Source organism: Rhodospirillaceae bacterium, from assembly GCA_018660465.1.
In the GTDB taxonomy this organism is placed as follows: Bacteria; Pseudomonadota; Alphaproteobacteria; order Rhodospirillales; family JABJKH01; genus JABJKH01.
On record JABJKH010000072.1, the window covers coordinates 1 to 57,671 of the forward strand.

The 57,671-nt window shown below is 52.6% G+C and carries 55 protein-coding genes and 2 tRNA genes (1 of these 57 running past the window's edge); 52 read left to right on the forward strand and 5 right to left on the reverse strand.

From position 1 onward, the window contains the following. The 22 genes from HOM51_10585 to HOM51_10690 form a co-directional block, all read left to right on the forward strand. Positions 1 to 549 (forward strand): endopeptidase La (locus tag HOM51_10585; GenBank protein ID MBT5034950.1); only part of this gene is annotated, 549 nt, incomplete at its 5' end. A gap of 298 nt (positions 550 to 847) precedes the next feature. Further along, positions 848 to 1,120: an HU family DNA-binding protein gene (locus HOM51_10590; GenBank protein ID MBT5034951.1), complete on the forward strand. Its 273-nt coding sequence runs from the start codon at positions 848 to 850 to the stop codon at positions 1,118 to 1,120. 171 nt (positions 1,121 to 1,291) lie between these two features. Next, a tRNA-Val gene (locus tag HOM51_10595) sits at positions 1,292 to 1,367 on the forward strand. Between the two features lie 85 nt (positions 1,368 to 1,452). Further along, positions 1,453 to 1,529 (forward strand) — tRNA-Asp (locus HOM51_10600). 93 nt (positions 1,530 to 1,622) lie between these two features. Beyond that, positions 1,623 to 1,988 (forward strand): NADH-quinone oxidoreductase subunit A, encoded by a 366-nt coding sequence (locus HOM51_10605; protein ID MBT5034952.1) that lies wholly within the window; start codon positions 1,623 to 1,625, stop codon positions 1,986 to 1,988. After that, the gene (locus HOM51_10610) at positions 1,979 to 2,527 is read left to right on the forward strand and encodes an NADH-quinone oxidoreductase subunit B (GenBank protein ID MBT5034953.1); all 549 of its coding nucleotides are present in this window, start codon (positions 1,979 to 1,981) and stop codon (positions 2,525 to 2,527) included. The genes HOM51_10605 and HOM51_10610 overlap by 10 nt, the downstream gene beginning before the upstream one ends. Before the next feature lie 52 nt (positions 2,528 to 2,579). After that, positions 2,580 to 3,203 (forward strand): NADH-quinone oxidoreductase subunit C, encoded by a 624-nt coding sequence (locus HOM51_10615; protein MBT5034954.1) that lies wholly within the window; start codon positions 2,580 to 2,582, stop codon positions 3,201 to 3,203. Beyond that, positions 3,196 to 4,374, forward strand: a complete 1,179-nt coding sequence (locus tag HOM51_10620; GenBank protein ID MBT5034955.1) for an NADH-quinone oxidoreductase subunit D — start codon at positions 3,196 to 3,198, stop codon at positions 4,372 to 4,374. The genes HOM51_10615 and HOM51_10620 overlap by 8 nt, the downstream gene beginning before the upstream one ends. Continuing rightward, the gene (gene nuoE, locus HOM51_10625) at positions 4,371 to 4,979 is read left to right on the forward strand and encodes an NADH-quinone oxidoreductase subunit NuoE (GenBank protein ID MBT5034956.1); all 609 of its coding nucleotides are present in this window, start codon (positions 4,371 to 4,373) and stop codon (positions 4,977 to 4,979) included. The genes HOM51_10620 and nuoE overlap by 4 nt, the downstream gene beginning before the upstream one ends. After that, on the forward strand, positions 4,979 to 6,268 hold the full coding sequence (gene nuoF, locus HOM51_10630) for an NADH-quinone oxidoreductase subunit NuoF (GenBank protein ID MBT5034957.1): 1,290 nt from the start codon (positions 4,979 to 4,981) through the stop codon (positions 6,266 to 6,268). The genes nuoE and nuoF overlap by 1 nt, the downstream gene beginning before the upstream one ends. 14 nt (positions 6,269 to 6,282) lie before the next feature. After that, the gene (locus tag HOM51_10635; GenBank protein ID MBT5034958.1) at positions 6,283 to 8,346 is read left to right on the forward strand and encodes an NADH-quinone oxidoreductase subunit G; all 2,064 of its coding nucleotides are present in this window, start codon (positions 6,283 to 6,285) and stop codon (positions 8,344 to 8,346) included. 7 nt (positions 8,347 to 8,353) lie between these two features. Then, entirely contained in the window at positions 8,354 to 9,367 is a 1,014-nt protein-coding gene (nuoH, locus tag HOM51_10640) for an NADH-quinone oxidoreductase subunit NuoH (protein ID MBT5034959.1), read from the forward strand. Positions 9,368 to 9,382: 15 nt separating this feature from the next. Beyond that, on the forward strand, positions 9,383 to 9,871 hold the full coding sequence (nuoI, locus tag HOM51_10645; protein ID MBT5034960.1) for an NADH-quinone oxidoreductase subunit NuoI: 489 nt from the start codon (positions 9,383 to 9,385) through the stop codon (positions 9,869 to 9,871). A 14-nt stretch (positions 9,872 to 9,885) separates the two neighbouring features. Then, positions 9,886 to 10,500 (forward strand): NADH-quinone oxidoreductase subunit J, encoded by a 615-nt coding sequence (locus HOM51_10650; GenBank protein MBT5034961.1) that lies wholly within the window; start codon positions 9,886 to 9,888, stop codon positions 10,498 to 10,500. Then, positions 10,500 to 10,811 carry an NADH-quinone oxidoreductase subunit NuoK gene (nuoK, locus tag HOM51_10655; protein MBT5034962.1) on the forward strand — a complete coding sequence of 104 codons (312 nt, stop codon included), beginning with the start codon at positions 10,500 to 10,502 and terminating at the stop codon, positions 10,809 to 10,811. The genes HOM51_10650 and nuoK overlap by 1 nt, the downstream gene beginning before the upstream one ends. A 9-nt stretch (positions 10,812 to 10,820) precedes the next feature. Beyond that, positions 10,821 to 12,785: an NADH-quinone oxidoreductase subunit L gene (nuoL, locus tag HOM51_10660; GenBank protein MBT5034963.1), complete on the forward strand. Its 1,965-nt coding sequence runs from the start codon at positions 10,821 to 10,823 to the stop codon at positions 12,783 to 12,785. A gap of 6 nt (positions 12,786 to 12,791) precedes the next feature. After that, positions 12,792 to 14,309: an NADH-quinone oxidoreductase subunit M gene (locus HOM51_10665; GenBank protein ID MBT5034964.1), complete on the forward strand. Its 1,518-nt coding sequence runs from the start codon at positions 12,792 to 12,794 to the stop codon at positions 14,307 to 14,309. A gap of 28 nt (positions 14,310 to 14,337) precedes the next feature. Continuing rightward, on the forward strand, positions 14,338 to 15,780 hold the full coding sequence (gene nuoN / locus HOM51_10670; GenBank protein MBT5034965.1) for an NADH-quinone oxidoreductase subunit NuoN: 1,443 nt from the start codon (positions 14,338 to 14,340) through the stop codon (positions 15,778 to 15,780). After that, on the forward strand, positions 15,777 to 16,538 hold the full coding sequence (locus HOM51_10675; GenBank protein MBT5034966.1) for a biotin--[acetyl-CoA-carboxylase] ligase: 762 nt from the start codon (positions 15,777 to 15,779) through the stop codon (positions 16,536 to 16,538). Before nuoN ends, HOM51_10675 begins: the two co-directional genes overlap by 4 nt. Before the next feature lie 9 nt (positions 16,539 to 16,547). Further along, on the forward strand, positions 16,548 to 17,324 hold the full coding sequence (locus HOM51_10680) for a type III pantothenate kinase (protein ID MBT5034967.1): 777 nt from the start codon (positions 16,548 to 16,550) through the stop codon (positions 17,322 to 17,324). Further along, positions 17,321 to 18,985 carry a ribonuclease J gene (locus HOM51_10685; protein MBT5034968.1) on the forward strand — a complete coding sequence of 555 codons (1,665 nt, stop codon included), beginning with the start codon at positions 17,321 to 17,323 and terminating at the stop codon, positions 18,983 to 18,985. Before HOM51_10680 ends, HOM51_10685 begins: the two co-directional genes overlap by 4 nt. Before the next feature lie 19 nt (positions 18,986 to 19,004). Continuing rightward, complete coding sequence (locus tag HOM51_10690) at positions 19,005 to 19,256, forward strand: DUF1467 family protein (GenBank protein MBT5034969.1); 252 nt, start codon at positions 19,005 to 19,007, stop codon at positions 19,254 to 19,256. Here HOM51_10690 and HOM51_10695 read toward each other — a convergent pair. After that, positions 19,237 to 20,340 carry an NnrS family protein gene (locus HOM51_10695; protein MBT5034970.1) on the reverse strand — a complete coding sequence of 368 codons (1,104 nt, stop codon included), beginning with the start codon at positions 20,338 to 20,340 and terminating at the stop codon, positions 19,237 to 19,239. The two genes, HOM51_10690 and HOM51_10695, sit on opposite strands and share 20 nt — an antisense overlap. Positions 20,341 to 20,445: 105 nt before the next feature. On the opposite strand from HOM51_10695, the gene HOM51_10700 reads away from it, so the two are divergent. Continuing rightward, the gene (locus tag HOM51_10700; protein MBT5034971.1) at positions 20,446 to 21,015 is read left to right on the forward strand and encodes a DNA-3-methyladenine glycosylase I; all 570 of its coding nucleotides are present in this window, start codon (positions 20,446 to 20,448) and stop codon (positions 21,013 to 21,015) included. Here the strand turns inward: HOM51_10700 and HOM51_10705 are convergent. Genes HOM51_10705 through HOM51_10715 form a run of 3 tightly spaced genes read right to left on the reverse strand, consistent with a single transcriptional unit; the run spans position 20,994 to position 23,206 of the window. Next, positions 20,994 to 21,677 carry a class I SAM-dependent methyltransferase gene (locus HOM51_10705; protein ID MBT5034972.1) on the reverse strand — a complete coding sequence of 228 codons (684 nt, stop codon included), beginning with the start codon at positions 21,675 to 21,677 and terminating at the stop codon, positions 20,994 to 20,996. The two genes, HOM51_10700 and HOM51_10705, sit on opposite strands and share 22 nt — an antisense overlap. Continuing rightward, positions 21,674 to 22,783 (reverse strand): lipopolysaccharide heptosyltransferase family protein, encoded by a 1,110-nt coding sequence (locus HOM51_10710; protein ID MBT5034973.1) that lies wholly within the window; start codon positions 22,781 to 22,783, stop codon positions 21,674 to 21,676. The genes HOM51_10705 and HOM51_10710 overlap by 4 nt, the downstream gene beginning before the upstream one ends. A gap of 27 nt (positions 22,784 to 22,810) precedes the next feature. Next, on the reverse strand, positions 22,811 to 23,206 hold the full coding sequence (locus HOM51_10715; protein ID MBT5034974.1) for a hypothetical protein: 396 nt from the start codon (positions 23,204 to 23,206) through the stop codon (positions 22,811 to 22,813). Positions 23,207 to 23,291: 85 nt separating this feature from the next. Between HOM51_10715 and HOM51_10720 the strand changes: the two genes are divergently transcribed. From HOM51_10720 to gloA, 29 genes are all read left to right on the forward strand, one after another. Next, complete coding sequence (locus HOM51_10720; GenBank protein ID MBT5034975.1) at positions 23,292 to 24,503, forward strand: glycosyltransferase family 9 protein; 1,212 nt, start codon at positions 23,292 to 23,294, stop codon at positions 24,501 to 24,503. A 56-nt stretch (positions 24,504 to 24,559) separates the two neighbouring features. Then, the gene (locus HOM51_10725; GenBank protein MBT5034976.1) at positions 24,560 to 25,966 is read left to right on the forward strand and encodes a hypothetical protein; all 1,407 of its coding nucleotides are present in this window, start codon (positions 24,560 to 24,562) and stop codon (positions 25,964 to 25,966) included. A 242-nt stretch (positions 25,967 to 26,208) separates the two neighbouring features. After that, entirely contained in the window at positions 26,209 to 27,531 is a 1,323-nt protein-coding gene (locus HOM51_10730) for a proline--tRNA ligase (GenBank protein ID MBT5034977.1), read from the forward strand. A gap of 17 nt (positions 27,532 to 27,548) precedes the next feature. Continuing rightward, positions 27,549 to 28,790 carry a lipoprotein-releasing ABC transporter permease subunit gene (locus HOM51_10735; GenBank protein MBT5034978.1) on the forward strand — a complete coding sequence of 414 codons (1,242 nt, stop codon included), beginning with the start codon at positions 27,549 to 27,551 and terminating at the stop codon, positions 28,788 to 28,790. Then, the gene (locus tag HOM51_10740) at positions 28,783 to 29,463 is read left to right on the forward strand and encodes an ABC transporter ATP-binding protein (GenBank protein MBT5034979.1); all 681 of its coding nucleotides are present in this window, start codon (positions 28,783 to 28,785) and stop codon (positions 29,461 to 29,463) included. The genes HOM51_10735 and HOM51_10740 overlap by 8 nt, the downstream gene beginning before the upstream one ends. Before the next feature lie 3 nt (positions 29,464 to 29,466). Next, the gene (locus HOM51_10745; protein ID MBT5034980.1) at positions 29,467 to 29,895 is read left to right on the forward strand and encodes a hypothetical protein; all 429 of its coding nucleotides are present in this window, start codon (positions 29,467 to 29,469) and stop codon (positions 29,893 to 29,895) included. A 96-nt stretch (positions 29,896 to 29,991) separates the two neighbouring features. After that, the gene (gene dnaE / locus HOM51_10750) at positions 29,992 to 33,438 is read left to right on the forward strand and encodes a DNA polymerase III subunit alpha (protein MBT5034981.1); all 3,447 of its coding nucleotides are present in this window, start codon (positions 29,992 to 29,994) and stop codon (positions 33,436 to 33,438) included. Between the two features lie 221 nt (positions 33,439 to 33,659). Next, complete coding sequence (locus HOM51_10755) at positions 33,660 to 35,387, forward strand: HAMP domain-containing protein (GenBank protein ID MBT5034982.1); 1,728 nt, start codon at positions 33,660 to 33,662, stop codon at positions 35,385 to 35,387. A 269-nt stretch (positions 35,388 to 35,656) separates the two neighbouring features. Further along, positions 35,657 to 36,556 (forward strand): polysaccharide deacetylase family protein, encoded by a 900-nt coding sequence (locus tag HOM51_10760; GenBank protein MBT5034983.1) that lies wholly within the window; start codon positions 35,657 to 35,659, stop codon positions 36,554 to 36,556. A 7-nt stretch (positions 36,557 to 36,563) separates the two neighbouring features. Further along, positions 36,564 to 37,631, forward strand: a complete 1,068-nt coding sequence (locus HOM51_10765) for an isocitrate/isopropylmalate dehydrogenase family protein (GenBank protein MBT5034984.1) — start codon at positions 36,564 to 36,566, stop codon at positions 37,629 to 37,631. A 192-nt stretch (positions 37,632 to 37,823) separates the two neighbouring features. Next, on the forward strand, positions 37,824 to 39,170 hold the full coding sequence (locus HOM51_10770; GenBank protein ID MBT5034985.1) for an extracellular solute-binding protein: 1,347 nt from the start codon (positions 37,824 to 37,826) through the stop codon (positions 39,168 to 39,170). Positions 39,171 to 39,287: 117 nt separating this feature from the next. Then, positions 39,288 to 40,970, forward strand: a complete 1,683-nt coding sequence (locus tag HOM51_10775) for an iron ABC transporter permease (GenBank protein MBT5034986.1) — start codon at positions 39,288 to 39,290, stop codon at positions 40,968 to 40,970. 20 nt (positions 40,971 to 40,990) lie between these two features. Further along, entirely contained in the window at positions 40,991 to 42,076 is a 1,086-nt protein-coding gene (locus HOM51_10780) for an ABC transporter ATP-binding protein (GenBank protein ID MBT5034987.1), read from the forward strand. 211 nt (positions 42,077 to 42,287) lie between these two features. Next, entirely contained in the window at positions 42,288 to 43,184 is an 897-nt protein-coding gene (gene rpsB, locus HOM51_10785) for a 30S ribosomal protein S2 (GenBank protein ID MBT5034988.1), read from the forward strand. A 61-nt stretch (positions 43,185 to 43,245) separates the two neighbouring features. Further along, positions 43,246 to 44,172, forward strand: a complete 927-nt coding sequence (locus HOM51_10790; protein MBT5034989.1) for an elongation factor Ts — start codon at positions 43,246 to 43,248, stop codon at positions 44,170 to 44,172. A gap of 195 nt (positions 44,173 to 44,367) precedes the next feature. Beyond that, a complete protein-coding gene (locus HOM51_10795; protein MBT5034990.1) occupies positions 44,368 to 45,084 on the forward strand; it encodes a UMP kinase in 717 nt (238 codons plus the stop codon). Positions 45,085 to 45,096: 12 nt separating this feature from the next. Continuing rightward, a complete protein-coding gene (gene frr / locus HOM51_10800; protein ID MBT5034991.1) occupies positions 45,097 to 45,666 on the forward strand; it encodes a ribosome recycling factor in 570 nt (189 codons plus the stop codon). Then, positions 45,663 to 46,409 carry an isoprenyl transferase gene (locus HOM51_10805; GenBank protein MBT5034992.1) on the forward strand — a complete coding sequence of 249 codons (747 nt, stop codon included), beginning with the start codon at positions 45,663 to 45,665 and terminating at the stop codon, positions 46,407 to 46,409. Before frr ends, HOM51_10805 begins: the two co-directional genes overlap by 4 nt. Then, the gene (locus tag HOM51_10810; GenBank protein ID MBT5034993.1) at positions 46,390 to 47,223 is read left to right on the forward strand and encodes a phosphatidate cytidylyltransferase; all 834 of its coding nucleotides are present in this window, start codon (positions 46,390 to 46,392) and stop codon (positions 47,221 to 47,223) included. The genes HOM51_10805 and HOM51_10810 overlap by 20 nt, the downstream gene beginning before the upstream one ends. Next, entirely contained in the window at positions 47,214 to 48,419 is a 1,206-nt protein-coding gene (locus tag HOM51_10815; protein MBT5034994.1) for a 1-deoxy-D-xylulose-5-phosphate reductoisomerase, read from the forward strand. The genes HOM51_10810 and HOM51_10815 overlap by 10 nt, the downstream gene beginning before the upstream one ends. Before the next feature lie 119 nt (positions 48,420 to 48,538). Further along, positions 48,539 to 49,675: an RIP metalloprotease RseP gene (rseP, locus tag HOM51_10820; protein ID MBT5034995.1), complete on the forward strand. Its 1,137-nt coding sequence runs from the start codon at positions 48,539 to 48,541 to the stop codon at positions 49,673 to 49,675. Positions 49,676 to 49,791: 116 nt separating this feature from the next. Next, entirely contained in the window at positions 49,792 to 52,026 is a 2,235-nt protein-coding gene (gene bamA, locus HOM51_10825) for an outer membrane protein assembly factor BamA (protein ID MBT5034996.1), read from the forward strand. Between the two features lie 21 nt (positions 52,027 to 52,047). Continuing rightward, the gene (locus tag HOM51_10830; protein MBT5034997.1) at positions 52,048 to 52,647 is read left to right on the forward strand and encodes an OmpH family outer membrane protein; all 600 of its coding nucleotides are present in this window, start codon (positions 52,048 to 52,050) and stop codon (positions 52,645 to 52,647) included. A gap of 15 nt (positions 52,648 to 52,662) precedes the next feature. Next, the gene (lpxD, locus tag HOM51_10835) at positions 52,663 to 53,685 is read left to right on the forward strand and encodes a UDP-3-O-(3-hydroxymyristoyl)glucosamine N-acyltransferase (protein ID MBT5034998.1); all 1,023 of its coding nucleotides are present in this window, start codon (positions 52,663 to 52,665) and stop codon (positions 53,683 to 53,685) included. A gap of 3 nt (positions 53,686 to 53,688) precedes the next feature. After that, complete coding sequence (gene fabZ, locus HOM51_10840; GenBank protein ID MBT5034999.1) at positions 53,689 to 54,156, forward strand: 3-hydroxyacyl-ACP dehydratase FabZ; 468 nt, start codon at positions 53,689 to 53,691, stop codon at positions 54,154 to 54,156. Between the two features lies 1 nt (position 54,157). Beyond that, positions 54,158 to 54,955: an acyl-ACP--UDP-N-acetylglucosamine O-acyltransferase gene (lpxA, locus tag HOM51_10845; protein ID MBT5035000.1), complete on the forward strand. Its 798-nt coding sequence runs from the start codon at positions 54,158 to 54,160 to the stop codon at positions 54,953 to 54,955. Next, positions 54,945 to 55,787, forward strand: a complete 843-nt coding sequence (gene lpxI, locus HOM51_10850) for a UDP-2,3-diacylglucosamine diphosphatase LpxI (GenBank protein MBT5035001.1) — start codon at positions 54,945 to 54,947, stop codon at positions 55,785 to 55,787. Before lpxA ends, lpxI begins: the two co-directional genes overlap by 11 nt. An 11-nt stretch (positions 55,788 to 55,798) precedes the next feature. Next, positions 55,799 to 56,983: a lipid-A-disaccharide synthase gene (lpxB, locus tag HOM51_10855; GenBank protein MBT5035002.1), complete on the forward strand. Its 1,185-nt coding sequence runs from the start codon at positions 55,799 to 55,801 to the stop codon at positions 56,981 to 56,983. Further along, a complete protein-coding gene (gene gloA, locus HOM51_10860) occupies positions 56,980 to 57,387 on the forward strand; it encodes a lactoylglutathione lyase (GenBank protein MBT5035003.1) in 408 nt (135 codons plus the stop codon). The genes lpxB and gloA overlap by 4 nt, the downstream gene beginning before the upstream one ends. Positions 57,388 to 57,470: 83 nt before the next feature. Here gloA and gltA read toward each other — a convergent pair whose 3' ends face one another. Further along, positions 57,471 to 57,671, reverse strand: the end of a protein-coding gene (gene gltA / locus HOM51_10865; GenBank protein ID MBT5035004.1) for a citrate (Si)-synthase. The gene runs 1,107 nt beyond the window's last position; only the last 201 of its 1,308 coding nucleotides appear in the window; its start codon lies off the right edge, out of view; the stop codon is at positions 57,471 to 57,473.

Sequence of the window (57,671 nt, forward strand, 5' to 3'; positions counted from 1 at the left end):
ACGATAACCGGTAAACTGGGCGATGTGATGCAAGAATCTATTCAGGCAGCGCGGTCTTATGTGCAGTCCAATTGCCTGCGTTTGGGGATCAGGCCCCCGTCATTCCATAAGCGCGATATTCACGTTCACGTACCGGAAGGTGCGACGCCTAAAGACGGCCCGTCCGCCGGTGTTGGTATGGTGACGTCCATTGTTTCTGTTTTGACTGGAATCGAAGTTCGCAAAGACGTCGCCATGACCGGCGAAGTCACGTTGCGGGGTCGGGTGCTTCCCATTGGCGGCTTGAAGGAAAAACTTTTGGCGGCGCACAGAGGTGGCATCAAAACAGTGATGATTCCCATCGAGAACGAGAAAGACTTGGCCGAAATTCCTGATAACGTGAAGCGCGGTCTTGAAATCGTGCCGGTTAAATCCGTTGATGAAGTGTTGGAGCGGGCTTTGGTTTCGCCGTTAATACCGATCGAGTGGGATGAAGCGGATGATCTTAATCATTCATCCATATCGGGGAAAACCGAAGATGATGATCCTGACGGCGTTGTCACCCATTAAGGGACACTGCTAATCCGAGATATTTGCGGTACTTTATTGATAGAATCGGCCCCCACAGTGGGGCCGATTTTTGATTCTTGAGGGTATTGAAGGGGGGGTGATAGGGGGAATTGTTCGCCATATGCCCATAAAAACGGAAAACTATCCCCAAAACCGCAAATTTCTGGGGAAAACTATCGATCTTCAATTGACGAAATAGAAGAATGAGACGTACATTACCAGCCATCGGAACATGTGTTTCGTCTCTTTTTTCCGCCATTATGCGCCTGACCGGCGCTTGTAGAAGGGGGGTCTTACGTTGAATAAAAATGATCTTATAGCGAATGTAGCGAGTGGTTCCGGGCTGTCGAAGGCCGATGCCGCAAAAGCAGTTGATGGTGTTATTGATGCCATCACCGATGCTTTGGCTAAACAAGAAGAAATCCGCTTGGTCGGTTTCGGAACGTTTAGTGTTGCAAAACGGAAGGCCACAACTGGTCGTAACCCACGTACCGGTGAAGCAATTCAAATTAAAGCTTCTAACCAGCCTAAGTTTAAGGCCGGTAAAGCATTGAAGGACGCCGTTAACTAAACGGTCGTTTTTCTTTCGAGTCTTTAAAGTATGCCGACTGTGCCTCAGGAATTATTCCGGGGGTGCGGTCGGCGTATTTTTTGTATAGCTCTATTTATTTTATAGTCTTGAAATTATCGCTTCGGTCCTTTTTCTGTCGGTAAAATTTGCTATACTTTGAGTTCAAATAATGGGCGGTTAGCTCAGTTGGGAGAGCGCCACGTTTACACCGTGGATGTCGGGGGTTCGAGCCCCTCACCGCCCACCATTATTTCCTAAAGAATTACCCTCAGCTTGCCCCAACCATTGCTTGACACCCCAGGGGGCGGGGGGTAAATCAAGCCCTCCCATATGGGGGTGTAGCTCAGTTGGTTAGAGCGCCGGCCTGTCACGCCGGAGGCCGCGGGTTCGAGTCCCGTCACTCCCGCCATTTCCCTCATCGTATTTTCCGTTATTTGTTTTCTCTTTTCGTCAACCTAACTGTTGGCGTTCCGAATGAATCTCGTATATAGATGAAAGCGTTATGGATTCATTACTGAACGAATACCTGCCGATTCTAATTTTTCTTGGGATCGCAGTTGCTCTCTCCGGCGTCATCGTTTTGGCGTCCCTTATCGTTGCTCGTCAGCACCCGGATTCAGAAAAGAACTCAGCCTACGAATGCGGATTTGAACCGTTCGAGGACTCGCGCCATAAATTCGACGTCCGGTTTTATTTGGTCGCCATCCTGTTCATCATTTTTGATCTGGAAGTTGCGTTCCTATTCCCGTGGGCGGTGAGCCTCAGTACGATCGGTGTATTCGGGTTCTGGTCGATGATGGTGTTTCTCGGAATTCTAACCATCGGCTTTATATATGAGTGGAAAAAGGGAGCCTTGGAATGGGAGTAGAAACCAAGCCTGTGGAGGGACTTCCATTGCCCCCTGGCGCACAACAGGATGCCGTCTTGCAGGCGGTGAGCGGTGAGCTAGTCGAAAATGGTTTCGTTGTTGCCTCACTTGATAAGGTCGTGAACTGGGCTCGGACAGGATCACTTTGGCCGATGACCTTTGGGCTGGCGTGCTGTGCGGTGGAAATGATCCACGCGGGCTGTTCGCGCTACGATTTGGACCGCTTCGGTGTTGTCTTTCGGGGTTCCCCGCGTCAGTCGGACGTGATCATCGTGGCGGGTACGCTTACGAATAAGATGGCCCCAGCATTTCGCAAGGTCTACGACCAGATGGCGGAGCCACGGTATGTGATTTCCATGGGGTCGTGCGCGAACGGCGGTGGTTACTACCATTATTCTTATTCAGTGGTGCGGGGATGTGATCGGGTTGTGCCGGTTGATATCTACGTTCCAGGTTGCCCGCCGACCGCAGAAGCGTTGATCTATGGGGTGATGCAGTTACAAAAGAAAATCAAAAGAACGGGGACACTCTGGCGTTAATTTTGAGGCGTTAATTGGACGCGTAATCAGAGAGAAGGTTATTTGAGGGACTATGGATCTCGCACTTAAGGATCTTGGCGAATATATCGCCGGTGCATTGCCGCAGGACATCACATCAACTGAATTGGTGTTAGATGAACTGGTCCTGCATGCGCGTGCACCTAGCTTGGTCAAGATCATGACGTTTCTCAGGGACGACGTGAACTGTCAGTTCAAGCAACTGATGGACGTTTGCGGTGTTGATTATCCCGAAGACGAGCAGCGGCTGGAAGTGGTCTACAACCTACTGAGTCTGACTCATAATAATAGAATTAGAGTTAAAGTCCGCACCGACGAAGACACGCCGGTCCCGTCTGTAACCGGGGTTTATTCTTCTGCCGCTTGGTTTGAGCGCGAAGCGTGGGATTTGCTGGGTGTTTTATTCTCTGATCATCCAGACTTGCGACGCATCATGACGGATTACGGTTTTGAGGGACATCCTTTGCGTAAGGACTTCCCGCTGACTGGCCATGTTGAGTTGCGATATGACGATGAGAAGAAGCGCGTGGTTTACGAGCCTGTAAAGCTAACCCAAGATTTCCGCAGCTTTGACTTCCTCAGTCCCTGGGAAGGGATGGACCGGGTCTTGCCCGGTGATGAGAAAGCGGAAGAAAATGGGGACGAAGCTGATGGCTGAGAACCAGATCAAAAACTATACTCTTAACTTTGGCCCTCAGCATCCAGCAGCCCACGGCGTGTTGCGCATGATCCTGGAAATGGATGGTGAGGTCGTGGATCGCGCTGATCCGCATGTTGGTCTGCTGCATCGGGGAACCGAAAAGCTCATTGAATACAAGAGCTATCTGCAGGCAGTGCCGTACTTTGATCGCTTGGATTATGTCTCGCCGCAGAACCAAGAACATGCGTTCGCGCTGGCGACGGAGACTCTATTGGGGATTGAGGTGCCGGAGCGCGGGCAATATGTCCGCGTCCTATTTGCTGAAATCGGGCGGTGCTTGAACCATATCTTTAATATTTCCGCGTTCGCCATGGATATTGGTGCGATGACGCCGATGCTTTATGGCGTGGAGCAACGCGAACTGCTGATGGAATTCTGCGAGCGGGTCTGTGGTGCGCGTTTGCACATGGCGTATTTCCGCCCAGGTGGTGTCAGCCAAGACATGCCGACGGGATTGGCTGAAGATATTTATGCGTGGTGCGATCAGGCAGTGCCGTTCGTTGATGACATCGAAACTCTGCTCACCGATAACCGTATTTTCAAGCAACGCGCCGTCGATATTGGTCGCGTGAGCGCGGAGCAAGCCTTTGATTGGGGCTTCAGTGGCCCGAACCTGCGGGCATCTGGCGTGCCATGGGATCTGCGTAAATCCCGGCCTTATGACATTTATGACCAGCTGGACTTCCAAATTGCCACCGGTAAAAACGGCGATTGCTATGACCGGTATTTGGTCCGCATCTTTGAATTCCGTGAGTCTGTGAAGTTGATGCGGCAATGCTTGGACAAAATGCCGGAAGGACCGATTAAGTCGACAGATTCCCGGGTTGCACCGCCGAGCCGAGGCGACATGAAGCATTCGATGGAATCCCTGATCAACCACTTCAAGCTTTACACCGAGGGCTATCACGTGCCTGCCGGTGAAACCTATACCGCCGTCGAAGCACCCAAGGGGGAATTTGCGGTTTATTTGATTTCTGATGGGACGAACAAGCCCTATCGCTGCAAAATCCGCGCCCCTGGATTTGCCCACCTGCAAGGCATCGATATGATGTCGAAAGGGCATATGCTGGCGGATATCGTCGCGAACTTGGGATCTTTGGATATTGTGTTTGGTGAGATTGATCGATGAGTGGCGAAAATTTTCAACAGCCGGATAGTTTCGCCTTCACACCTGAAAATCAGGTGGAAGCTGAAAAGATTATTGCCAAGTACCCGGACGGGTTCCAGGCAAGTGCGACCATGCCGTTGTTAGATTTGGCCCAGCGCCAGCACGACAACTGGGTGCCGCAGGCGGCGATGGACCATATCGCCGATATGTTGGAAATGCCGGCGATCCGGGTTTACGAGGTCGCAACCTTCTATTCGATGTTCAACATGAAGCCGATTGGGAAGCACCATGTTCAGGTCTGCACCAACTTGCCATGCATGTTACGTGGTTCGACCTCTATTTTCGAAACCTGCAAGCGCGTGCTGGGCGTTGGCGATGGCCAGACGACGGAGGATGGCCTGTTTACCCTGCAACACGTCGAATGCTTGGGCGCGTGTGTGAATGCGCCGATGATACAGATTGGCGATGATTTTTACGAAGATCTGGATGAGACGAGTACCGAGGAAATTCTGAGCGTGCTTCGCGCCGGTGGCTCGCCTAAGCCAGGGCCGCAAAATGATCGTCACGGCAGCGAACCTGCGGGTGGCTTAACGTCGCTCAAAGATTTAGCGAAGGAGGGGTCATAATGCTCGCCGATAAAGACCGCATCTTCACCAACATTTATGGGCTGGCTGACCTGTCATTGGCGGGAGTCCAGTCGCGTGGCGGTTGGGACAACACCCAGAAGATTCTTGAAAAAGGTCGTGAGCAAATCGTTAATGAGGTCAAGGAATCGGGCCTTCGCGGTCGTGGCGGTGCCGGCTTTGGGACCGGGATGAAATGGTCATTCATGCCGAAGGAATCCGACGGTCGCCCCCATTACTTGGTGATTAATGCAGACGAAGGCGAGCCGGGGACCTGCAAAGACCGCGATATTCTTAGGAATGAGCCTCATAAACTGATCGAAGGCGCATTAATTGCGAGCTTCGCGATGGGGGCGAATGCGGCGTATTGCTATGTACGCGGGGAATTCTTCCGGGAAGCTCAAGCATTGCAAAAAGCCGTCGATGAAGCGATGGACGCAGGATTGATCGGCAAAGACTCCTGTGGCTCGGGGTATGAGTTCTATTTCCACGTCCACTTGGGTGCAGGGGCGTATATTTGCGGCGAGGAATCGGCCCTGATCGAAAGCCTGGAGGGCAAAAAAGGTCAGCCCCGGATGAAGCCGCCGTTCCCGGCCAATGTCGGGCTCTATGGTTGTCCGACCACGGTCAACAATGTCGAATCCATCGCTGTTGTTCCGGAAATTCTCAAGCGCGGCCCCGGTTGGTTCTCCGGGATCGGTCGGGACAACAACACCGGCACAAAATTGTTTAACATCTCCGGTCACGTCAACACGCCGTGTACCGTCGAAGAATCAATGTCGATCCCGTTGAAGGAATTGATAGAGAAACATGCCGGCGGTGTAATTGGGGGATGGGATAATCTGCAGGCCATCATTCCGGGCGGGGCGTCTGTGCCTCTGCTCACCAAAGACATTTGTGCCGAGGTGCTGATGGACTTTGATTCCTTGAAAGAACAAGGGTCTGGTCTCGGCACCGCAGCTGTTATGGTGATGGACAATTCCGTTGATATCATCGCCTGCATTTCCAGGCTATCGGCGTTTTATAAGCATGAAAGCTGCGGTCAGTGCACACCGTGCCGGGAAGGTACCGGTTGGATGATGCGGATGATGGACCGCATGGTCGAAGGCAGCGCCTCTATCGAAGAGATCGATATGTTGGAAGAAGTCACGCGCCAGGTCGAAGGCCACACGATTTGTGCCTTGGGCGATGCCGCAGCGTGGCCGATCCAGGGGTTGATCAAGCGATTCCGTCCGGTGATGGAAAAGCGCATTAATGACTATCAGGCCAAACAGGCCGAGCAGGCGGCGTAAGGGATACCGAAGATATGCCAAAGCTCACAATTGATGGGATCGAAGTCGAAGTCGAAAACGGCATGACCGTGTTGCAGGCGTGCGAGCAAATTGGCATCGAGATTCCCCGCTTCTGCTATCACGAGCGGCTGTCGATTGCAGGCAACTGCCGCATGTGCTTGGTGGAGATGGAACGTGCGCCCAAACCGATCGCGTCATGTGCGATGCCGGTGGGCGAGGGCATGGTCATCCACACAAACACGCCGACTGTTGAGAAAGCCCGCAAAGGTGTTCTGGAACTGCTGCTGATCAATCACCCGCTGGATTGCCCGATTTGTGATCAAGGTGGTGAGTGTGATCTGCAAGACCAAGCCATGGGCTACGGCAAAGGCATGAGCCGCTATGCGCATGATAAACGTGCGGTTGAAGAAAAGAATTTCGGGCCTCTCGTCGCGACGGAAATGACGCGCTGCATCCATTGCACACGCTGCATTCGTTTTGTGACTGAAGTGGGCGGTGTCCCAGAACTGGGGGCGACCGGCCGTGGTGAAAACATGGAAGTCGGCACCTATGTAGAGAAGGCGCTGAGCTCCGAACTGTCCGGTAATATTATTGATCTCTGCCCTGTGGGTGCGTTGACCAATCGGCCCTATGCCTTTGGCGCGCGGTCGTGGGAATTGGCCAAGACAGAGTCGGTTGATGTCATGGACGCCACAGGCTCCAACATCCGCATTGATTGCCGGGGACCAAAGGTTCTCCGCATCCTGCCGCGTCTTAATGAAGATGTGAATGAAGAATGGATTTCAGATAAGACTCGCTTCGCCTGTGATGGCCTCAGTCGTCAACGTCTTGATCGGCCTTATGTCCGTGAGAATGGCGCTTTGAAACCTGCCAGTTGGGATGAAGCCTTTGCCGCTGCTGTGTCGGGTCTCAAGGGTAAGAAGGGCAGTGAAATCGGCGCAATTGCTGGCGATATGGCTGATGTTGAAGCCATGACATCGCTGAAAGATCTAATGGCGGGGCTTGGGTCTGATAACCTGGATTGCCGCCAGGATGGTACGGCGTTAGACGCCACCGTCCGCGCCGGCTATACGTTTAATTCCACCATCGCCGGGATTGAGGATGCAGACGCGTTGTTACTCGTCGGCACAAACCCAAGGCTCGAAAGCCCGATCATAAACGCCCGCATTCGTAAGCGCTATTTGCTGGGTAAGTTCCCGATTGCCAGCGTTGGCCCGAACGCCGACCTGACCTATCGCCATGAGAACCTAGGCGCCGGACCAGATTCATTAATCGATAACGATTTCATTCAGGTCTTAAAAGATGCTGAACGTCCGATGTTGATCGTCGGACAAGGTGCTCTCGCCCGTGCTGATGGTGCTGCAGTCTTGGCAGCCTGCCGTAAGATCGCTGATGAGACAGGCATGGTATCGAATGACTGGAACGGCTTTAACGTCCTGCATACCGCAGCGGCGCGAGTCGGTGGCCTGGATATCGGCTTTGTGCCGGGTGAGGGTGGATTGAATACCGCCGGGATTTTGGCTGGTGCGGCAAATGGTTCTGTCAATGTGGTGTATCTACTAGGTGCGGACGAAGTCGATACCGATGCCCTGAAGAACGCGTTTGTTATTTATCAAGGGCACCACGGGGACGCCGGGGCCGAAGCCGCCGACGTGGTTTTCCCGGGGGCAGCCTACACAGAAAAGAACGCAACCTACGTGAATACCGAAGGCCGGGTGCAACGAACACGAGCCGCGACGCAACCTCCTGGCGAAGCTCGCGAAGATTGGAAGATCATTCGTGCCTTGTCCGATTGTTTAAAGAAATCAATTAAATTCAATACATTAAACGAAGTTCGTGATCGTATGGTTGAAGTTAATTCGGTCTTTGGTGGTGCTATTGGCGAGGTATCACGTGCCGCTTGGGGCGACTTTGGCCAAGCCGGGTCGACAGATAGCGCACCGTTCCAATCGCCTGTAACAAATTACTACATCACCGACCCGATCAGCCGGGCCTCTGAAACCATGGCTGATTGCTCTCGCGAGCATTCTGCTCCTGACCAAGGGATGCCAGGTGGAAGGACAGGCACCGATGGTTGAGTTGTTCATGGAGCATTGGAATGCATGGCTGTGGCCGCTGCTCTGGATCGTCATAAAGATTCTGTTGATCGTCGTGCCGTTGTTGATCGGTGTCGCCTACCTGACCTATGCCGAGCGCAAAGTCATCGGCGCGATGCAAATTCGTAAAGGCCCCAACGTGGTCGGTCCCTTCGGCCTGTTGCAGCCAATGGCGGACGGCGTAAAATTGTTCCTGAAAGAAACCATTATCCCGACGAACGCCAACAAAGGCGTGTTCCTCCTGGCGCCGTGCGTGACGTTCCTATTGTCGCTGATTGCCTGGGCGGTGATTCCTTTTGGTGAAGATATGGTCCTGGCCAACATCAATGTCGGCGTCTTGTACCTGTTCGCGATTTCGTCTTTGGCGGTGTATGGCATTCTAATGTCCGGCTGGGCGAGTAATTCCCGTTATGCCTTCTTGGGCGCCGTGCGGTCTGCGGCGCAAATGGTCAGTTATGAAGTCTCCATGGGGTTTGTGATCATCACTGTGTTGCTGTGTGTCGGGTCGCTGAACCTGAGCGATATCGTCATGGCGCAGAAAAACGTGTGGTTTATCATACCGTTATTACCGATGGCGGTGGTGTTCTTTATCTCCATCCTGGCAGAAACAAACCGGCATCCATTTGATATGCCGGAAGCCGAGGCTGAACTGGTCGCCGGTTATAATGTCGAATATTCTGCCATGACGTTCGCGCTGTTCTTCTTAGGCGAATATGCGTTCATGATCTTAATGGCAGCGATGTTCGCAATTTTATTCCTGGGCGGCTGGTTGCCGCCGATGGACATCGCGCCGCTGAATATGATCCCAGGACCGATTTGGTTCGGTGCCAAGATCGCCTTTGGACTGTTTATCTTCCTGTGGGTGCGGGCAACGTTCCCTAGGTATCGCTACGATCAATTGATGCGGTTGGGTTGGAAAGTATTTTTGCCGATTTCACTGGCCGGTGTGGCCATTGTATCTGGTGTGTTGGTGGCCTTCGATATGCTGCCAAAGGCCGGGTGAGGGTAGATAAGTAATATGAGTGCAATTGCCCGAGGTATAAAGTCAGTCTTCTTGTGGGAGCTTCTGTGCGGTATGGCGCTGACGTTCCGCTATATGTTCAAGAAGCCGGTGACGATCAACTACCCGTTTGAGAAGGGACCGTTGAGCCCGCGTTTTCGTGGCGAGCACGCACTCCGGCGCTATCCCAATGGCGAAGAACGCTGCATTGCGTGCAAGCTCTGCGAAGCGGTGTGCCCGGCACAAGCGATTACCATTGAGGCTGAACCCCGGGTTGACAGCTCGCGTCGCACGACACGCTATGACATCGACATGGTGAAATGCATCTATTGCGGCTTCTGTCAGGAAGCTTGTCCGGTGGACGCCATTGTTGAAGGACCAAATTTCGAATTTGCGACCGAATCACGTGAAGAATTGATGTACGACAAGAACAAATTGCTGGCGAATGGGGAGCGTTGGGAAACCGAGCTTGCCGAACGTCTTCGCCAGGACGCGCCGTATAGGTAGGGAATAAAGAGAGAATGCTAATCCAAGGCCTATCATTCTATATGTTCGCTGCCATCACGGTGGCCAGCGCAGTCATGGTGATCAGTGCGCGCAATCCCGTGCATTCGGTTCTGTTCCTGATCCTGACATTCTTTAGTGCGGCTGCCTTGTTCGTGCTGATGGGCGCAGAATTCCTGGCGATGATCCTGGTTGTGGTCTACGTCGGTGCGGTCGCAGTGCTGTTCATGTTCGTGGTGATGATGCTGGATATCAACTTTGTCGAGATGCGACAGGGCTTCCTGCAATACCTACCCATGGGGGCCATGGTGGCACTGATCATGCTGGCCGAACTGTTGACGCTTGTTGGCAGTTGGGTCTTCGCGCCCCATGCGACAGCGCGCGGTGCGGCACCTACCCCGGCTGCGGCGAAAGTTTCCAATACTGAGGCTTTGGGCGATCTGATCTATACCCATTACATCTATCTGTTCCAAGCGGCGGGGCTCATTCTGCTGGTCGCGATGATCGGCGCGATTGTGCTGACCCATCGCAAGCGCGAAGGCGTTCTAAAGCAAAGTATTGGCGAACAATTGGCGCGCCAACCGGAAGACACCATTGAAGTTCACGACGTTGAAATAGGGAAGGGCATCTGATGCTGGAAATCGGATTAAGTCATTACCTCAGCGTCGCCGCGATTTTATTCGCATTAGGGGTCTTTGGAATCTTCATCAACCGCAAGAACGTGATCGTAATTTTAATGTCGATTGAATTGATGCTGTTGAGTGTGAACTTGAATTTAGTGGCGTTCTCTACCCACCTGAATGATTTGGTGGGGCAGGTCTTTGCCATGTTTGTGCTGACAGTCGCTGCGGCAGAGGCCGCAATTGGCTTAGCTATTTTGGTGGTGTTCTTCAGAAACCGCGGGTCCATCGCGGTCGAAGACGTCAACATGATGAAGGGATAAGACGAAGCGATGTATGCACTTGTCGTCCTGATGCCGCTGTTAGGCGCCGCCATTGCCGGCGCGCTCTGCTTCGTGGCGGTTGATCCCGAAGACAAAGCCAAGAAGGCGACGATTGATCGGCTCTCTCAGATCGCCACCATCGGCGGCATGTCGATTTCGACCATTGTTGCGTTCTTAATTCTGAAAGACGTGGTGATTGGCCATAACCCGCACACGGTGGATCTGTTCACTTGGATTGATTCAGGCGCGTTGGAGATTTCCTGGGCGCTGAAGCTGGATACCTTGTCCTCAGTCATGCTGATGATGGTTAGCTTCGTCGCCACCTTGATCCATATTTATTCTGTCGGTTATATGAGCCACGACAACGCGGTGCCGAGGTTCTTTAGCTATCTCAGCCTGTTCACGTTCTCCATGCTGATGCTGGTGAGTGCCGATAACCTAGTGCAGATGTTCTTCGGTTGGGAAGGGGTGGGGCTGTGTTCCTACCTGCTGATCGGCTTCTGGTATGAAAAGCCCACCGCCTGTGCGGCGGCAATCAAGGCGTTTGTGGTCAACAGGGTCGGTGACTTCGGCTTTATGCTGGGCATCTTCCTGGTCTTCGTGATGTTCCAAACAGTGAGCTTCGATACGATCTTTGCCGCTGCGGGCAGTAAGTCTGCCGCGACGATCACGGTGTTTAGTGGTGAATTCCACGCGCTTACTGTTGCCTGCTTGCTGTTGTTCGTTGGGGCGATGGGTAAATCGGCGCAGATTGGCCTACATACCTGGCTGCCGGATGCGATGGAAGGCCCGACCCCGGTCAGCGCCTTGATTCACGCCGCCACCATGGTCACCGCCGGTGTCTTCATGGTTGCGCGCTTGTCGCCGCTGTTTGAATATTCGCAGACCGCCCTGGATGTCGTGACGATAGTTGGCGCATCGACCGCGTTCTTTGCCGCCACCGTTGGCTGTGTGCAAAACGACATCAAGCGGGTGATTGCGTATTCCACCTGTTCTCAGTTGGGCTATATGTTCTTTGCCTTGGGTGTGTCCGCTTATGCGGGCGGGATTTTCCATCTTGTCACCCATGCGTTCTTCAAGGCCCTGTTGTTCCTGGGCGCGGGCTCTGTCATTCACGCCATGTCCGATGAACAAGACATGCGGAAGATGGGCGGTATCGCCGGTAAGATCAAATTCACCTACGCGATGATGTTTATCGGCAGTTGGGCGCTGATCGGCCTGCCACCTTTCTCCGGCTTCTATTCCAAGGATGTGATTTTGGAATCCGCCTTTGGTGCGCACACCGGCGTTGGCATGTACGCCTTTTGGCTGGGCCTAGGGGCCGCGCTCTTGACCGCGTTCTATTCGACACGACTCCTCATTATGACTTTCCACGGCAAGCCGCGCGCAGATGAGCACGTCATGGCGCATATTCATGAGAGTCCCAAGGTGATGTTGATTCCGCTGTTGGTGCTGTCGATCGGTGCCATGGGGCTCGGCATGTTCGCGTTTGAGTCGTTCGTCGGTCACAACGCGACGGAATTCTGGGGTAAGGCACTGTTCGTGCTCGACCATCACACCGCCTTGGATAACGCGCATCATTCGCCGCTTTGGGTGAAGTATTCAGCAGTTGTGGTGGGTGTTGTCGGTATCTTGCTTGGGATCATCTTGTATAAGGTTGCCCCTACGATCCCTGTGGCTTTGGCGGCAAACTTCAACAAGTTGTACCGCTTCCTGCTCAACAAGTGGTACTTCGACGAACTCTACGACAATATTTTCGTGAAGCCCGCTTTCGTCTTGGGTCGTGGCTTCTGGAAAACCGGCGATGGGCAGTTGATTGACGGCGTTGGTCCCGATGGGATCGCGGCTGGCACGCTGAATATCGCCAAGCGGGTTGCGCGGCTTCAAAGCGGCTACCTTTATCATTATGCATTTGCCATGTTGACCGGCGTTGTTCTGCTGATCACCTGGTATTTATTTCAGTCGGGAGGATGATCGGAGATGTTGAACCTTCCCATTCTCTCACTCGTCACGTTCCTGCCCTTGGTGGGCGCTGCGATTGTGTTCTTCTTGATTCGCGGTGATGACGAACATTCTCAGCGCAATGCCAAGTACACGGCACTTTGGGCGTCTGCCGCGACGTTTGTGCTGTCGCTTGGTATATGGGCCGGTTTCGATAACTCAACAGCCGCCTTCCAGTTCGAAGAACACGTTGCCTGGATGCCTGATTTTAATATTTCCTACCACATGGGCGTGGACGGCATTTCGATGCTGTTCGTGTTGCTGACGACATTGCTGACGCCAATCTGTATTTTGGCCAGCTGGAACGTCACCACCCGGACCAAAGAATACATGATCGCGTTCTTGGTGCTGGAAACCATGATGGTCGGCATGTTCTGCGCCATGGATATGTTCCTGTTCTACATCTTCTTCGAAGCGGTTCTGATCCCGATGTTCCTGATTATTGGCATTTGGGGTGGGCCACGCCGGGTCTACGCATCATTCAAGTTCTTCTTATATACGTTACTGGGTTCTGTCCTGATGCTGCTGGCAATGCTGGCGATGTACTACGATGCGGGCACGGCGGATATTCCGGCGTTGATGAAGCACACCTTCCCAGCCGGCATGCAAACTTGGCTGTGGTTGGCGTTCTTCGCCTCATTCGCGGTTAAAGTGCCGATGTGGCCGGTGCATACCTGGTTGCCGGATGCCCACGTTGAGGCACCAACGGCGGGGTCGGTGATCCTGGCCGGTGTGTTGTTAAAATTCGGCGGCTACGGCTTCTTGCGCTTTTCCTTGCCTATGTTCCCGATTGCCAGCGCTGATTTCGCGCCGTTGATCTTTACGCTCAGTATTATCGCAGTGATTTACACGTCGCTTGTGGCCTTGGCCCAGGAAGACATGAAGAAGCTGATCGCCTATTCGTCGGTCGCGCACATGGGCTTTGTCACCATCGGTGCCTTCACCATGACCAAGCAAGGCATTGAAGGCTCTGTCTTCGTGATGTTGAGCCACGGTATTGTTTCGGCTGCCTTGTTCCTAATTGTCGGCGTCGTCTATGACCGCATCCATTCGCGAGAAATCAACGCATATGGGGGACTCGTGGAGCGAATGCCAAGCTATGCCGTGATCTTCATGATCATGATGCTGGCCAGTGTTGGCCTGCCGGGGACAGCCGGGTTTGTCGGTGAATTCCTGGTGTTGGTTGGTGCGTTTGCCCATGATTCCTGGTTGGCGGCGTTTGCAGCCACCGGAGTTATCTTAGGTGCGTGTTACATGCTGTACCTCTATCGCCGGGTAATCTTTGGCAAGCTGACCAAAGAAAGCTTGAAGAAAATTCTCGACCTGAGCCCGCGTGAGATCGCGGTATTTGCGCCGTTGGTGTTCTTGGTGCTGTGGATGGGAATTTATCCCACCCCGTTCCTGGACGTGATGCATGTATCAGTGGATCACCTAATGGGTCAGGTTGAAAAAGGCCTCGCTGCTGCCCAAATGGGCCCAGTGTTGGCGGGTCGTTAAGGAGAATATGTGAATGCCATTGGCTGACATGCCCAATCTGGTCCCGGTTTTACCGGAAATTTTCCTCGCCTGTGCGGCGATGGTGCTGCTGGTCTTTGGCGCCTATAGCAAAAGTGAATCTGCGTTCCGATTTATCATTGGGGTCTGTGTCGTTGTCTTGGCCTTGGCGATGTTGTTGCTCACCATTCCATCGGCAGATGGCCGGGCCGTAACCTTTAATGGCATGTTCGTCAGCGATCCTTTTGCCATATTCTTCAAGGTGTTGGTGCTGTTGGCTTCGATTATGGCGCTTGTCGTTTCGCGCGGGTTCCTGGAACGCCAGAACACCGCCAAATTTGAATACGGCATCCTAATCCTGTTCGCCACTGTTGGCATGATGATGATGATCTCTGCCAACAACTTGATCTCGCTTTATGTCGGATTGGAACTGCAAAGTTTATCACTCTATGTTCTGGCAGCCTTCATGCGGGACGACACCCGCGCAACTGAGGCCGGGCTGAAATACTTTGTTCTGGGGGCATTGGCTTCCGGGATGCTGCTGTATGGTTCGTCCTTGGTATATGGCTTCACCGGCACCACAAGCTTCGATGACTTGGCGGCGTTATTTAAGGCGGGGTCTCATCCCTCCACTGGCTTGGTCGTTGGTATTGTTTTCATCATGGCTGGCTTGGCGTTCAAAGTATCCGCCGTACCATTCCACATGTGGACGCCGGATGTCTATGAAGGCGCGCCAACACCGGTAACAGCATTCTTTTCGGTCGGGCCGAAGTTGGCGGCGATTGCCCTGTTCATTCGCCTGATGGTCGGGCCGTTCGGTGGCTTGGTCGATCAGTGGCAACAGATCGTCGTCTTTATCTCCATCGCCTCAATGATTTTGGGCGCGTTTGCTGCGATCAACCAACGCAACATCAAACGCCTGATGGCCTATAGCTCCATCGGTCATGTGGGATACGCGTTGATTGGGTTGGCAGTTGGAACTGAAGAAGGCATTCGCGGCATTCTGATCTACATGGCGATTTACCTGTTCATGACCATGGGCGCGTTCGCTTGCATCCTCTGCATGCGGCGGGGCGAGCGGATGGTCGAAGGTATTGATGATTTGGCGGGGCTGTCAAAAACCCACCCGATGGTTGCCTTTGCGTTGGCTATGTTCATGTTCTCGATGGCCGGTATTCCGCCGTTGGCTGGATTTTTTGGTAAGCTCTACATCTTCCTGGCCGCCATGCAGGCGGAACTTTATACCCTGGCAATCTTAGGCGTGTTGAGCAGCGTCGTTGGCGGCTTCTATTACATCCGTATCGTCAAGCTAATGTACTTCGATGATGTAGCGGAGCCCCTGGAAAAGCCGATTGCCAAAGATGTATCTATCGTTTTATTGGCGACCGGACTGGTTGTCGGGCTGTTCTTCCTCTATCCGTCTATCATCCTCGGTAACGCATCCGTTGCTGCTGCGGCAATATTTGGCGGATGACCAAGCCACTTCCGGTCCTGCCGGAAGCCTACCGTCTCATTGAACTCGAAAGCGTTGACGGCACCAATGCCGAGGCCAAGCGCATGGCTGCTTCAGGGGCGGATTTAACCCGTGAGAGCATTGTTGTTTGGGCCAAGACCCAGACCGCAGGCCGGGGCCGTCGCGGGCGGGAATGGATTTCGCCTCTGGGAAATCTCTATTGCTCGCTGCTGTTTGATCCGAAGTGCGGGGTAGGGGAGGCCGGACAACTGGGCCTCGTCGCTTCTTTAGCCCTGCAACGGGTGATCTCTGGCCACGCTGATCACGTCCAATGCAAATGGCCGAACGATGTTTTGATTGAAGGGCGCAAGGTCTCTGGCCTCCTCATGGAAACCGAAGCAAGTGCCGCTGGCACCCTCGCGTGGTTGGTCTTAGGGGTTGGTGTGAACATCGCCCATCATCCCGAAGACACACCATTTCCGGCTACTTCCTTGTATGCGGAAGGCACAGAAGGTATTACGGTGGCCGAAATACTGGAAGGGTTTGTCGGCGAGATGGATCGATTATTATCGGAATGGCGAAAAACAGGATTTGGCGCGGCGCGGGCGGCGTGGTTGGACGTTGCCGCTGGTCTGGATCAGAAAATTACTGTGCGCCTGCCGAATGAGACTCTAACGGGTGTTTTTACTGGCTTGGATGCTGGCGGCGCTTTGATCTTAGATAGCGCCGAAGGCACGAGAACGATCAATTCCGGCGATGTCTTCTTTGGTGCTGAATAGGCAAATTTTATGCTGTTGGCGATAGATTCAGGAAATACCAACATCGTCTTCGCGGTGTTTGACGACGCAGGCGACATCAAGGGCGAATGGCGCTCGTCCACGACCTCTGAACGCACGGCAGATGAATACGGCATCTGGTTGGCACAGTTGATGGAGATGTCGAAGATCAAGCGTTCGGACATTACCCATGCGATTATCGCGTCTGTGGTTCCCGCGACAGTGTTTTCGCTGAAAACCCTGTGTCGCACGTATTTTGACTGCGAACCGCTCATCGTTGGCGAAAACAACATAGATTTAGGCCTGAATGTCCTGGTGGAAAAACCTGAGGACGTTGGTGATGATCGATTGGTCAGTGCTGTCGCGGCTTATGAACAATTCGGCGGGCCGCTGATCGTGGTGGATTTTGGCACGGCCACCACCTTCGATGTGATCGATAAGGGGGGTAACTATTGTGGCGGCGTGATCGCGCCCGGGGTTAATCTTTCTCTGGAAGCCCTGCACAGGGCAGCGGCCAAACTTCCTCGTGTGGCCATCGAACGACCTGAAAAAGTCGTCGGACAGGCGACGGTTCCGGCCATGCAATCCGGCATCTTCTGGGGCTATATCAGCCTGATCGAAGGCCTGGTTCAGCGGATTTCTGATGAGATGGAAATCACGCCGAAAGTCATTGCGACGGGAGGCCTGTCTCCACTATTTGCTGAATTTACCGATGCGATCAATGAATCCGCCCCGGATTTAACCCTTCGGGGTCTGTACTCTATCCATAACCGAAATCTTCCCGCATGAACGATATAGAAAACGAACTCGTCTTCCTGCCACTTGGGGGTGCAGGTGAGATCGGAATGAACCTGAACCTGTATGGCTATGGCCCGCCGGGCAAGCAACGTTGGGTGATGGTGGACTTAGGCATTACGTTTAACAACGGCTCCATTCCAGGGCTCGATGTGATTATGCCGGACCCGACGTTCATAGAGGACCGGCGTGAGTTCCTGGACGGCATCGTGCTGACGCATGCCCACGAAGACCACATTGGGGCCGTGCCTTACTTGTGGGAGGAATTGGGCGTTCCGCTGTACGCGACCCCATTCACAGCAACAGCATTGCGTCATAAGCTCAAAGAGGCGGGGCTATTGGACGAGGCCGAGATTATTGAGGTCCCGTTGAAGGGACGCTTTAACGTTGGCCCGTTCGACATGGAATTGATCACTCTGACCCATTCCATCCCGGAACCCAATGCCATCGCCATCCGCACACCAGCAGGCACGATCTTACACACAGGTGATTGGAAGTTCGATCCCGACCCTGTCATTGGCGAAGTCAGCGATCATGATGCCCTAAAGGCGCTCGGCGATGATGGTGTTTTGGCGATTGTGTGCGATTCCACCAACGTATTGGAAGAAGGCACGTCCGGGTCCGAAGGTGATCTTTTAAGTTCTATCACCGAGATAATTTCAACTTGCGAAAACCGTGTCGCTGTTTCTTGCTTTTCCAGCAATGTTGCCAGGATTGAGACCATCGCCAAGGCTGCCCAAGCCAATAGCCGCAGTGTTGTTCTTTCTGGGCGGTCGCTGCAACGCATGGTGCAATCGGCTAAATCCAACGGTTACCTTCAGGGTTTGCCTGAATTTCTGACCGAAGATGACGCCAAGCAAATACCTCGTGAAAATATTTTGATCATTTGTACCGGGTCGCAAGGTGAGCCGAGGGCGTCGCTCTACCGCATGGCGTTTGAGGAACATCCGCGGATGGAACTTTCATCTGGCGATACGGTGATCTTGTCCTCCAGGGTCATTCCTGGGAATGAACCCGGCATCGCCTGGATGCACAATCAACTGGCTCGGCGCGGGATCAAGGTGCTGACAGCGAAGGATCATTTCGTTCATGTGTCAGGCCATCCGTGCAAAGAAGAATTGCTCAACATGTACCAATCCGTCCGCCCGGAAATCGCCATTCCTGTGCATGGTGAATACCGCCACCTGTTCGCACACGCGGAACTGGCCAAGACCTGCCAAGTTAAGCAAGCGATTGTTGGTGAGAATGGCACCATGACGCGCCTCGCCCCTGGCCCGGCAGAAGTCGTTGATCATGTCTCAACAGGGCGGCTGACATTGGATGGTGACCGCTTGGTCCGGGTTGAAGACGAATATGTTCGCCGCCGCACGCGGTCGTTGTTCAATGGCTCCGCTGTCGTGACGGTGATCGTTGATGAGGACGGCACCATCATTGGCGAACCTCAATTCACGACGACAGGGCTACTAGTAGATGGCGAGAGTGATGAGTTGTATCAAGAAGCGCGGGACGCGGTATTTGCCGGAGTTGCCAAGCTTAAGGCAAAGTCACGACGGCATGATGTTGAGGTCCAAGAGGCCATTCGCGTTGCGGTCCGTAGAGTCTTTCGTCAAGTTGATAAGCGCCCCGTAACCGATATTCACTTGGTTAGAATTTGAGAGAGTTGGAGGAAGCCTGATGGCGCCTGATCTTGCTGGAAGCATTGCGATTTACATCATTTTTTGGTGGATGGTTCTGTTCGCCGTGCTGCCGATGTTTCGCGCCAGTGATGTGCTGGATAAGGAAGATGTTGCAAAGGGCATGGATGCGGGGGCGCCAAAGAACCCGAAGTTGCTGCTGAAATTTGGTATTACCACGGTGATTTCGGGTGTGTTGTTTGGGCTGTTCTATTGGGCCCTGGCGTCTGGCGCTATTTCCCTACAAGGATAGGTCCGAATTTAACGCTGAAAATTCCAAACGCCGCGATCCACAATCCACCAGAGACCAGATAAGCCAGTTCAGAATCTCCAAATACGCGGCTTATGACGGCGAGGGTGAGTAGGATATAACTCAACGTTGTCAAAGCGTTCGCGTGTAGTTCTCGTCCTGAATGTCCCAATGTGGCGCGGGTCATCATCGCCATGATCATTGTCCCCATGGCCCCCGCCGTAAGGGCGTGGAGGGCAGCTGCCATGGATATGTAATCGGTCAAGAAACTCACCGCCAGCAGTCCAAACCCAATCGGCAACCACGCGTAAGCCACGTGCATAATCCAGAGAAGAGGTTCTGCCGTGCACTGCCAGCCCCGCCATCGGGCCAGTCTGATTGTGTGGAGGATCGAAACAATGGCTGCTGCCCAACCTGAAAGGGTGTCATTGCCGAGCGTCAGGATGATCAAAAGAATGACGACGGAAAGGATGGATGCCTTATCAAAGAGGCCAAAGGGGGTAGGAAGGCGCGTCGCACCTCTCGCCTTTAGCCAATTTCGAGTAAAGCTGGGGACCACCCGACCGGCGATTACGGAGAGCAAGATGAGGATCAGAAACAATCCAAATATCAAAGCTTCTCGTGTCACGTCATTCCAATACCCGATCATGCCCCCATGGATCGCGATGTTCGCTGTGGCGAGCAGTGCCACAGGCACGACGACCAGTAAATTTTTCCAATTTTTTCCGGCAATTATTTCACGAACGAATAACCCGCTTAGCAAGAGCAGGAACGAAACATCCAGGAGCCCTGCGGCCAAATTTCCAATAGTTTCAGATGTATATACACCAATACGTCCTGCCAGCCATGCGATTGCAAGGAGCCCTAATGATCTCCCTCTAACCGGCAATCGCCCTGTCCAATTGGGAATTGCGGTGAGCAGAAACCCAGCCACAGCGGCGGCGATAAAGCCATAAAGCATCTCATGGCCGTGCCACGTGACAGGATCAAACGCCGTCGGTGGCGCAATTACGTCTGAAAACATGCCAAGCCAAATCGCCATCGCGACAACTGCGTACAGTCCTGCGCCGAGAAAGAAAGGCCGCATGCCTTGTCTTAAAATATAAATTCCGGGATCATTCATCGCTACATATATAGGGCCTTGGCGCAGAGTAGGAAATGCGCTTGGTCAAATTTGGAGAGGAAACATCGCGTGAGTACGTATTGTGAATCGGCACCAGGACACGCCTTACATGGGCCTTACCATGATCATGAATATGGGTTTCCGATGACCGATGAGGCGGCCTTGCTTGAGCGCCTCGCTTTGGAAATCTTTCAGGCAGGCTTGTCGTGGGAGATTGTTTTGAAGAAACGCCCGACGACCGTGGCCGCTTTCGAGGGCTTCAACGTGGATAAGGTGGCGGCCTATGGCGATACCGAAACGGCGCGCCTGTTGTCTGATCCTGGTATCATTCGCAACCGCTTAAAGGTCGCCGCAATTATCGAAAATGCCAATCGAATCATAAACTTACGAGAATCTCATGACGGCTTCGCTGGCTGGATCGACCAACATCATCCGTTGACCAAGGCGGACTGGGTAAAGCTGTTCAAGAAAACCTTCAAGTTCACCGGTGGCGAAATCGTCAACGAATTCCTGATGAGCATTGGCTACCTGCCAGGGGCGCACAGAGACGATTGTCCTGTGCATCTCGGAATCCTAACCAAGCATGACTTGGCGTGGCAGAACGCGCCTGATGGTTTTTATGACGGGTCTTCCAAGTAAGCATAAAAATTAGCGGTCCAAATTTCTGGAGGTGTCATCAAGATCTTCGACAAAATTCCATGGTACAAAGGGTCCAAAAAACGCCGCATCGGGCTGCCCTGCACATTCGGGCCACACCACGTGCAGGTTAACCCCACACTCAATGCCATTTGCCGAATGCTGGTCGGGGTGTAGGCGGCGACGTGGGTAAGGTCGCCGTACTGATGCTGAGCGCCCCAAGGTGAGCTCATGTTGGGCATTTTTAGGAGAATCCCGCCCTTTGGGGCTAAAACTCCGCTTAGTTTTTTAAGCAACTCTTGGCCATCTGCGTGGGTGAAATGTTCCAAGACATCGAACAGAAAAATTCGGTCGAACCGGGCGGTCTTGCCAGGACCCGCAAGAAATTCATTGATATCAATAGCTTGAAAGTCATTTTGCGCGGCTTCTGGAATGAATTCTGCCAAGGCTGGGTCTTGATCAATGCCAGTAACATCTTTCGCGCCCTTGGATTTGAGATAGCCAAGAACTTGTCCGGTGCCGCAGCCGACCTCTAAAAACCGCATGTCGGTATTACATTGGGTTTTGTTCCATATCTCACGGTCGAAATCGCGGATATGCTTGGGCTTTAGCGTTTGCGTTTCGTAGCCTTTAAATTCCCAATAGTTCGCATAAAATTTGTTCATGTTTCCAGCATCTCTCTAACCGCTGCCAACACAGTCTCTTCACTCAACTGCGCGACGCAGTGAAACATACCTCTGTCCAGTGGCAGGCTGCAATCGCCGAGGCACCCTTCGCAGGGCATTGTTTGATATAGGAACCGCACATTGGGCGGGGTGGTCTCCGGCGCATAGGGCACGATTTCGCCGACGTAAGCTGCACTTCCGAGACATAAGGTCGGCGCACCTGCGGCAACGGCTAAGTGCATCATCGCCGTGTCGACGGAAATGACCAGGTCTGCGGCTCTGAGCGCAGGCATGATCCCTTCGAAAGTCGAATCGTCGAACGTTACGCCTGGAAGATCCAGCAGGGGCCGATAGTCCGGATTGCTATTCAAGTCCCCAGGTGCGCCGGTCAGGCGGATATCTGTACCCTCTGGCAGGGCCTGAATGATCTTTTTATAAAGTGCTACCGGGCTTTGCTTCAATTTTACCGCTGAAAAGGGTTGGATTAAGACCAGGGGACCGGATTTGGTTGCGGGTTCGGGTAACTGCTCGGTCGGCGTGAGGGCCTTGGGGGCGGAACTGTCCATGCCGCAAAGCCAATTCGCAAAATCATTCCAGCGCAAAATTTTATCTTTAAGCGCAGGGCCGCTGCCATATAGGCGCCGATAGAGGGCGCGATTGCGGCTCAGGGCCTTGTCGTATTTTGGCCAGGAACGGGGTTCCATGGCGGCTGTTTCCGGCGCGTCGGCCGCCGCGACTAAGGCTTCGTCCAAATCTGGGTGGCGCAGAAAATCCGTATGCACGACCATCCGATAATTGGCTTGGTACAACTGGTTTAGAATTTTCTTGCGATAGCCCAGGCGGCGTAGCTGCTTAAAGTCCACGGTGAGCGTTGAAACGGACTTGGGGAATAAGAACGACGTTTTGGCTCCGTCGTTCCGCATCAACACGGTGGCGGTTTCCCCCTTATTCGCCAGCGCCATAAACTTTGGCAAAACGTGGGAAAATAAAACCGTATCGCCCAAACCGCCACAGTTTAGCAGGAGGACGCCGGACGGTTCTCCTCGGTCCGGCCCAAACGAACGCGTGAAGCGGTGAAGCCGATCAATTAGGCGGAAGAGTTTCACTGGGCTCCCAGTCGAAGGTGCGAATATTTAGGTGTAATCCGCATAGGACTTTTCCTCCATCAGGCGGGACCCCAGCAGTTCATTGATGGCCCGTTTGCCATCGGCACGTCGGTCGTTGGTTACATAGACCGCGCGGGCCAACTGGATGAACGTGTCGCTGAAGTCCTTAGCCCGTTCGCAATCTCGGATATCATCCTCGATGACCCACAGGTCTTCGTTGATGGCCTTTAAATCGGCGGTCAGCCTGGCTAAGGCGTCGGTATTTTCGAACGCGGCATCCCTGGACGCGGTCAAGGTTTCCCATTCAGTGCGGACATTGGCCAGCTTGGCCGCGTCCTTGATTCGCTCGAGTTTGATTTCCAGAATGGTGATCTTATCGATCAATTCTCCAGGTGCGATTTCAACGGTAACAACAGCTGTCACGATATTTCCCCACTAACGAATTTTACGGGTGCATAGTTACAATCTTCGTGGGTCCAGGGCAACGCCCGTGCTATAAGCGATTCCCATGAACGATGCCTTTCAGCCAACGACCGTCACGGTTCAAGACTTAGGCCTGAGCCAAAGACCCGGTCCTACACCTGCGCCCAGCAAAGTGCGCTGGTGGATATTCCGCTTGATTGAGGCATTGGCCTGTCTCGGAAGCCGGGTAGGGGAGCCGCACGGCCTCGTTGCCATTCGCATGGACGGGATCGGCGACATGGTTCTGTTTTGTCGCTCGCTTGATCGGTACGCGGCGGCCTTTGAGGTTGAGAAGAGCGACATCACCGTGCTCGGTTGTCATGCTTGGGGGCAGTTGGCGGAAGACGTGTTCAAAGACTACCGAGTCGTTTCTATCCATGAGCATCGGTTCCATAAGAAAATTTTCTATCGATTTAAAATTGCCCGCTGGATGTATAAGCAAAATTTCAAGGTAGCGGTGCTCGATAGTTTTTTTCGGAAACCCTTGATGGCGGATAGCCTGATGATGGCGGCACGGGCACCGAAAACTATCGCCTGTGTGCCGCATCTTAGCCCTAAAACCAACGCGCTGTTTGCCTATTCGTTATCACGCATGTCTCAGGTGATTGAGACCGGGGCTTATCCGGTACACGAGACCATTCGGCATTACCGGTTTTTGTCTGGAGTTTTGGGACGAACCGTAGAGCCTGAGCCTGTTCAGATTCCGTGGCGCGATACGGCGCCACCTGTGCCATCCGGTAAGCCCTACGTGATCCTGAACTTTGGTTCCAACGAATATGGAAGGCGCTGGCCGTTCGATAATTACGTCGCCACGGCGCATAAATTATTGGCGATAGGGTACCGAGTCGTCTTCTGCGGTGCTACATTCGATAACGATCATAAGGCATTGATTAAAAATGAGTTTAACTCATCATATGTGGTCGATTTAATCGGTGAAACGACCGTGCCGGAACTAATGGACTTGATTAAGCATTCCGCCGGGATGCTGACCAATGATACCGGTCCCGCGCACCTAGGTATCGCCCTTGGCACGCCAACTTTGGTGCTGGTTGGCGGCGGACATTTCGGCAGCTTCGTGCCGTACCCTGATGAGGTTCGACCCAATAACGCTGAATTCTTACACGTGGAAATGGACTGCTATCATTGCTTCTGGGGCTGCCATTTGCGGACCAGCGATCGCGACTCGTTCCCCTGTGTCGCCGCCATTGAAGAAGCTTCTGTTTGGGAAGTCCTGGCGACGATGATTAAGCCAATTTGATTCGGCTTTTTTTAACCCCCCTTGTGTATATTCACGGAATGAAACGAAGCTTTGTAATGTCTGCCGTCCTGGCGACCGCCGTGGGTATGCCACTCGAACATGCGGTGGCGCAGCAAAAACTCAGCATTTCCGCTAAGGATTGCCGGCGTCTTGTCCGCCATGTCGCGCGAGACGATGTTACCTATAAGGCTGGGGTTGATGTTCGCGGGCGTAGGTTAAAAGGCCCGCCAGCGGACGTTGGCGGTGGCTCCGGAATAAAAATCCCCACCATTATCGAATTCGACGTGACCCGAGACTTGCGATCATTTTTAGGCGGCCCAAAGGCGGATGCCGAAGCGGCTGCAAAGGCGGCCCAAGCTGCAAGTGCTGTTAATACAGCTGTGACCAATGCCAACCAAGCAGCAGCTGACGCCTTAACAGTCGCAGCCCTTGACCCGACCAACGCCGCATTGGCCGCTGCCGCCAAGGCCGCGAGCGATGCTGCCGTAGCAGCGCAAAATGCGACGACCCCTGAAACCCAGGCGGCTGCGGCGAAACTGGCCGCCGATTCTGCTGCTTCGGCACTGGCGCTTGCGGATAATTCAACTGCTGCTGTTAATTCAGCTTCAGCTTCCGTCACCGCATCAACCGCTGCTCAAGTGGCTGCCAATAATGTTGCCGCTGCGGTTGAAGCCGCGAACACGGCAGCGGCTGCGGCACAAACCGCCTCGGACGCCGATCCAACGAATACGACCTTGAAGACGGCGGCCGAAACTGCAGCGGATGCCGCGGAGGCGGCGAGTGAAGCGGCCGATGATGCGGCGAAGGACAATGATGATACCGCCGCGGCAGCTGCGGCGACGGCTGCTTCTACCGCCGCTTCGGATGCCAAGACCGCCATTGATACGGCGCTGGCAGCGTCCCCTACCAATGCAACCCTAGTCAGTGCGGCGTCAAGTGCTGATCAGGCAGCGACAACGGCGGCCAGTGCGGCGGCGGACCCAACTGCGTCTACGCTTTCTGCCCTTAACGTCACAGCACAACTGGCGGCTGATGCAGCGGCAGTTAATCCCAGCGACACGACCTTGGCAACCGCAGCTCAAACGGCAGCGGCAGCCGCATCCACGGAAGCGGCCCGATTGGCCGCATTACAGACCAGCAATTCGACCCTAGCGACCGCGTCCACAACGGCGACAACGACATCTGATGCGTCGGCCACAGCACTTTCCGATCCGACCAACACAGCATTGACGTCCTCATCGGCAAGCGCCACGACGTCGGCGACGGAGGCTGTCACGGTCAGTGCCTCATTGTTACAAGCGTTCAAGACGTCCGGATCAATTGCCAACGCGACGATAAACTTGGGCAAGGTCCGCTATAACATCAATACAGGCCGATTGACGTTTAATGGCAAGGAGTTGCAAGGGGGACAACAGGGCGAACTCGCCGCCAAGTGTCGGAGTGTGCTTCGGGGGAGACGATGATTTGTTTGAATTGTGCCGCTGAGCACCCTTCGAGACGCGCTCAAGAAAGCGCTCCTCAGGATGAGGGGTTTTATAAGCTATTGAAATTACCTATGAATTACAACAATCCTCATCCTGAGGAGGCGCGTGCGCGGCGTCTCGAAGGGTGCTCAGTTAAGTAACAGTCTAATCATTCGTGCATGGACAAGCCTTGGGCCAATCCCTACATTCACTCCAACTTTAAATCTTAGGTTTTTATCCATATGAGCTACGCCCAGCGGTTGTCCCGCTATTTTCTCCCGACCATCAAGGAAACCCCGTCAGAGGCGCAGATTGCGTCGCATCGGTTGATGTTGCGCGCGGGCCTTGTGCGCCAAGCGAGTGCTGGGATTTATTCCTGGCTGCCGTTCGGCTTTCGGGTGTTGAAGAACATCGAACAGATTGTTCGGGAAGAACAAGATGCGGCTGGGGCTCAAGAAATGCTGATGCCGACCATTCAATCGGCGGATTTGTGGCGGGAAAGTGGGCGCTATGATGCTTATGGCCCGGAGATGCTGCGGATCGTCGACCGTCACGAACGGGATTTGCTGTATGGACCGACCAACGAAGAACAGATAACTGAGATATTCCGCGACGGCGCGCGCAGTTACCGCGATGCGCCGCGCATTCTTTATCACATTCAATGGAAGTTCAGAGACGAAATCCGCCCGCGCTTCGGGGTGATGCGGGGTCGGGAGTTCCTGATGAAGGACGCCTATTCGTTTGATCTCGATAAAGAAGGCGCGATCAGGTCCTATAACAAGATGTTCGTGTCCTATTTACGAACGTTTGAACGCTTGGGCCTGAAGGCGATCCCCATGCGCGCCGACACTGGCCCCATCGGCGGTGATATGAGCCACGAATTTGTTATTTTAGCGGATACGGGTGAAAGCGAAGTCGCCTGCCACAAAGGGTTCTTGGACCTGAGCGTCGGTGAGGACATCGACTATGAAAGTGACTTAAGCGATGTCGTTGCGACCTATACCGCGAACTATGCTGCCACTGATGAAGAGCGTGATCCGGGTAAGGAAACGGCTTTAGGCGATGACTTGCTGGTCGCACGTGGGATTGAAGTCGGCCACATCTTCAATTTCGGCGACAAGTACTCCAAAGCCATGGGCGCAAGCGTCTCTGGCAAGGAAAGCGAACAGATCACTCTGGAAATGGGGTCTTATGGCATCGGCGTGTCTCGCCTGGTGGGCGGAATCATCGAAGCTTCCCACGACGAAAATGGTATTATCTGGCCGGAAAGCGTGGCTCCCTTTAAGGCGGGGATTATCAATCTTAAAGTCGGGGACGAAGGCTGTGATGGGGCTTGTGAAGATGTCTTCGGCAAGCTGCGGGCTGGTGGCTGCGATGTGCTGTATGACGACCGGGACGGGCGCGCAGGTGTTAAATTCGCTGAGATGGACCTGATCGGTCTTCCTTGGCAGATTGTGATTGGGCCACGCGGTGTGAAGAGCGGCGTGGTCGAGATGAAAAACCGTGCCACCGGCGAGCGCGAAGAGATTTCTGCTGAAGCCGCGCTATCCAAGCTGCTAGGTTAGGCGAGGGGAGACGCCGTATGTTCGGAGCCTTTGAATGGATGCTGGCAATGCGCTACCTCCGGGCTCGACGTCAGGAGGGGTTTATCTCCGTCATTGCGTGGTTCTCTTTGGTTGGGATCGCCTTGGGCGTTGCTACCTTGATCATCGTTATGGCGGTGATGAATGGTTTTCGGGCAGAACTCATGTCGCGCATTTTGGGGCTGAATGGCCACTTGACCTATTATGGTCAAACGCGGGTTCTTAAAAATTTCGATCCAATCGCCGTCAAGATTGAGAAGATCAAAGGCATTATCTCCGTTACCCCCATGGTCGAAGGCCAGGTCATGGTCACCAACCGAGGTGTCGCCAAGGGTGCTCTTGTTCGTGGACTTCGGGTTGAGGATTTGGCCAAGCGCAGCATGCTGGCAGACAACATCAAGGCCGGCACTCTCGGGAACTTCAACGGCAACAGCGTAATCATCGGGGATCGTTTGGCGCGCAGCCTGGGCGTGACCATTGGCGATAAGATCACTCTCATTTCACCCAAGGGCAACGTCACGGCGTTTGGTACCATGCCCCGCATGCGCGCCTATAAAGTCGCGGCGCTTTATCATATAGGCATGTATGAATACGATTCGGGGTTTGTTTTCTTACCCTTAGAAGCCGCACAATTGTATTTCAGAACCGGCAAAGGTGTCTCCAATCTGGAAATTTTTGTCGAAGATCCGGACAAGGTAAATCATCTCAAATCAAAGGTCATGAAGGCGGCGGGGTTTAAAGGCCGGATGCACGATTGGCAACAAGCCAACGCCAGTTTCTTTAACGCCATTAAGGTCGAACGCAACGTCATGTTCTTGATCCTGACCCTGATCATCGTCGTCGCCGCGTTCAACATCGTTTCAAGCATGATCATGATGGTGCAGACCAAGGGCAAAGATATTGCCATTCTCAGAACCATGGGCTCGACAAGCGGCATGGTGATGCGGGTGTTCTTCTTATCCGGGGCCAGTGTCGGTGTGATTGGGACTTTGACAGGGGTCGTTCTGGGCCTTTCGTTCTCCTTGAACATTGAAACCATAAGACAATGGATTCAAGGGCTTACAGGAACAGACTTATTCGCTGCTGAAATCTATTTTCTGTCCCAACTGCCGGCGCGAGTGGAGGCTGGGGAAGTTATTGCAATTGTTCTGATGGGACTGATCCTGACGTTCCTGGCGACGCTTTATCCCAGTTGGCGGGCGTCGAAGATCGATCCTGCGGATGCGTTGCGTTATGAGTGACGTGGTCCTGCATTTAGACAACATCGTTCGAACCTTCCATCAAGGAAGCGATGATCTGCACGTCTTGGCCGGTGCGGACTTAAAAGTGGAAGCAGGCGAAATCGTGGCCCTGGTCGGACCCTCTGGTGCTGGCAAATCTACACTACTTCATGCAGCTGGATTGCTTGAGACACCAACCTCAGGCCGGGTAATTGTTTGTGGCGAGGAAGGTAGTTCTTTGGGCGATGAAGGACGCACGCGAATTCGCCGTGAAAAGATCGGCTTTGTCTATCAGTACCACCACCTATTGCCCGAATTCGATGCCCGCGAAAACATTGTTATTCCTCAGATCATTGGCGGCCTAGATAAACCTGCAGCAAGAGAGCGGGCTGATGAAATGCTAAAATGGATGGGGCTTAGTGATCGTGCGACCCACCGCCCAGGAAGGCTGTCAGGCGGGGAACAACAACGGGTCGCAATTGCCCGCGCCCTGGTCACGGCCCCTAGATTGTTGCTGGCGGATGAGCCTACGGGGAACCTGGACCCTGGCACCGCCAACGATGTCTTCGATATTATGATTAGCCTGGTGCGCGGTGCGGAACTGGGCGCGTTAATCGCCACTCACAATCCAATACTCGCCCAAAAAATGGACCGGATTGTGCGGCTCGAAGGCGGTAAGCTGGTCGAGGGGTAGGCTGTGCAAGATTTCCCAGGCCAATGCCACTGCGGCAATATTTCCGTTGTATTCCAATCAGATAAGGACGCGAAAGATTTCGTGCCGCGGATTTGTGAATGTACGTTCTGCACCAAGCACAGCGCCCGTTGGATTTCGGACTCTGCTGGGAAGATTGATGTGACGATCAAGGATGCCTCGCAGGTTTCCAGGTACGCCTTTGGCCACAAGACAGCGGAATTTATCACCTGTTCGACGTGTGGCGTGACTCTGCTGGCAGTATCAAAGATTGAGGGCAATTATCATGCCGTGTTGAACGTCAATGTGCTCGATGATCAGGGGCCCTTCACCGGCACCGAATCGGCGTTCGATTATGACGCGGAATCAGAGCTTTCTCGCCTAGACCGGCGTAAGAAGAACTGGATTGGGCGTGTTGAGCTGATTGAAGCCTAAGCCTTATCCACAATTGGGGCATTATCTTGTGGAAATGACGGTATAACCCCCTATATCTTGGTGACATATCCCTTGGGAGTGCGGTATTTTTAAGCCATGTCCCACGCTGATTTTGTCCATCTTCGAGTCCACTCCGCCTATTCCCTGTCCGAGGGCGCGGTTCGCGTTAAGGATTTGGTGAAGTTGTGCAAGGACGCGCGCATGCCGGCGGTGGCCGTCACTGATACAAACAACCTGTTTGGCGCGCTGGAGTTTTCCTTGGCAGCAGTGCCAGAAGGCGTGCAGCCGATCATTGGCTGTCAGGTCCATGTGACGGCAGAGAAGTTGCAGGACGATGTCGGCGCGCCCGTGGTGGTCTTGGCACAGAATGATGCGGGCTATCGCAACCTCCTGAAACTCCTGGGGAAGGCGTACTTGGGGTCGGACGATTGTACCGACCCACAGGTTGGTCTCGATGATCTCATTTCCCGTTCAGACGGGTTGTTGTTGCTAACGGGGGGACCGGAGGGGCCTGTCGGGCGCTTGCTTCAAGATGGCCAAGCCGATGCGGCTAAAGACCTGCTGTTGGAATTGGCGGCGGGGTTTAAGGACCGGCTTTACATCGAGATCATGCGCCATGGCTTGCCGGGGGAAAAGGCGACGGAGGCTGCGTTCTTGGACTTGGCCTACACCCACGACCTGCCGTTGGTCGCGACGAATGAGGTGTTCTACCCAACCGAGGATATGTTTGAGGCCCATGACGCGTTGATCTGTATCGCGGCGGGAGCGTATCTATCCCAGTCCGAACGTCGGCAATTGACGCCGCAGCATTACTTTAAGACGGCGGCTGAGATGCGCGCACTGTTCGCTGATCTGCCAGAAGCCATCGACAATACCATCGTCATTGCCAAACGGTGTGCCTGCAAGGTCGAGTGTATCGACCCGATCTTGCCGCCTTATGATTGCGGTGAGGGCCGGACGGAGGAAGACGAACTCCGCGATCAAGCCAAGGCGGGACTTGAGAAACGTCTTGAATTTCAACTGTTTACCCCGGGAATGAGCGAGGCCGATAAAGACAAGATCGGAAAACCCTATCGCGAGCGCCTGGACTACGAACTGGGCGTGATCGTTGAAATGGGCTTCCCGGGATATTTCCTTATTGTTGCGGACTTTATCGGCTGGGCGAAGGCCGAGGATATTCCAGTGGGGCCAGGGCGGGGGTCCGGTGCAGGTTCTGTTGTCGCGTGGTCACTCTTGATCACAGACCTTGATCCATTGCGCTTCAATCTGCTGTTCGAACGGTTCTTGAATCCAGAACGTGTGTCCATGCCGGACTTCGATATCGATTTCTGCCAGGATCGCCGGGACGAAGTGATCAAATACGTTCAGGAAAAGTATGGCCGCGATCATGTGGCGCAAATTATCACGTTCGGAAAGCTGCAAGCCCGTGCCGTGCTGCGCGATGTCGGGCGGGTGTTGGAAGTGCCGTACCCAGTGGTGGATCGCATTTCCAAGCTGGTGCCGAACAATCCTGCCGCCCCCATGACCCTGGATCAAGCGATCGAGAGCGAGCCGCAGATGCGCGACATGATCGCCGAAGACAGGATGGTCAGCCGCTTGGTCAGTATGGCGCGGCGTTTGGAAGGTCTATACCGCCATGCCTCAACCCACGCGGCAGGCGTGGTGATTGGGGACCGGCCATTAGATGACCTGATCCCGCTGTACCGCGACCCGCGTTCCACCATGCCGGTCAGCGGTTTTAATATGAAATTTGTTGAGCAGGCTGGGTTGGTGAAGTTTGACTTTCTCGGATTGAAAACTCTGACTGTGCTCGCCAAAGCCTTGGAATTCGTACGCCAAGGGGGCAACGACGTTGATTTAGCGAGCCTGCCCTTGGACGATACGAAGACTTTTGAGATGCTGGCCCGTGCTGAAACCGTTGGTGTGTTCCAGTTGGAAAGTGCCGGCATGCGCGACGTGCTTAAAAAGCTAAAGGCGACCACGTTTGAAGACATCATCGCTGTGGTGGCGCTGTACCGTCCGGGCCCGATGGAGAATATCCCAAGCTACATCCGACGGAAGCACGGCGAAGAAGAACCCGATTACATGTACCCGACCCTGGAAGGTATCCTGAAGGAAACCTTCGGTATCATCATCTATCAGGAGCAGGTGATGCAGATTGCCCAGGAACTGGCCGGCTATACTCTGGGCGGTGCGGATATTCTGCGCCGTGCCATGGGTAAGAAGATCCAGGCAGAGATGGATGCGCAGCGCCAAGTGTTCGTTGATGGGGCTAAAAACAAGGGTGTACCCGAAAGTAAAGCATCGCAAATTTTCGACCAGGTCAACAAGTTTGCAGGCTACGGTTTCAACAAATCCCACGCGGCAGCTTATGCTTTGGTGGCGTATCAGACAGCGTATTTTAAGGCCAATTACCCGGTTGAGTTCCTGGCGGCGTCGATGGCTCTGGACCTCACTAATACCGATAAGCTGAACGTTTTCCGTCAGGAATTGGAACGCCTTGGCGCGCCATTACTGCCGCCAAACATCAATGAATCAGCCGCGAATTTCACGGTCGAAACGGAAGAAAGTTCAGGAAACCTGGGGATTCGCTACGCCTTGGCTGCGGTCAAAAATGTCGGCGAGGCGGCCATGGACTCCATCGTTGATGAGCGCAAGGAAAACGGTAAATACAAGGACTTGCCGGACTTTATTAACAGATTGGATTCAAAGTCTGTGAACAAGCGCCTATTTGAAAATCTTGTCCGGGCCGGTGCTTTGGACCCTATCCACGATAATCGCCGGGTGCTGATTGAGGGAGCGGAAGGGATTGTCCGTCAGGCCAGTATGGCGGCCCAAGAACGCGCCAGCAATCAGATCGGATTGTTTGGGGCGGAAGAAGCACCGACAGCGCAACTGAACCTTCCAGATATTGCCGACTGGCCAAAGATGGATCGGATGAACGAAGAGTTTGATGCCATCGGGTTTTACCTGTCGGGCCATCCGTTGGATGTCTATGCCAAAAGCTTGGAGCGCATTGGTGCTAAATCCTATGCGGAGATTCTACAAACGGGAATGGCAGGCCCGGTCAACATGGCAGGCTCTGTCGTATCGCGCAGCGAAAGGACATCGGCTAAGGGCAACCGCTATGCGTTTATAAAATGTTCCGATGCGTCCGGCATGTATGAGATGACGTGCTTTTCTGATGTCCTCACCAAATCCCGCGATGACATGGAACCGGGCTGTTGTATCTCTATCAGGGCCAGCGCCGAATTTGATGGCGATACGCTCAAGCTTCTGTGCCATGGCGTTGAACCTCTCGACCAAGTCACCGCCCGCGCCGCCAGTGGTTTAAAAGTCTTTTTAGAAACCTCGCAACCTCTCCAAGACCTAAAATCTGTTCTCGGCAACGGCCAAAGAGGCCGAGGCTTCGTCAAAGTCGTCTCCCATCTAGACCCAGAGCACGAGGTCGAAATAGATATCGGCACGCAATACGCTATCACCCCACAAATCCTGAACGATATACGATCGATTCCCGGCATCTCAGAGATTCAAGAAGTTTAGCCGAAGAAACCACAAAAAAGTTGTGGCGAAAAATTTTTCGGTACCAAAATAATGTCTGGGGACTTCTGATTCAGAAAAATCGGGGTTTGGGTGTGACTAGATTTTAGAGATGGCGTTTTGTTTTAAGCAGGCTTAATTCAACTTTTCCCAAAATTTTTCTCTCAATCTGTCGTTTCCAGTCAGGTCTCAAATGTTAACAGGTGACTCACAAGGAGATTCAAGTGTCTATGCTTCAAACAGTTCGCGGTAAAATGTACAGTGTTATGGGCGCGATTCTTATCGCTATTTTAGGCCTCTCAGTTCCGACAATTGTCCAAATCAGCAACCAGTCACCTGACCTCCGTTCTGCATCAGATTTATCTCGTCAAGTTGCGGGGCCTAATTTGCGTTTGATTAACTCTTTTAAAGACATTGAGATGGATGTTGTTCAAGTTCAGCAGTGGCTTACAGATATTTCCGCAACCCGTGCCAAGGACGGGCTGAATGATGGATTTGATGAAGCGGCGAAATTCGCCAAAAAATTTGATGAAGATTATAATAAAGCTAAAAACGCGGCCCAGGAACTTAAACTGCCACAGGTTATCAAGGCGCTTGATCAGCTAAAAGAGAACTTTGTGCCGTTCTATACGACAGGCAAGCGCATGGCACAGTCCTATATTGATAGCGGGCCCGTCGGCGGAAACAAAATGATGGGCCAGTTTGACGCTGTTGCTGAGGCGATTGGAAAATCAGTTGATAAACTGGGTGCAATCGTTGAACCACTGACAATAGATAAACTCAAGAGTTTGAGCGACGAGCTTGAAAACATTAACCGGGCGAATTCAACACTTTCTGTCTCGGTTGGAATCTTGGCTGTCATCGCCGTCATATTTTCCGCAGTCGGAATTTTTGTAACGATTGGGGTTGTTCGTCCGCTTCAAAGCATTATTGGAACTGTGGGGGCCTTATCAAATGGTGATCACAGTGTGGATGTTCCTGGAAAAGAGCGTAAAGACGAACTCGGGGATCTTGGACGTGCTGTTGAGGTGTTTCGAAATAGCCTGATTAAGACTGAGGATCTGACGGCTGAGCAACTTCGTCAACATGAAGAAAGCGCAAAAATTAGTACTTTCCGTGAGAGCGTCACTCAAAAATTTGGTAGCAACGTTGAATCTGTTCTTAGTGCTGTCTCGGTAGATATAGTGGATATGAAATCGGCTGCCGAAACCATGTCAGATATGGCGAAAGAGACTCGGGATCGATCTCAGAATTTAGCAAGTGCTTCCGAAGAGGCTTCCTCCAGTATTTCTACCGTTGCCGTTGCGACTGAAGAATTAACCAGTTCTATCCATGAAATCAGTCAGCAGGTAAGTCACGCCTCCTCAATTGCACAAGGCGCCGTTGATAAATCGCACGATGCACACGAAACAGTTGGGGGGCTCGTCACCGCGGCTCAAGCGATTGGAGAGGTCGTCGCACTTATCACAGACATTGCGGAGCAAACAAACCTTCTTGCACTAAACGCAACCATTGAGGCCGCGCGAGCGGGCGATGCGGGTAAGGGATTTGCCGTGGTGGCATCTGAGGTTAAAAATCTTGCCAACCAAACGGCGAAGGCGACCGATGAGATAAAAGCGCAAATCGACACGGTTCAAGCGAGAACAAACGATGCGGCAGAAGCGATTGATTCTATCGGCACAACGATTTCTGAAATTGAAGAGGTAACAACAGCAATCGCGGCAGCTGTCGAGGAGCAAAACTCGGCGACGCAGGAAATTGTTCGATCCGTTGCCACTGTATCGAACAGCACCTCCGAAGTGTCATCGAATACACAGACCTTATCGGACGTTGCCGCAGAATCACGGAAGGTCTCTTATAACGTGAACGATACGTCGCAGAAATTGTCTGATAATTCTGACCAACTTAATAGGGTTGTAAATTCGTTTCTTGAAGAAATTCGAACGACCTAAAGCTCATTTCATTTGGGGGGTGGATTGGTACTTGGATGTGACCTCAGCTTCAACCACAGAACCTTGCTAGGCGCTATTTATGATCTAGCTGCAAATTTACGCGCCGCATTTTGGCTTCTGCCACCCGAAGTCTCCTCGACTCTAGCCTTTTCCAATACATAAGAAATTTAATTTTGACTGCCTTCATAAAAGATGCATGACTTTTACCGTCAGTAAAATCTTGGCCAAATCTTGGCTGCTAACTTTGGATGAAAATTGGATAAATATTCATGCCCCAACTCCCTTCTCTCGACCGGTTTCCCTATTCCAGCCTTCGGTCTCGTCCTGATTTTGATTGGCCGGATGGGAAGCGGCTGGCGGTTCATGTTTCTATAAATTTGGAGCATTTTGTTTTTGGCGAAGGGGGGGTTGATCTTGATCGACCGACGCCGGCGCCTAACCATCGCAGCTACCTTTGGCGCGAATATGGGAACCGGGTCGGGGTATGGCGGTTGTTGGACTTGTTTGACGAATTGGAAATTCCGATTGGCGTCATAACCAACACCGCGGTTTATGACCATTGCCCGGAATCCTTGGCGGCCTTTAGTGAACGGGGCGATGAGATTATCGGTCATGGGGATACGAATTCGATAAAGCCGTCTGAGATGACGGAGGCGGAGGAAACCGCCATGGTGCGGTCGGTCACCGACATCATTACCCGGAACGAAGGCGCTGCGCCGACAGGCTGGTTATCGCCGTATGTGACCCCGTCCAATGTTACGGCGGACATACTCAAGGAAGCAGGGTACGAATATGTACTGGATTGGGGGCTTTGTGATGATCAGCCGTTCTGGTCGCGGACCCGTTCGGGCCCGATCTTGGCTGTGCCGTATCCACTTGAGTTAAATGATCAACCAGCGATGGTGTTCCGGCGCACCACTGCGCCCGAATTCGCCGACATGATGATTGATCAGTTTGATGAGAACCTTAAGTCGTCGGTAAAATATCCTTCGGTCTGTTCGTACTCGCTTCACCACTTTATCATGGGGCAGCCCTATCGATTGCATCATTTGCGCCGGGCCTTGGAGCATATTGTTGCGCACCGAGACGAAATCTTTCTAACCACCCCCGGCGGCATCGCAAAACACTACATGTCGCTGCCGAAAGAAAAACAATTGCCTTCAGAGTGAGGAAATAATGAAATTACTTATTCTGCCGGGTGACGGCATTGGTCCTGAAATCATGGATGCCACGCGCGTCGTTCTTGATGCGGCCCAGGCGCGGTACGAATTTCCATTGGAGACCGTCGAAGATTTAATAGGGTTTCCGTCGCTTGAAGTGCACGGCACGACCATTCGGGATGAGGTTGTTGCGACAGCCAAGGCTGTAGATGGCGTAATCTTGGGGCCGGTATCTCATAATGACTATCCGCCGAGTGATGAGGGTGGGATTAATCCGTCCGGTGTTCTTCGTAAACAGCTTGATCTCTACGCCAATATCCGCCCCGCCAAATCACGTAAAGGGGTGGCGACACCAACCGGGCGTCCCATGGACCTTGTGATCGTACGTGAGAATACCGAAGGCTTCTATGCGGACCGGACCATGGTGGTTGGTAACGGCGAATTCATGCCGACCGGTGAACTTGCGCTTGCAGTCCGGAAGGTCACAAGGATCGGCTCCAAACGCATTGCCGAACAGGCGTTCGCATTGGCGGCGCGGCGGCGTCAAAAGGTAACCGCGATCCATAAATCGAATGTCCTGCGGATTTCAGACGGTCTTTACCTTGAGGAAGTGCGGGCCGTTGCCAAAGCCAATGCGTCTACTGAGTACGAAGAAGAACTGGTCGATGCCATGGCGGCGCATCTGATCCGCTCTCCCGAAAGGTTTGACGTCGTCGTCGCGACCAATATGTTTGGCGATATCCTTTCGGATGAGGCGTCAGAGCTTTCTGGGGGACTGGGGTTGGCAGCATCCCTCAACGCTGGCGATGACTTCGCGGTTGCTCAGGCTCAACATGGCTCAGCCCCGGATATTGCAGGGCAGGGGATTGCGAACCCTGTTTCCCTGATCTTGTCGGTCGCAATGTTGCTGGACTGGATTGGCGGGCGTGGTGGCGACGATCGTCTGAACAAGGCGGCCCAAGGCATAGAGGCCGCTGTGGATACCTGCCTAGAAGACAGTTCGTCTCGTACGCGTGATCTCGGCGGCTCAGGCTCGACTGAAACCTTTGCCTCAGAAACGGCACGCTTGATTGGTGAAGTTTAAGCCTGAACCACCCTCTATTTTGGTGTTATCGTCCTTTGATCGTTGACCGGTGTTTTACGCTAATATAAGGTAATATATCGATTTTTGATGTTCGCCTTGGGTCCTTAATTCAACTATTCAGTGGATATCGGGGTTGTCGTTCTAAAACCTGCCTCAATTAGACAATTCGGGCAATTTTCGGGAGGGAAATCTATGACAGTCTTAAAACACGGTCGCATATTTGCTGCTACCGGTGCGGCTCTATTTGTTACTTCTCTTGCGGTCTCAACTCAGGCGTTGGCCGCTGAAAAGTTGGTCATCGTCACGTCGTATCCACCGGACACGACTGTTACCGTCGGCAAGGCCTTCACCAAGGCCACCGGCATCAAGGTTGAAATGCTCAAGAAGAAGACGACTGCTGGTATCAAATACTTGCAGGCAACCGCCAAGAACAACACGTCTGATATGTTTTGGGCATCGGCACCTGACGCTTTTGAGGTTCTGAAGGGCGATGGGCTGCTTCAAAAATACAAGGTGAAGGTTAAAGGAATTCCAGAGAAAGTTGGTTCCTTCCCAATCAATGACCCTGAGGGGTATTACAAAGGCTTCGCTGCTTCCGGCTATGGCATCATGTGGAATACACGCTACTTGAAAGCCAAGAAATTGCCGGTGCCGAGTTCTTGGAAGGACCTGGAAAAGCCGATCTATCACGGCCACGTCGGCATGAGCGCCCCGTCGCGTTCGGGCACCACGCACCTGACGGTTGAGACGTTGCTTCAGGGTAAGGGATGGAAAGACGGCTGGGCGATGATGAAAAGCATTGCCGGTAACTTCAAAACTGTGACCGCACGTAGCTTTGGCGTGCCGGATGGGGTTAATTCAGGCCAATTCGGTATCGGTATTGTTATCGACTTCTTTGGTTTGTCGTCACAGGCTTCCGGATTTCCAGTAGATTTCGTCTATCCAAAGGTCACGACGTTGGTGCCCGCGAACATCGCCATCGTTAAAAATGCACCAAACAAGAAAGCTGCGGGTGCATTTATCGAGTACCTCCTATCGCCGGAAGGTCAGGAAGTTCTTCTGAACCCGAAGATCAGGCGCTTGCCGGTTAATCCCGCAACCTATGCCAAAGCACCAAAGGGTTTTCCAAATCCCTTCAAAGACAAGTCAATTGGGGCTGCGGTGAAGTTTGACCTGAGCCTTTCAAAAGGCCGCTACAATGTCATCAATTCTCTATTTGATGTGATGGTAACGTATCGGTTGAATGATCTTCGTGCTGCCACCAAGGCGATCCAAATGGCAGAAAAGAAGCAGATGGGTAAATCCAACATGGCTGCTTCGAAGATGATTGCCGAAGCCCGGGCGCTGGTCGCCATGACGCCGATTGATGCGTCGAAGGCCAGCGAAAAGAGCTTCAATAAGATCTTCAAGAAAAAGCGTAAGAAGGCGACCACCAAGGTCTCCGGTCGCCAGGCGGAATTTGAACAAGCCTGGGACACGCAGATCAAAGCCAATTATGCCAAGGCTAAGGCACTGGCAGACAAAGCGGCTTCTATGTAGAGGTGTTCTTGCTAAAAACGGGGTCCGGATTAAACCGGGCCCCGTTATTTTTTTAATTCTTAAAATACAGGGGATGGCTTGAATTCTTCTTCGCGCAGTAATTTTGGCGTGACGGCAATGGGCCTGGCCATCGGCCTGTTCTTGGTCACGTTTTTGATCATTCCCGTTGCGACTGTCGTTGTCGTCGCGTTCCAGGACCCAAATACCGGGGCGCTGACGCTGATCAATTTCGTTGATTTCTTTAATACATCTCTGTTCCAGGAATCGTTCCTGAATTCGCTTTATGTCGCGTCCATGTCAGTGGTGTTGGCGACGTTCATAGCGCTTCCATTGGCCTATTTCACCACTCGGTTTAATTTCGGCGGCGCGGTGCTCATACAAACATTGGGCATTGTCCCCTTGATCATGCCCCCGTTTGTCGGCGCAGTCGCTATGTTGCTGCTGTTTGGTGAGAACGGTTCGGTTAATCTGCTGATCAGCGAATGGTTTGGTTTCACAATCCCCTTCATGGAGGGGCTGAATGGCGTCATTTTAGTTGAATCCATCCACTACTTTCCGTTCATCTTGATAAATCTATCTGCGGCGTTGTTGAACATTGACCGTGCGATGGAAGAATCTGCGCAAAACCTGGGGGCCAGTGGGACGCGCCTGTTTCGCCGGATTGTCTTCCCGCTGGCAATGCCCGGTTATGTCGCCGGGGCATCGTTGGTGTTTCTTAAGGTGTTTGATGATTTAGCGACCCCCTTGTTGTTGAACATCAACAACATGCTCGCCCCCCAGGCCTATTTGAGAATTTCGTCGATCGGTATTTCCGACCCGATGGGGTATGTAATCTCGGTGATCCTGGTCGCATTTTCCTTGTTTTCTCTGTGGGTGTCGTTCTTGGCGCTCAAGGACAAAGATTATTCCACCGTCCAAAAAGGCGGCGGGGGGCTGATGAAGCGCGACCTTAAGCCTTGGGAAAAAATTGGCTGTTATGCGGTAATCTTTCTTATTTTAGGAATGGTTCTCTCGCCACATATTGGCTTGGGGCTATTATCATTTGGAACCGTTTGGTCATATAGTGTGCTTCCGGACGCGTTCACGTTCGCGCATTATGAAAACATGTTCAGTTCTGCGGGGCAGTATATTTCGAACACCCTTCTTTATGCCGGCCTGGCGGCCTTGATTGATGTCATCTTAGGTACCGCCATCGCCTATATTGTTTGGCGCACGGGAATGGTGGGCCGAAAGTGGTTGGACTTTATCGCCATGGGCGCGGTCGCAGTCCCGGGGGTGGTCTTGGGCATCGGCTATTTACGGACCTTTGTTGAATTTAACGTGCCGATTGTGGATAAGCCGTTGGCGTCGTGGTGGGTGATCATTGTTGTTGCGTTGGCGATCCGGCGCTTGCCGTATGCGCTACGAGCCTGCATGGCGGCCTTGCAGCAAGTCAGTGTTATGCTGGAGGAAGCGGCTGAAAATCTTGGGGCGACAAAGTCGCGCACCGTGATGCGCGTGGTTGTCCCGTTGATGACGGGCGGCATCCTGGCAGGATTTGTTACCAGCTTCGCCACAGCGTCAGTCGAGTTGTCGGCAACCATCATGTTGGTATCAGCGGAATCAGACGCGCCCTTGGCTTACGGTATTTATGAATTCATGCAGTCGGCTGCGGGACGAGGGCCAGGGGCAGCGCTCGGCATTGTCGCAGTACTGATCGTCGGGATCGCCACCTATGTTTCACATCGTGTAATTGAGCGTACTGAGAAACAACGCTCTAGCGGCGGTGTGCGTGTTGCAGAACAAGCAGGAGCTATCTAATGGCCGAATTAGAACCCAGCATCAGGACTGACGCTGTCGACGTTGTGATTGAGGACCTTAGTTTATCGTTCGGTGAGACGGAGGTTCTGAAAGGCGTAAACCTGACCATTGAGCCGGGCGAATTCTTCACCTTCTTAGGTCCCTCTGGATCAGGTAAATCGACCCTGCTTCGTGCCATCGCCGGATTTGGGCCTACTCCTGGTGGTAAGATACTGATTGGAGGCGATGATGTAACTAAATTGGCACCCTGGTCGCGTAACGTCGGCATGGTCTTTCAAAGCTACGCCCTTTGGCCCCACATGACAGTGCGCAAGAACGTCGCCTTCGGTTTGGAAGAACGGAAGATACCAGCTAAAGAAATCAACGCGCGGGTTGACGATGCACTTAATTTGGTCGGGCTGTTGGATCTGGCGGATCGCCGTCCCTCCCAGCTTTCAGGCGGACAGCAACAACGCGTTGCGTTGGCTCGAACGATTGTCATCGAACCCCGGGTTCTCTTGCTTGATGAGCCATTGTCGAACTTGGATGCAAACCTTCGAATTCAGATGCGCCGGGAAATCCTCGAACTACAACGTAAGCTAAAGCTTACAACGATCTTCGTCACCCACGACCAGGAAGAAGCCAACACCACGTCGGACAGGATCGCTGTGTTGGATCAAGGGGTTATTCAGCAGGTTGGCTCCCCCATCGAACTTTATGACGAGCCCGTTAATCGCTTTGTCGCTGATTTTTTAGGTACTGCCAATTTACTAAATGGACGGGTAACGACTGATAATGGAAAGGCTGTTTTTCACTCAGATGGTGGAACGATTCTTCCTTTGCCCGACAACGACATTCAAGGGGGCGAGAATCGTACCGCCATGTTCCGACCGCAGGATTTAACCATTCAAGGGGCGGGGGGCGATGCTTTAGAAGGGGAGGTCGCACTCTTGGGCAAAGTCGAGCACCGAGAATTTCTAGGCAACCTGGTTCGCTATGCGGTCACTGTTGGGGAGCACCTAATCGCGGTAGATGATTCTCATAGTGCCGGACGAAAGACCTTTAAAACGGGGGATAATGTTGCGCTGAACTTGGCGGTGGAGCAGGTTCGAGTCCTGCCTAATTAGTGCCCCATCGCGAGTTCTGTCTTTTCATCGCCGTTCTTGCCTTGCAATCCGTGAACCCACCCTGTACTAACCCTCCCGCACAGCGAAGTCGCTGATGCAAATTCACACGCGGGCTTTCGGCCCCGGCGCAAATTCGCCGGACAAGTCGATCCGGTGTCCTGAAAAAGGACAACGTCCGCGGAGGTTTAACCGGAGAAGAGGAACTAAAGACATGGCTCTGCCATCATTTACCATGCGTCAGCTGTTGGAAGCAGGCGTTCATTTCGGACACACCACACGTCGTTGGAACCCAGAGATGGGGCCGTTCCTGTTTGGATCGCGTAACGGCATTCACATTATTGATCTTCAGCAGACCGTGCCTTTATTGCACCGCGGCATGCAGGCAGTGCGCGACGTCGTTAAAGCCGGCGGACGGGTACTGTTCGTTGGCACTAAGCGTCAAGCCAGCTCGCGGGTTGCAGATGCGGCCAAGCGTTCTGGTCAGTACTACGTCAACCACCGTTGGCTCGGCGGCATGATGACCAACTGGGATACGATTTCGAAATCGATCCGCCGACTTAAAGAATTAGAAATCCTGTTGGCTGATGAACAGGTCCAAGGTCTTACCAAGAAAGAACTGTTAAAGCTGACGCGCGAAAGCGACAAGCTTGAACGGTCCTTGGGCGGCATCAAAGACATGGGCGGTTTGCCAGATATTCTGGTCGTGATCGACACCAATAAGGAAGGCATCGCCGTTGCCGAAGCCAACAAGTTGGGTATTCCCATCGTTGCTGTGATCGACAGCAACTCCAGCCCTCGCGGAATCGATTACCCGGTACCGGGTAATGATGACGCCATCCGCGCGATCTCGCTGTATTGCGACTTGATGGTCGGTTCTGCGCTTGATGGTATTCAAGAAGAGATGACCGATGCAGGTGTCGATTTGGGTGCAAGCGAAGAAGCGCCCGCCGAAGCATTGCCCAAAGAAGGTGTTGCTGAAGCTGCTGCAGAAGAAGCCAAGCCGGAAGCTGCAGCAGAAGAAGCGAAACCTGAAGAGGCACCAGCTGAAGAAGACAAGCCTGTAGAGGTTAAACCTGAAGACGCTGAGGCTGCTCCCGCATCTGAATAAAAATTGAAAATAATGTGTATTTTCAACGTATAAAAACCTTCTCTTATGAAAGAGGATTAAAATGGCACAGATAACAGCCGCGCTTGTTAAGGACCTTCGCGAGAAGACCGGCGTGGGAATGATGGATTGCAAAAAAGCTCTCGGCGAAACCGATGGGGATCTAGAGGCAGCAGTTGATTGGCTGCGCACCAAGGGACTGGCATCGGCCGCTAAGAAGGCGGGTCGGATTGCCTCTGAGGGTCTTGTCGGCATGGCTGTCGATGGCACCAAAGGGGCGATGGTTGAAGTCAATTCCGAAACCGACTTTGTCGCTCGTAACGAGACCTTTCAGAACTTCGTTTCGACGTGTGCCAAGCTGGCACTGACGACAGGGGATGATATGGATGCCCTTAAGGCTTCTGATTTCCCTGGAAGCGATCGCACGGTCGAAGACGAATTGACCAACATGATCTCCACCATTGGAGAGAACATGAACCTTCGCCGGGTTGAGACCGTATCGGTGAATTCCGGCGCGGTCATTTCCTACATGCACAACGCCATCGGCGACGGCATCGGCAAGATTGGTGTTTTGGTTGGTTTGGAATCCGATGCTGACGGTGCTGCTTTAGAAGGCACAGGCAAGCAATTGGCGATGCACGTGGCAGCGGCCAACCCGCAATCGATCAGCCGGGATGATCTTGATCCTGATCTGGTTCAGCGTGAACGCGATGTTTTGAGCCAGCAGGCCCGCGACAGCGGTAAGCCAGAGAACATCATCGAAAAAATGGTCGAAGGCCGGATGCGTAAATTCTACGAAGAATCTTGCTTGGTTGATCAGACCTTTGTCATTGATGGCGAAAGCACGGTCGGTAAAGTTATCGAACAAGCGGGCAGCGATGCCGGTGGTTCGATCAGTGTTGCCAAGTTCGTTCGTTATTCCCTGGGTGAAGGCTTGGAGAAGAAGGATGAAGACTTCGCCGCCGAAGTCGCAGCTGTAAGCGGCGGTTGATTAATTTGGGTTTGTCCCCGATTCGCCCGGTTTTTGGGCGGGTTCGGGGTTGTGGGTAATTTTTCATCCCCGGAATTAGCTCTGAAACCCATAGTAGGAGGGAGCTTCGGGGGCTTTGCGTTCCTCTAGTTGTTTGCCTTCATGAACGGCTTTAACATCCGTTAACTGTAATTGGGGGCTCTGCGGGTAATCCTTATGGCATCCGAGCCGAAATACCGCCGCGTTTTATTAAAACTCTCCGGTGAAGCCCTGATGGGGCCAAAGGACTTCGGACTCGATTCCGGAACCGTTGATCGTATTACCGATGAAATCAAAGCCGTGCACGAGATGGGAGTTCAGGTCTCTCTGGTGATTGGCGCTGGAAATATCTTTCGCGGCGTTTCAGAGGCTGCTGAGAGTATTGAGCGTACCAGTGCCGATTATATGGGGATGCTGGCCACAGTGATGAATGCGCTGGCGGTCCAGAGCATGCTGGAAAGTAAAGGTGTTGAGACCCGGGTTCAGTCAGCCATTCCAATGGCGACGGTGTGCGAACCGTATATTCGGCGCCGTGCGGTTCGGCATATGGAGCGCGGGCGGCTGGTTATCTTTGCGGGTGGTACCGGTAATCCTTTTTTCACCACTGATACGGCCGCTGCTTTACGCGCCGTTGAAATGGGCTGCGACGGTCTTTTGAAGGGGACACAGGTCGATGGTGTCTATAGCGCTGATCCAAAAAAAGTCGCAGATGCTGAACGTTATGATTCACTTTCCTATCAAGACGTGATATCCCGCGACTTGAGAGTCATGGATACGTCGGCGATTGCGTTGGCGCGTGAGAATGATTTACCGATTTTGGTATTTTCCATTCACACGCCGGGCGCATTTGCTGAAATCGTCCATGGCGGCGGAACGTATACAATAATTCAGTAGGGGGCGGGGACCGTGGCGGATACAAATTTTGCTAAGACGAAAGCTGACCTGCAACGTAGGATGGATGGTGCGGTGGAAGTGTTACACCAGGAATTCGCCGGCCTGCGAACTGGACGCGCCTCAATCAGCTTGCTTGAACCCATAACCGTCGATGCTTACGGATCGAACATGCCAATGAACCAAGTCGGCACGGTCAGCGTTCCTGAACCTCGGTTGTTGACCGTTCAAGTCTGGGACAAAGGGTTGGTCAAGGCTGTCGAAAAAGCAATCATGGAATCCGGTCTTGGTTTAAATCCAGCGACCGAAGGCCAACTGATCCGCGTGCCAATCCCCCCGTTGACGGAAGAGCGTCGCGTCGAATTGACGAAGGTCGCCGGAAAATATGCCGAAGAAGCGCGGATTGCGGTTCGAAATGTCCGACGACACGGCATGGACGATCTTAAGAAAGGCGAAAAAGACGGCGATATTTCTAAGGATGAGCACCACGACTATAGTCAGGAAATTCAGACTTTGACGGACAGCATCATCAAGAATATTGACGAAACTTTGGCGAACAAAGAAAAGGAAATTATGCAGGTATGACCCTGGTTTCGGCAGCTAAATTAAAAATTTCAGGCGGTGTGCAAGCGCCGACGCATGTTGCCATCATCATGGATGGAAATGGACGTTGGGCGAAAGCACGCAATCTCCCTCGGATCGCTGGCCATAAGCGGGGGGCTGAGACAGTTAAGACGATCGTGCGTGCTGCTGCGGATTTAGGCGTGTCTTATTTGACGCTTTATGGTTTCTCATCAGAAAATTGGAACCGGCCCGAGGACGAAGTGAGGGGCTTGATGGGACTGCTAAGGTTCTATTTACGGAATGAAATTAATTACTTACACAAAAATGGAGTGCGCCTTCTAATAATTGGGGATCGGGATCGTTTGGATGACGATATCGTAAACTTAATAGAGGATGCTGAGGCGCAAACAGCTAAAAATACGGCCATTACGTTGGCCATCGCGTTGAGTTACGGGGGTCGCTCTGAAATCACCCGGGCTGCGCGCATATTAGCGACACGGGTGGCAGCGGGTGACATTAGCCCAGCTGATATTGACGAGGGGGCATTGGAAGAGAGTTTGTTAACGTCGGGATTTCCCGACCCGGACCTACTCATTCGGACCAGCGGCGAAAAGCGCATCAGTAATTTTCTGTTGTGGCAGACGGCTTATTCAGAGCTGATATTCGTCGATACACTGTGGCCGGACTTTTCCAAGGAAGATTTAGAAAACGCTCTCATCGAGTTCCAGGGACGAGAGCGGCGCTATGGCACCATCAGCCGGTAAGGACCTCTCAAACTTAACTTTAAGAATTATTTCCGCATTGGTATTGGCCCCTGTGGTATTGGCTGCGGCCTATGTCGGCGACGGTTTCTTTCTCTTCCTCGTCGGCATTGTCGTCTACCTTCTTGGTTTGGAATGGGCCTCAATCAGTATAGGCCGTATGTTTGGCTTTGTTCCCGCAATGGTGTGCGCGGGGCTCATTGGCTCAGTAGCCTTTGTCGGACTGGGGCATCCCGAAACCGCATTTATAGCGCTTGCCGTCTCAGTAGCGATCGTATCGATTAACCCCACAAATTCCCCGGGGCCGTCTGGTAGAAGAGGATGGCTGGCGTTTGGGGTGATCTTTATTGGTACTTCGTTTGTGGCATTGCTGCTCATGCGAGCTGATAATCAATTGGGTCGAAATTTCATATTCTGGTTATTTGCGGTTGTTTGGTCTTCGGACACAGGGGCGTATGTATTTGGTAGGGCCATCGGCGGTCCAAAATTGGCACCAAATATTAGTCCAAAAAAAACCTGGGCCGGGTTTTATGGTGGCTTGGCGAGTTCAGCCCTTGCCGGGGCTTGCACCGCGGTTCTTTTGGAGGGGCCGAGCATCTTAGGGCTTGCGGTGTTTAGTGCTGTGGTTGGTTTTACGGCGCAGATGGGAGATTTATTGGAATCCTGGTTTAAGCGGAAGTTTTCGGTTAAAGACTCAGGTAAGATAATTCCCGGCCACGGTGGCTTGTTTGACCGAGTTGATGGCCTGATGACTGCGGTGCTATTTTGTGCCGCCGTGTGGGGACTAGAAAAAGATTGGATTGCGAGATGGCTCTAACCCAGACGGCTCCCGAAATTGAGGCGGCTCCGGAAATTGAGACCGCACCGCGACATGTGACAGTTTTAGGGTCGACAGGATCGGTTGGTGCGAACACCATTGACCTCATTCGGCGCAATCCTGGCCAATTCGTTGTTGAGGCATTGACCGCGAATAGCAACGTCAAGGCGTTGGCGGAGCAAGCCAAAGAATTTGGCGCAGCGCTCGCGGTGGTTGCCGACCCAAACTACTATCAGGACTTAAAAGACGCACTGGCGGGTACCGACATTGAAGCTGCCGCGGGGCCTGACGCTCTTTTAGAGGCCGCGGCCCGTCCCGCTGATTGGGTAATGGCCAGTATTGTCGGCACGGCAGGTCTGCCGCCGACATTGGAAGCTGTCAGGCGGGGGGCTGTAATTGGCCTCGCCAACAAAGAATGCTTGGTGTCGGCAGGCGATTTCATGCTGCGCGAGATCGAAAAACATGGCGCGACCATGCTGCCGGTGGATTCAGAGCATAACGCGATATTCCAAGTTTTAGACTTTGATCATCCTGAAACCATTGACCGAATTATCCTCACCGCGTCCGGCGGGCCGTTCCGAACCACACCTATAGATGAATTAGAGGACGTCACACCTGAACAAGCAGTGGCCCATCCAAATTGGGACATGGGCGCAAAAATTTCCGTAGATTCTGCGACCATGTTCAATAAAGGCTTGGAATTAATCGAGGCCTATCACTTGTTCCCCGTCACCGAAAAACAGATTGAAATCGTGGTCCACCCGCAATCGGTGATCCACAGCATGGTTGGTTATGTGGATGGTTCAGTGCTGGCGCAGTTGGGAACCCCCGATATGCGCACACCAATTGCCTATTCACTAGCCTGGCCGTCGCGGATGGATGCTGCGGTGGAGCGCCTGGACTTTGTCAAGAACTCAACATTGACGTTCGAGACACCGGACCCAGAAAAATTCCCAGCCCTGCGGCTCGCCCGCGAAGCATTGCAGACGGGGAATGGTGCAGCCACAGTCATGAATGCCGCAAATGAAATTGCCGTCGCGGCGTTCCTGGGGCGGAAAATCGGATTTCTGGACATTGCTCGGGCGGTTGAAAAAACCATAGATCAAGCGCCAAAAGCTCCGCTGAATTCCTTGGATGATGTGTTTGAATCTGACCGGGCAGCACGAGAGATTGCGAAGGGCTTGATCCCGGGATAATCTAATTTCGAAAAAAATTCCCATAAGAGCTTGGTTTGAGGTAAAAACAGACCAAATTAGAATTTGAGAAACAATTATGTAGGTGTGGGCTGAACAGCCTTCGGATCGGAATATTTATAATGGAAGCTTTGATTTTCTTTTGGGACTACGTGGTCCTATTTTTAATTGTCCTTACCGTACTCGTCTTTGTTCATGAATTAGGGCATTTCCTCGTCGCCCGATATAACGGCGTTCGGGTTGAGGTGTTCTCCATCGGGTTTGGGCCAGAACTGGTTGGTTGGAACGATACCAAGGGAACGCGTTGGCGGATTGCTCTGCTGCCTTTAGGCGGCTACGTCAAAATGTTTGGCGAGAGCGATGAAATAGAGGTTCCCAACGAAGAAGACGATGACGAGGCCGAAATTAAGACCCGTAAAATGACCGACGAAGAAATCGCAGTTTCGTTCCACCATAAAAAGCTAAAGCAGCGTACCGCGATTGTGTTCGCCGGACCCTTGGCTAATTTTGCTTTTACGATATTTGTGTTGGCAGGGCTATTCGCCGTCGTCGGCATACCCAAGCCGTTATCCTACGTCGGCGGTGTGGTCGAAAAAAGTGCTGCGGCGGAAGCGGGCTTTAAGACAGGTGACCAGGTTACGGCGATTAATGCCGAAGCGATCAAATATTTCGACGATCTCCGGCGTATTGTCGGCAATAGCGCCGACAGTAAACTGAGCTTCAACGTGACCCGTGACGGTAAGGACGTTGTGCTAAGCGCTATTCCACGAGCGAAGTCTTATACCGGGGAAGATGGCGCTCAGAAATCCCGCGGCATGTTGGGCGTGCGCTATGATCCTGAAAAAATCGTGTACGAAAGACTTAATCCGTTTACCGCAGTTTGGCGGGGTGTGGAGCGGACTGCGGCAATGACGATGACGATCCTTTCGACATTAGGACAAATGATCGTTGGCGATGAAAATCCGCAGCAATTACGCGGCGTCCTAGGTATTGCACAAATTTCTGGTGATGTTGCCCAACGCGGCTTTGTCGAGGTAATATTTTTTATGGCCGCTTTATCTCTTAATTTAGGGCTTATTAACCTATTTCCCATACCCATGTTGGACGGAGGTCATTTGGCTTTCTATGCAGTTGAGGCCATTCGGGGGCGTCCTTTGGGAGAAAGAGCGCAAGAATACGGTTTCCGATTCGGTCTGGGTCTGGTATTGCTGCTTTTCCTGTATGCGACCAGGAACGATATATTGCATTTTATGAATTAAAAGTGTTCGGGTTTCGTACATAGCTCGGCACGTGAATAAAAATATTGGGGGTTTTCTTGCGGCGTTTCTTTCGCATCTGGGCGCTAGGGCTTTTATTTCTACTCTTCGCTCCATTCATACATGCGGCTCACGCGCAGTCGGGTGGTGTCGTTCGCAATGTCATTGTTGAGGGCGCACAGCGTGTAGACCCCGCTACTGTTCGATCTTACCTGCTTCTGCGTAGCGGTGATACGTTCGACCCTGCGCGAATTGACCGTTCCTTAAAAAGCTTGTTTGCCACCGGAATCTTTGCCGATGTTTCGTTGCAAAGGAATGGCGATGACTTAATTGTCACTGTGATCGAAAATCCAGTGATCAATCGAATTGCCTTTGAAGGCAACGATAAGTTTACCGATGATGCCTTAAATGAAGAAATGAATCTTCGGCCTCGGGTTATCTACACCCGGACAAAGGTACAGAAAGATGTCAAACGCATGCTCACGCTCTATCGGCAAAGTGGCCGATTTGCGGCCGTGATTGAGCCAAAGCTGATCAAGCTGGAACAGAACCGCGTTGATATCGTCTTTGAGATTAATGAGGGAAAGCCCACGGATATTCAGAATATCCGTATCGTCGGCAACACAAAGTTTAAGGATTCTCGGCTGCGGCAGGTCATTCAAACGGAAGAAACGCGATGGTGGCGGTTCTTAAGTTCTACGACAAGTTACGATCCTGATCGTCTGACGTTGGACCGGGAACTCCTGCGCCGATTTTATTTAAAAAACGGATACGCGGACTTCCGGGTGATTTCCGCCTTGGCAGAATTGACGCCGGACAGGCGCAACTTTTTCATTACCTTTACGGTTGAAGAAGGCGAGAGATATAAGTTTGGTAAAATTGATGTTGATACCAGGCTTCGAGATCTAAAACCCGAACAAGTCAAACAAGTGATCGAGATCGAACCCGGCGCGTGGTATGATTCGACAAAGATAGATAAGGGTGTAAACCGCATAACATCACAGGTCGGTACCTTGGGGTACGCCTTTGTTGAGGTTAGGCCGCGTGTACGTCGCGACCAAAAAACGAAAACAATTTCAATTAAGTATGAGATCAATGAAGGTCCGCGGGTGTTCGTTGAGCGGATCGACGTCTCCGGCAACGTACGCACTTTGGATAAAGTCATTCGCCGAGAATTTAAATTGGTCGAAGGCGACGGATTTAATGCAGCGAAGATGCGCCGGTCTCGTCAGCGACTGCAAAATTTGAACTTCTTTGAAAAGGTAGCTGTTGAACAAGTGCCTGGCAGTGCGCCTGACAAGAATATTATTAAAGTTTCAGTCGAGGAAAAATCGACAGGATCTGTCTCATTCGGTGCGGGATATTCGTCGACCAATGGTCCTTTGGCGGACGTCGGTTTGGAGGAAAAAAACTTCTTGGGACGGGGCCAACTGGTTAAATTTAATATAGTTATTGCTGCTGAAAAAAGCCAAGTGGACATTGGGTTTAGAGAGCCATATTTTTTAGGTCGGGAAATTACCGCTGGCGTTGATATATTTAGAACCCGGACAGACCGACAAGATACGAGTTCGTTAGATACGGACGAATATGGTGCCAGTACTTTATTCTCCTACCCGATCCTTGAATCGCTCTCCCAAAGATGGGGGTATTCCGTTAAACAAACGAAAATTACCGATGTATCTTCGAATGCATCTCAGGTTATCATTGATGCCCAAAATGATAATAAAAAAAGGTTGATTTCGGAAATCAGACACACTCTAAGGCTTGAAAAACGGGATAATATTGTCAATCCTACCGACGGATATACTGTTGGATTTACAACGGCTTATGCGGGGCTAGGGGGGGATGCCACTTTCGTACGAAACTCATTAAGTGGGAAATATTTTTATCCTGTTGCTGATCAATGGGTATTCTCACTCGTCGGTTCAGCGGGCTGGGCAATTGGGGTCGGTGAAGAAGTTAGTTTCTTAGACCGACTCTTTCTTGGCGGAAGCAAGGTCAGAGGCTTCGATTCCGCAGGTATCGGTCCTCGTGATAACGTAAAGGGTGACGCTCTGGGGGCAGAGTGGGTCTATTCGGGGCAAATTGAGCTTGATTTTCCGGTTGGCTTGCCTGATTCGTTTCGTGTGACCGGTAAAGTATTCACCGACTTTGGCAGTGCCGGCGGCATCGAAGAAGCGAATCCCAATGGCTCATCAATTGACAAGAGTTCGTCCTTCAGAGCATCGGTAGGTTTTGGATTTCAATGGGTATCACCTTTCGGTCCGGTGGGGTTAGATTTTGCCGTTCCGTATCTTAAGGAAGAATTCGATCAAACAGAATTCGTTAGATTTAACTTTGGCGCCCGACTTTAGGCCCGAAATTAGGAGAGTATAGTGAAACATTTTTTCCTCGTAATGGTCAGTGTTGTTTTGTTAGGTGCTGGACTTTCGACCACGTCAAATGCTCAGCAGAAAACGTCAGCGCCGAAGCAACAAGCTGGAACACAACTCGTTATCGCCTTTATTGATAATAAATACATGCTTTCTAATGCCGCTGTATTTAAGGACGTGACCGCGCAGGTTCAGAAATTTCGGGTAGCCGTCCAGGCAGATGTTCGCAACGAAGAAGAAGCTCTGCGCAAGGCGACTGAGGACTTAAAGCGTAAACGTCAAGTACTGTCGGCCGATGCGTTCAATGCTGAGCGTGAAAGGTACCAAGACAGAGTAGCGTCCTTACAGGCCCGAGTAGATCGTATTCAAAAAGAGTTTGCCCGTTCTGAACAAAAAGTTATGGGGAAAATTCGTGGCGTTGTGAATGAAATAATTAGCAAAATAGCGACGGAATTGAACTTGATCCTGATATTGCGACGCCGTGACATTACCTATGGGCATCCATCTTTGGATATTACCAAGCATATAGTTACACGCCTGGATAAAAGATTACCTAAGATTCAAGTCCCTGATCCTCGTAATAGTCGGGCGCTTGGCAAGTAATACGGTAAATAAGGGATGGCCGATCCGAAATTCTTTACCAAAGCTGGGCCCTTTACGCTTGCCCAATTAGCGAAAATTTCCGATGCGGTGATATCAGGCCCTATAGTGCCTGAAACGATGTACAGTGATGTTGCACCGCTTGATACAGCCGTGTCCCACCATGTTAGTTTTCTCGACAACACCCGGTATACAGATGCGTTCCGTGTCAGTCGAGCTGGGGTTTGCATCATTCGTCCAGAGTATGCGGATACGGCACCTGCGGGTATGGCCCTGTTGACGACACCTGATCCGTATCGGGCTTATGCCAAGGCTGCGACGGCGTTTTATCCACTGCCTATGGCTTCTGGAGAGATATCTCCAGCGGCGCAAATAGATGACTCAGCAGAAATTGGTGAGGGCACCGAAATTGCTGCGGGGGCAGTGATCTCGGCCCGAGCAAAAATTGGCGCGCGCTGCCGCATTGGTGAAAATTCAGTCATTGGGTCTGGTGTTATTCTTGGCGATCATGGTTCTGTCGGGGCGTGTGCCTCCCTGGCGTACTGTGAAATTGGTGCGCGGGTGCTGATCTATCCTGGTGTCCGAATCGGTCAGGATGGCTTTGGCTTTGCGCCCGGTGCAGAAGGACATTTGAAGGTGCCGCAGTTGGGCCGTGTGATCATTGGCGACGATGTAGAAATCGGCGCAAATTCGACAATAGATCGTGGTTCAGGACCTGATACAATAATCGGCAGCGGTGTCAGAATTGATAACCTCGTCCAAATCGGTCATAACGTGCAGATTGGTCAGGGATGTATCTTGGTGTCACAGGTCGGCGTCTCTGGTAGTACGGAGATTGGTGATTTCGCGGTGCTTGCCGGTCAAGTCGGCGTTGCCGGACACTTGAAGATCGGTGCAGGTGCTAAGATTGCGGCACAAGGTGGGGCAATCCAAGACGTTCCCCCTGGTGCGGAAGTTGGGGGAACACCGACAGTTCCGGTACGCCAATGGTTACGGACGGCAGCTTATATGAATAAATTGATGAAGAAAAAAGGCAAGTAGGACATGGATGCGGGCTCGGACGCGACGACAAACACGGAATTAGATATCAATCAAATTATGGACCGGATACCGCATCGGTATCCAATCTTGTTGATTGATCGTGTCATTGATCTTGTTCCTGATGAACGCGCCACCGGTATCAAGAACGTCACCTTCAACGAACCACATTTTCAAGGTCACTTCCCGACCCGCCCGATTATGCCCGGGGTCATGATCGTTGAAGCCATGGCACAGACGTCTGCGGTCTTGGTAGTGGAAACCCTAGACTTGGTATCACAGGGAAAACTTGTGTACTTCATGACCATCGATAACGCGCGTTTCCGGAAACCCGTTACGCCGGGCGATGTCTTACTGGTTCATGTCGAAAAGGTGCGGAACCGGGGACCTGTGTGGAAATTTAAGGGCGAGGCCAAAGTTGGCGATGCTCTCGTCGCTGAAGCAACCTTTTCTGCCATGATCGTGGATGAGTAAAATGACAAATATACACCCAACTGCAATCGTTGATGACGCCGCCACGGTCGGTGAGAACGTCTCCATAGGCCCTTACACCATCGTCGGACCCAATGTGACCTTGGACGACGGTGTGAAGCTGATGTCGCATGTGGTGGTGGAGGGGATTACGTTGATCGGTGCCAATACAGTGGTGTTTCCATTTGCTTCCCTTGGTAACCCGCCACAGGATTTAAAGTACAAGGGTGAGCCCTCAAAACTGGAAATCGGCTGCAACAATGTTATTCGCGAACAGGTCTCCATGAACCCGGGCACTGAAGGCGGCGGCATGGTGACAAAAATTGGCAACAACTGCCTGTTCATGGTCGGTGCGCACGTCGCCCATGATTGCATCATCGATGACCATGTTATCCTCGTGAACAACGCGACCCTGGGCGGCCATGTTGAGATCGCTGAATGGGCAATCATCGGTGGGCTATCGGCAATTCATCAGTTCGTTAGAATTGGTCGCCACGCCATGGTCGGTGGCATGTCAGGAATTGAAAACGATATTATCCCTTATGGGTCCGTCATCGGAAACAGGGCGCGTCTACAAGGCCTCAATATTGTTGGCTTGAAACGTCGAAATTTCTCTCGCGATGTGATCCATTCCTTGCGCAACGCCTATCGTTTATTGTTTGCCCAGGAAGGCACAATGACCGAGCGCCTGGATGACGTTGCCGAGATGATGAACGATGTCGAACCGGTTATGGAAATCGTAGACTTCATGCGTGCCGACTCGTCGCGCGGCATTTGCCAGTCGTTGGAAGATGCCGCCTGATTCAAGCCTGCCGAAGTTGGGGATCATTGCAGGCGGGGGCGGGCTCCCATTGCAAGTCATTCAAGCTTGCCTGCAAAACCGAAGAGATTTCTTCGTCATCGCCTTAAAAAATCAGACCGACCCCGCCACTGTTGATGCAGTTCCCCACCAATGGATTCCCTTAGGAAAATCGGGTAAGGCGCTGAAAAAATTAAAGGAACAAAATGTATCTGACCTTGTTATGGTTGGTTCGGTATCGCGCCCGACATTTTCTTCCATTGGTTTGGATTTGTGGACGACGAAGTTTTTGGTCAAGGCAGGTGCTGCGGCATTAGGAGATGATGGCTTGCTCGGTGCCCTCGTTCGTGAGATCGAAAAGGAAGGGTTCCGAGTTGTTGGAGTAGAAGAAATCATGCCGTCGTTAATTGCGCCTTCTGGCATCTACGGAAAGCACTCACCGGATGAACAGGCCCTGGCGGATATCCGGCGAGGGGTAGAAGTTGCACGCGGCATTGGTGCTCTGGACGTCGGACAAGGCGCTGTGGTTCAAGAGGGCCTGGTATTGGGTGTCGAGGCCATCGAAGGGACAGATCGGCTTCTAGCGCGCTGTAAAGAGCTGAAGCGGGATGGCGCGGGGGGTGTCTTGGTCAAGCTTAAGAAACCAGACCAGGAATCTCGCGCTGATCTTCCGACCGTCGGTGTGGAGACAATCAAACAAGCTGCCGATGCAGGATTGCGCGGTATCGCAATTGAAGCGGGAAACACTCTGGTCGTTGACCGGGAAAATGTAATCGCCGAAGCGGACAAGGCAGGCTTGTTCGTGATTGGCATCGATGTGGAGAATGAGACGTGAATACAAGTTCGGTGCACGCACCGCTGATTTTTCTAATTGCCGGGGAACCTTCGGGGGACGCGTTGGGTGCCAACTTAATGGCGTCCTTGAAAAAAGAAACCAAGGGCCGAGCGCGGTTTGCCGGCATCGGGGGACCTAAGATGGCGGCAGAAGGGCTTGAAAGCCTGTTCCCGATGGAAGAGCTATCGGTTATGGGGTTGTTTGAGATACTGCCGAAGATTCCAAGATTACGTTTTCTGATCAACGAAACCGTCAGCCAAATTGCAACTCTGCGTCCCGATGCCTTGGTCACAATTGATTCGCCGGGCTTTACACTCAGGGTTGCTAAGAAAGTAGCAGGACTTGGATTTCCCCTTGTTCACTACGTTGCGCCATCGGTCTGGGCATGGAAACCGGGGCGAGCCAAGAAGATTGCCCGTTACCTGAACCACGTACTGGCACTGTTGCCGTTCGAGCCGAGCTACATGCTACGGGCGGGATTATCCTGCACCTTTGTCGGCCACCCTGTTTTGGAAAGCGGCGCGGATAAAGGCGATGGCCCCGCCTTTCGAAAACGTCATGACATTCCTGAGAACGCCAAATTGATCTGCATGTTGCCGGGCAGCCGAAAAGGCGAAATTCAACGCTTGATGCCGGTCTACAGTGAAGCCCTTGGTTTGCTAAAACAGCGCTATCCCGACCTCCTTGCCGTGGTGCCATGTGTTGAAGCGCTTGCCAGCGAGGTTATGGCCAGTGCGTCCCAATGGCCGGTGCCAGCCTTGGTGCTGGAAACACCCGATCAAAAGTACGATGCCTTCGCCGCGTCGGATGCTGCGATTGCCGCTTCTGGGACCGTGACCCTGGAATTGTCCATGGCCAGCGTACCGACTGTGGTTGCTTATAAAGTGCACCCCCTGACCGCTTGGGCGGTGATGAAATTGGTGCGGGTGAACTTTGTTTCATTGATTAATATTCTCTTGGAACGCCCTGCAATTCCAGAATATTTACAAGATCGATGTGTGCCAGGAGCTTTGGCGTCTGGGATTGAGGAATTTTTTGAAGACGAAGAAGTTCGCGCCACCCAGGCCAAAGCCATGGCCGAAGGATTAGATATGATCGGACCGGAAGGCGCGCCGCCAAGTGAACGTGCGGCGGCGGCCGTAATGGAAGTGATGAAGAAATTTCGCAAAGACCAATTAGGGAAGGATTCAGAATGAGTGACTCAGATAAAAACTTCAGGCTCCTGCATACGATGATCCGGGTGAAGGACCTGGAGAAGTCGAAGGATTTTTATACCCGCCATCTCGGCATGACGGTCCTACGGGAGAAAGAATTCCCGGGTGGTAAATTCACCCTTTGCTTCGTCGGCTATGGGGACGAGGACTCTAATGCGGTTGTTGAATTGACCTACAACTGGGACCAAGAAGAACCTTATGAGCTTGGTAATGGGTTTGGGCATTTGGCGATTGCAACGCCAGACGTGTATGCCACCTGTGAGCAGATGGAAAAGGAGGGTGTGAGAATTCCGCGTCCTGCCGGTCCGATGAAACACGGCACCCGCATCATCGCGTTCATCGAAGACCCGGATGGGTATCAGATTGAATTGGTCGGACGTGATTAACTAGGTAACGTCTAACGAACAGTAAAAAGGCTGGAGGAACAATGTCCTCCAGCCTTTTTTATGGGCTAAATTCGGTTGAAGGATTAGCGTTTATCGACCGGTACGAAGGGCCTTTCACTGGCACCGGTGAAGAGCTGACGCGGGCGACCGATGCGCTGGGTCGGGTCCTCAATCATCTCATTCCACTGGGCAATCCAGCCAACAGTCCTGGCAACCGCGAACAGCACGGTGAACATGGATGTCGGAATTCCGATCGCTCGGAAGATGATGCCGGAATAGAAATC

Excerpts from the sequence above, each read along its gene's own strand:
- HOM51_10605 (MBT5034952.1), top strand. The coding sequence starts at position 1,623 with ATGGATTCATTACTGAACGAATACCTGCCGATTCTAATTTTTCTTGGG.
- HOM51_10610 (MBT5034953.1), top strand. The coding sequence starts at position 1,979 with ATGGGAGTAGAAACCAAGCCTGTGGAGGGACTTCCATTGCCCCCTGGC.
- HOM51_10615 (MBT5034954.1), top strand. The coding sequence starts at position 2,580 with ATGGATCTCGCACTTAAGGATCTTGGCGAATATATCGCCGGTGCATTG.
- HOM51_10620 (MBT5034955.1), top strand. The coding sequence starts at position 3,196 with ATGGCTGAGAACCAGATCAAAAACTATACTCTTAACTTTGGCCCTCAG.
- nuoE (MBT5034956.1), top strand. The coding sequence starts at position 4,371 with ATGAGTGGCGAAAATTTTCAACAGCCGGATAGTTTCGCCTTCACACCT.
- nuoF (MBT5034957.1), top strand. The coding sequence starts at position 4,979 with ATGCTCGCCGATAAAGACCGCATCTTCACCAACATTTATGGGCTGGCT.
- HOM51_10635 (MBT5034958.1), top strand. The coding sequence starts at position 6,283 with ATGCCAAAGCTCACAATTGATGGGATCGAAGTCGAAGTCGAAAACGGC.
- nuoH (MBT5034959.1), top strand. The coding sequence starts at position 8,354 with ATGGAGCATTGGAATGCATGGCTGTGGCCGCTGCTCTGGATCGTCATA.
- nuoI (MBT5034960.1), top strand. The coding sequence starts at position 9,383 with ATGAGTGCAATTGCCCGAGGTATAAAGTCAGTCTTCTTGTGGGAGCTT.
- HOM51_10650 (MBT5034961.1), top strand. The coding sequence starts at position 9,886 with ATGCTAATCCAAGGCCTATCATTCTATATGTTCGCTGCCATCACGGTG.
- nuoK (MBT5034962.1), top strand. The coding sequence starts at position 10,500 with ATGCTGGAAATCGGATTAAGTCATTACCTCAGCGTCGCCGCGATTTTA.
- nuoL (MBT5034963.1), top strand. The coding sequence starts at position 10,821 with ATGTATGCACTTGTCGTCCTGATGCCGCTGTTAGGCGCCGCCATTGCC.
- HOM51_10665 (MBT5034964.1), top strand. The coding sequence starts at position 12,792 with ATGTTGAACCTTCCCATTCTCTCACTCGTCACGTTCCTGCCCTTGGTG.
- nuoN (MBT5034965.1), top strand. The coding sequence starts at position 14,338 with ATGCCCAATCTGGTCCCGGTTTTACCGGAAATTTTCCTCGCCTGTGCG.
- HOM51_10675 (MBT5034966.1), top strand. The coding sequence starts at position 15,777 with ATGACCAAGCCACTTCCGGTCCTGCCGGAAGCCTACCGTCTCATTGAA.
- HOM51_10680 (MBT5034967.1), top strand. The coding sequence starts at position 16,548 with ATGCTGTTGGCGATAGATTCAGGAAATACCAACATCGTCTTCGCGGTG.
- HOM51_10685 (MBT5034968.1), top strand. The coding sequence starts at position 17,321 with ATGAACGATATAGAAAACGAACTCGTCTTCCTGCCACTTGGGGGTGCA.
- HOM51_10690 (MBT5034969.1), top strand. The coding sequence starts at position 19,005 with ATGGCGCCTGATCTTGCTGGAAGCATTGCGATTTACATCATTTTTTGG.
- HOM51_10695 (MBT5034970.1), bottom strand. The coding sequence starts at position 20,340 with ATGCGGCCTTTCTTTCTCGGCGCAGGACTGTACGCAGTTGTCGCGATG.
- HOM51_10705 (MBT5034972.1), bottom strand. The coding sequence starts at position 21,677 with ATGAACAAATTTTATGCGAACTATTGGGAATTTAAAGGCTACGAAACG.
- HOM51_10720 (MBT5034975.1), top strand. The coding sequence starts at position 23,292 with ATGAACGATGCCTTTCAGCCAACGACCGTCACGGTTCAAGACTTAGGC.
- HOM51_10725 (MBT5034976.1), top strand. The coding sequence starts at position 24,560 with ATGTCTGCCGTCCTGGCGACCGCCGTGGGTATGCCACTCGAACATGCG.
- HOM51_10730 (MBT5034977.1), top strand. The coding sequence starts at position 26,209 with ATGAGCTACGCCCAGCGGTTGTCCCGCTATTTTCTCCCGACCATCAAG.
- HOM51_10735 (MBT5034978.1), top strand. The coding sequence starts at position 27,549 with ATGTTCGGAGCCTTTGAATGGATGCTGGCAATGCGCTACCTCCGGGCT.
- HOM51_10740 (MBT5034979.1), top strand. The coding sequence starts at position 28,783 with ATGAGTGACGTGGTCCTGCATTTAGACAACATCGTTCGAACCTTCCAT.
- dnaE (MBT5034981.1), top strand. The coding sequence starts at position 29,992 with ATGTCCCACGCTGATTTTGTCCATCTTCGAGTCCACTCCGCCTATTCC.
- HOM51_10760 (MBT5034983.1), top strand. The coding sequence starts at position 35,657 with ATGCCCCAACTCCCTTCTCTCGACCGGTTTCCCTATTCCAGCCTTCGG.
- HOM51_10765 (MBT5034984.1), top strand. The coding sequence starts at position 36,564 with ATGAAATTACTTATTCTGCCGGGTGACGGCATTGGTCCTGAAATCATG.
- HOM51_10770 (MBT5034985.1), top strand. The coding sequence starts at position 37,824 with ATGACAGTCTTAAAACACGGTCGCATATTTGCTGCTACCGGTGCGGCT.
- HOM51_10775 (MBT5034986.1), top strand. The coding sequence starts at position 39,288 with ATGGGCCTGGCCATCGGCCTGTTCTTGGTCACGTTTTTGATCATTCCC.
- rpsB (MBT5034988.1), top strand. The coding sequence starts at position 42,288 with ATGGCTCTGCCATCATTTACCATGCGTCAGCTGTTGGAAGCAGGCGTT.
- HOM51_10790 (MBT5034989.1), top strand. The coding sequence starts at position 43,246 with ATGGCACAGATAACAGCCGCGCTTGTTAAGGACCTTCGCGAGAAGACC.
- HOM51_10795 (MBT5034990.1), top strand. The coding sequence starts at position 44,368 with ATGGCATCCGAGCCGAAATACCGCCGCGTTTTATTAAAACTCTCCGGT.
- HOM51_10805 (MBT5034992.1), top strand. The coding sequence starts at position 45,663 with ATGACCCTGGTTTCGGCAGCTAAATTAAAAATTTCAGGCGGTGTGCAA.
- HOM51_10810 (MBT5034993.1), top strand. The coding sequence starts at position 46,390 with ATGGCACCATCAGCCGGTAAGGACCTCTCAAACTTAACTTTAAGAATT.
- HOM51_10815 (MBT5034994.1), top strand. The coding sequence starts at position 47,214 with ATGGCTCTAACCCAGACGGCTCCCGAAATTGAGGCGGCTCCGGAAATT.
- rseP (MBT5034995.1), top strand. The coding sequence starts at position 48,539 with ATGGAAGCTTTGATTTTCTTTTGGGACTACGTGGTCCTATTTTTAATT.
- lpxD (MBT5034998.1), top strand. The coding sequence starts at position 52,663 with ATGGCCGATCCGAAATTCTTTACCAAAGCTGGGCCCTTTACGCTTGCC.
- fabZ (MBT5034999.1), top strand. The coding sequence starts at position 53,689 with ATGGATGCGGGCTCGGACGCGACGACAAACACGGAATTAGATATCAAT.
- lpxA (MBT5035000.1), top strand. The coding sequence starts at position 54,158 with ATGACAAATATACACCCAACTGCAATCGTTGATGACGCCGCCACGGTC.
- lpxI (MBT5035001.1), top strand. The coding sequence starts at position 54,945 with ATGCCGCCTGATTCAAGCCTGCCGAAGTTGGGGATCATTGCAGGCGGG.
- gloA (MBT5035003.1), top strand. The coding sequence starts at position 56,980 with ATGAGTGACTCAGATAAAAACTTCAGGCTCCTGCATACGATGATCCGG.